The organism is Bdellovibrio sp. ArHS (genome assembly GCF_000786105.1).
In the GTDB taxonomy this organism is placed as follows: domain Bacteria; phylum Bdellovibrionota; class Bdellovibrionia; order Bdellovibrionales; family Bdellovibrionaceae; genus Bdellovibrio.
In genome coordinates this window covers 114,384-171,601 of sequence record NZ_JTEV01000021.1, presented here as the reverse complement: position 1 = coordinate 171,601, position 57,218 = coordinate 114,384, and the positions used below count along the sequence as shown (strand labels likewise).

Genomic DNA, 57,218 nt, shown 5'->3' with positions numbered 1-57,218 from the left:
GGGCCCAAACTGCCTCCAGGCATTGTCTTGCCAGAGCGTCCGGTAGCGGGTGTTATTACCGATCCTTCGAAAGCCGACTTTGAAAATACCGAGGTCCTTGTGGGCTCTCACGGTATTTCCGATGGTGCTTCACAACTTCTAGTGGTCGTGCGGCTGATGAATTCAGATAACACCGTTGTGCAAGGTTATCGTCCTGATTATTCGGTGACCAAGGGGACCGGGGTTGTGAAAGCAGAGTGCAGCTTAAGCGACAGCTATGGTGTGTCCATTTGTGCAATGAAGGCAACGGACTCAGGAGTCAAATCTATTCGCTATGAAAACCTGGCAGACTTCCACCCCGAAAAAGATGTGGTGTTCAATGCGCCCGTTAAAGAATCAACCACTATCGGAGTGGGCGGCGGCGCGGGCGGTTCGAATGTCGCAACCAATCCTCGCGGTTGGAAAATGACGGCCGCCGTGGGGACCCAATATGACAAGGTCGTGGCACAAAAAAATGGGTATAAACTTTTGATGGGGCCAGTGGGTTCGGCCGTGGAATAGTCCTTAGTTAGTTTTTCAAGATCAACAAACCGTCAGCGCCGGATGTCGCGATAAAAAGATGATTTTTAAAATAGACTGGAGAGCCGGAAAACGTGCTCTCCATTTTTATTTGTTGCAGGATCTTCCCTGTATTGAGATCTTGCAGACAGATGGATTTTTCTTCGCAAAGAAAGACAACCACTTCCTGATATTGATAGCTGATAATGAAGGGGCTTGATTGGGCTCGCGAGCTTTGCTCTTTTATATCCGCAGACCAAAGAACTTTCCCGTCTTTTGCGGTGATGACGAAATTTTTCTTAAAGCCAGTGACGGCAATCAAAGTGCCGTCTTTGTTGATTGAAGGACAGCTCATCGCGCTGCCATCCAAAGGACGTCGCCACTGGAGAACACCCGAGGTGGTATTTATCGAGTATAAAAAGCCATCCCAAGAAGTGAAGTAGGCATTAGCGCCGGAAAGAGCCGCCGCACATTTGATATCATCGTTCGTTGTAAAGGACCATTTGGGCTTTCCATCTTTAATATCATAAGCACTCATGGCGCCAGTGTTAGACCCCATAAGAATTTGCGCGTTCGCTACATCTAAAGTGGGGGACGAGTGAGGTTGATTCCCGATTAATGGCGAAGTCCAAACCCATTTTCCCGTCCGGGCTTCCAAGGCCAACAAGAAGCCTTCCGGATCGGGCAGTTCGACGCCAACATAGAGCAGGCCGTCGTGTAAAAAAGGTGACGAGCCAATCGTCGACCCCGCTTTGGTGAGCCAACGAATTTTCCCCGTTTCTTTATTAAGAGAATAAATATATCCCGCGTAGTCACCAACATAGACACTGTCTTTGTCCGTCAACGGTGTTGAGTGCATTCCGCGTGGACTGACGCCACTATAAAATTGCCAGCGCAGTTTACCTTGCCAGTCATAAGCGCGCAGAAATCCGGTATCATCCGCAACGTAAAATCCTTGTTCGTCGGCCGCAGGAGAGCTTTTACTAGCGCGATGGATGCCGTTATTAACTTCGGCCACCCGCCACTGCAGAGCAAAGGGAGCAAAGTGAGTTCCTTCCAATTCCTGGTGGCCGGAGCGTCGGTTGTCGCGACGATAAGTAGACGAGCTTTCCTTTTTTTCTTCCGTGCTCAGGTCATATTGAAGCACTTCCGACTTTACTGGGTAGGAAGGCTTCTGCAGCCGTAAGCCGCTGTCTAAAAGCGGCCAGGTTTTCACTTCCGCATGAGCCAACAGTAAAAGAATGACGAGACAGTAAAAGGCGAACACGTATTTCTTCATAAGATCTCCGCCCAGAGTATTTCATTTGCAGACTTAGAGCAGACATCTGGAAGGAACAGACGGGTTTTAAAGGTGTCTCCCGTGGTTCGGCGGGAAGAAAGCCAAAAATCCATTTTCTCAGATTTGTCTTTGCAAGCCAGTTTAATTTGCGACAAAAAAACCAGAGGGTCACACTGGGTGCGAGTCGATGGCGCTTTAACAAAGGGATCGTAGGTTTCTTCCGAATGTTCGGCGTGTCGGATCATTAATGTGTCACATTCCATGCGCGCATCCAGCATGTTTAAGGACAGAATTCGTGGAGCGCCGCTAGCAGCCGGATCGCCAGCTAAGACGCTGGGGGCTATCTGCAACAGAGTCAAGATTGCCGCCGTCACAACCACGCTTCGCTTTCGCAACAGCGAAGCATCCCAAAGAGCTTGCCAAGTTTCTTTGTAAAGGGGCATCAGAACAAAAATGCCCAAGAGTAACAGCATTGTCATTGGATAGAAGTAACCGACAACGTGCCAGGAAAAGGCATGAAAAAGCACAAATTGAAGAAACACCAGTCCGCGAATCCATTTGTTTTCACTGAAAAGACCAAAAACAAAAATGCATTCCAGGATGACACAGTAAATAAGTCCCAGGTGTTCTAGGGCCGGCGGAAGAAATGTCGGCGTGATCAGAGCCGTCCCACTTAACCACTCCGGATCGAACTTTAAAATTCCCGCACCCCAATAAAAGACACCAATGAAGATCGGGATCGTGGTGGTTTTTAAGGGGAGAAATAAAAATGCCAGGTGGGTAAAGAAGGTCATATAGTGATAGTTGCCCATCAGACCATAAGAAAGACTGGTGAAATACACCTTCGCAAGCAGCAGAATAATCAGCCCCACATAAGCGGCCTTAAGTCGGCGAAAGATAAAAAGCCCTGCGACGACGACGGCGACCATCGCATACGCTTCAAGGAACATCGAAGCCTGCCCTGAGCTGCCAAAACGAAGAACGTCACACGCTGGAAAAAATGGCCAACATAACGAGGCGGAAACGGGGGAGGCCTTCGTCACTAAGTCCAGGGACCGGTCCATCCAGAAATAGGAACTGAGTAAGTGAGTCAATGCCAGCAAGGCCCCATAGACCTGAAGAGCGCGAGAGTTTTTAATTTCTTGCAGTTGGGCTTGAAAATAGCTCACGGCATTTCCTTCACTTGCAGATTCCATTTGCGGATTTTCTCTGCTGAAAGGAATTTTGCCGAGGCCGAATCTAAAGTGCAGTTGGTGAAAGTTGAAGAAATAAAGTCGACTCTTCTTAAATCTGCATTTTTAAAATGAGTATTGATGAAGACCGCGCCCAAAAAGCGTGCGCCATCCATTTTGACATTTTCGAAGATGGAGTTTTTGATCGCACAATGTTGACACTTAAAACCTGAAAGATTCGCGTTTTTAAATTCGACGGAATCGAAGTCCACTTTCATCGCCCGGGTCCCGACCAGAGTTGTGTCGGTCCAGGTGACGTTCTTAAACGACATTTGGAACCAGTTGTTTAAAATAAAAGAACTCTTCGTAAATTGAGCGTTGATAATCTGCGAAAGGCCCAAAGGTTTTTCGCTGTAATCAAATTCCGGATGGCTTTTGCCGCTTAAGGGGGACGCGCTCAATGTTAGTCCAGAACTGGATTGCGCCACTGTCAGAGTGAAAATGAAGACGGTCCAGAAAATGCGCCAATGTCTCATCATGAAACAATGATACCGTTTTTTTACCCAGAAACAATGGAGAATTTTTGTTAGACACCGATACGTATATATATGCAACTGGCACGTCTTTTTTTGCTACTATCAGCAGCACCGCTTTTCTTGGCAGGTTGTATGAACGCCAGCCTGGAAGCGTTTAGTTCTCAATTGAGAGCGACGGCCACTCTTCATCCCGCATATAAACCAGCCGATCTAATCCCGATTCGTTGGGCTACCGCTCACGGAACTATGGAACCCGACTATCTGAAATTAGAAGCCTCGTCTGACGGTGGAGCCACGTGGACAGTGGTGGAAGAAAAACTTGAAAATGATGGTCAGTATGATTGGGACGTTTCTGCTTTGACTCCGGGCCCATACAAAGTTCGCTTGACCGCATTTATTCGTTCGTCCTCTGAAGTGATTGATCTGGGAAGCTTTCTTTTAGATAATCAAGCTCCAATCGTCGGCGCGGATCAAACGATCGTGGTGACAGAAGACACGCCACTCAGTTTTATCTTAAACACACCGACAGAAAATGATCAGTATCATCTTGTTTTTGTCACGAACCCGGCGAAGGGAACACTGACAGGTTGTGTAGCGAACTCCGCCGTTTTAAATTGCAACTATGTGCCGAATTTAAATAATGAGGCCGATGACAGTTTCAGTTACAAAATAGTGGATCGCGCTGGCAATGAGTCGGCGGTGGCGACGGTGACCTTGGATGTGATCCCTGTCAATGATCTTCCCGCAATTCAAACCTTGGCCTGCCCGACGACGATCGGGGAAAATTACAATTATTCTTGCACGATTGCGGCGACCGATGTGGATCTGCCAAGTCCTCTTACGCTGACTTATCATTTGGATGCGGCAACGACTTGTGGCGCCTGGTTGACTATTGATGCCAATACGGGCGAAGTGAGTGGAACTCCGGGGGCGCCGGAAGTGGGAACCACCTGTCAGGTGGATGTCTACGCTCAAGACGATGTTGGCGGGCAAAGTACACGCTTTTCTTGGAATATCACGATCACCAACTCGGCACCTATTATCAATGTCACGGGAGGACCTTACAGTCTTCTTGAAGATGCGGCGTTTGCGGTCGTGATTCCAGGTGCCAATGTTTCTTCGATTGAAGAAAGTGGTAGCACTTACAGTTTGGTGACGCCCACGACAGTGGCAGACCATTGCGTGGATCATGCCGCTTCGCCAGCGTCCTCCAATCTGACGATTGATGCGACCACCGGTGAAGTCTCTTTCCGACCCGCTCCGGATTATCAAGGTGTTTGTTACATTCGAATTGCGCTGACCGATGCCTATCCTTCAACAGGGTATGCAGAAGTTCCTTTGACGGTGACGAATGTTCAAGATGCGCCGGTTGTCGCCACGAATTTAACACCGTGTTCGTCAGCTGCGACCGAAGATGTGCTTTATACCTGCACGGTTGCAATCACGGACCCTGATCCTGAAAATTTGACGGTGATTCGTGACGGTTCTGATAATTGTACGTGGTTGACAGAAACGCCTTCCGCAGACGGTCGCTCAGTCACAATTTCGGGGACTCCTGGTGACAGTGATGTGGGCGGTTGTCTTCTTGAAATTCGCGCCACTGACACTTCCGCAGCTTCCCATACGCAATCTTTAGCTATCACGATAGCGAATGCGGAGCCCACGCTCACCATCGGTACGCCCGATGTTCTGACGGAGGATGATCCCGTTTTTGCCAGTAGCGTGGTTGAGGTCTTAGCCGATGCCGATGTCAGCTCGTTGGATGAGGGGCAAGGTGTTTACTCTTTAGTTTATACCGGGCTGTCGGGGACGGCTTGCAACGACACGAGTGTCCTTGCGACTCCAGCTTCTGATATCTTGATCAGTCCGACAACAGGGGCCGTCAGTATCAAACCGCGAGCGCATTATTTTGGCTCTTGTTTTGCGAAGATTCGCTTCGACGACCAAAACGGAGCCGGAAACTCTGTTGTCGAGCAGGAAATTGAAATCATTGTCAATCCTGTGAATGATGCTCCGACGATCACCAGTGTGCCGACGACTTGGGAAATTCTGTTAGACCCTTCCGGCAACAAAGTGGAAAACGTACCGCTGACTTTGTCAGTGGGCCCGGCCAATGAAAGTGCCCAGACCGCGGAACTGATCTGTACAAACTCAAATCCGACACGTTTAAGCGTGAACTGTTCTGCGACCCGCACGGGTGACGGCAGTGTGAACATTGTGTTGACGGCGACACCGGGGTTAGATTCGTCTGCGGTGGTCACGGTGAAAGTGAAAGACAGCGGTGGCGGGACCGACGAATCGGCCGTGGCCACGATCAACGTTTCTTTGACCGACGCTGTTGTTCTTGCTCCCATTGCCGCAGACGTAACAAATTATAATATTTGGCAACAAGCCGTGAGTGAGTACAGCACGGCGATCGCCAACTCCTCCCGCACTTTTGTGGTGCGAGTGAATCCTGGGATCAAGGTCTATAGCAATGATCCCGCCAATGCAGCGATGGTGACGGGCTCGGCCTCGGGGGCTTTAGCCACGTCGGCGCGTGTTCGTTTGATCAACCAAGGCAGCATTATCGGCGCGCAAGGCGCAGGCGGCAATGATTCCGGTGTAGAAGCCATTCGCCAGGGGCAGCATGGTGGAACGGCCTTCCAGGTGTATGCACTTCATGCGAATGTAACTATTCTTAACGAAGGTTTTATCTTCGGTGGCGGCGGCGGCGGTGGTCGCGGCGGAACTGATGGGTTGGATGGCGGTCTCGGATTTGGTGGTGCTGGTGAAGGCCCTTCTTCCGTGGCGACGGGTGGAGACGTGGGGGCTTCGACGGGTGGAGCTGGCGGTGTTGCCGCAACAGCCCTGGCCGCGGGAATGACATCGCCCGGTTATATTCCTTCGAATGGCTCTGCCCAATCGAACGGATCGGGTGGTCAAGGTGGAAGCAGTTGTTTGATTGGTTTGGCTTTGGCGAATAATGCAGGCGCGGCTAATTTCGGGCGCGGCGGTTTCGGTGCTGGCTTCGGTGGCGCTGCCGGAACTTGTTCCACGAGCTACGGTGGTGGTGGTGGTGGCGGTTACTTCGGTGGCGGCGGCGGTTCCGGCGGTCTATCGGATCTTGGCGATAGTAATTTGAATACGGACGTGAATGGTTACAACGGCGGTAACGGTGGTGCGGCCATTCAGGTTCCCAACTCTGTGGTAAATCCCGGTGATGTCAATATCGTGATTGTTCCTGAAGCAGGTTCGCAAATAGCGGGGTGTGTGTGGAATGATATTTCACAAAAATACTTAACCGGCGTCACTAATGACAGTGATGTGAATTCACGGACGCTGGTCTTTTCTGCGACATCCAGTCAGGATGTGAATGCACCTAGCAGCATCCGCGTCTGGAATAACGGTCGCGGCAAGGCTTACCGTTAAAAAATCAATTTACTCAAGGCCTGATCTAAATTTTTAAAAGTCAGGCTAAGAGCCTCTTCATAGGCTTTGGTGACATCCGCACTCATTTTAAATCCGAAAGGATGCTTCATTTCAAAACAGCTTGCGGCCTCGGCATGAAGTTTGGCTTTCTGAGGAATCGTCAGACTGCTGACGATTTTTACGCAGCCTTCTTTAAACTGTCCCGTTGCATAATCTTGAATTGTTAACACCAGAGCGTTGGCTCCTGGTGTTTGCACCTGAATGTTTTCGCGCGCCAAGGCTTCAGTCACCGCGCGGGCCACTTCGCTGCGAAGTTCTGTCGACTGCACGCGCATGTCATCGGCGCGCGCATCAATAATACTCAAGGAAACAGTTCTTTTCGGAAGGCCGCTCATCGGTGAAACTTGAATGTTTTCAGCTTTGATTGCGGGAACATCTTTAATGGTGTTGCCTTTAAGAGCGCAGGAGCTAAGAAAAAAGCCTAAAACAACCAGGAAAAGTCTCATGTTAAATCCTTTATGTAGAGTTTTATTATGAGTCGAGACTTTCCTGGAAGGCAATTGAAGATTCTGTCTTAGCACAAGAATTAAGGCGTGGCGCGGGTGTCTCTTTGTGAAGAACGAAACTCGACATGCAAAGTGATGTTTGCCTTTAAAAGTTTGGATACGGGGCAGCCGACTTTGGCTTCTTCGGCAATGCTTTGAAAGGTTTTGGCATCAATTTCCGGTACTTCGGCAATAAGATTTAATTTTGAAGAAGTGATGGTAAAACCCTCACCCTCTTTTTGGACTGTCACGACGGCGGTGGTCTCCAGTCGGTCCGCGGTGAAACCCTGTTTCATAAGGGCTCCACTCAGGGCCATGGTAAAGCAGCCGGCGTGAGCGGCGCCAATCAGCTCTTCGGGATTGGTTCCCAGATCAGAGCCGAAGCGAGTGTTGAAGGTATAAGCGGTATTTCTAAGAACGCCACTTTCGGTTGTGAGTTCTCCTTTGCCATTTTGAATATTGCCTTTCCAGACTGCGGTGGCTTTTCTATCCATTATTTCCTCCTGGTTTTGTCCCGTATTCTATGTTCTGGATTCTAGGCCGGGAAGGTGATCGTCAAAATACAAAGAAGCGTTAAGACTTGGAGACAGCAGGAAACTTTGTTCAAATAGTCTTATGAGTCTTGAAAAATTCTTCCAGGGTTTAATTCAAAAAGTGGAACAGTCCGAGGACGTCGTCACCAATGCGGGTAAAGACGCTGAAGGTTTTTACAAGCCGACACGAACGATCTTGCTTCGACATCTGAATCTATTAAAGGATCTGCATGGCAAACCCTTGGCAAAGCCCATGGTTTTGGCTTCCTGGAAATATGCTGTCGAACATCTGCCGCCGGAATGGCTGGTTCCCGAACCCGAAGATCGTGACGCCTTAAAGAGTCTTTTAGGAAAGGGGCCTTAGTGACCTCCTTGTGACTTGGCTGAGCGAATATAGTGTTGAAGCACACATCTTTCGGTGACATTCTTATTTTGTGAATGCGGAAATAAAAGACATCAGAAAAATTGCAGTGGTCGGAAATGCCGGTGGCGGAAAGACGGCTTTAAGTCGACGGCTTTCGCAGCTTCAGTCTTTGCCATTGACCCATGTTGACAGCATCCAGTTTTTACCGGGAATGAAGATTCGCCCGCACAAAGAATCCATTGAGATTTTACTAGAGATCCAAAAAGGGGAGCGATGGATTATTGATGGGTATGGACCGTTGGATATTATTGAAAAAAGATTTCAGGCGGCGGATCTTGTGATCTTCATCGATTTTCCATTGTGGCGGCACTACTGGTGGTGCACGAAAAGGCAAATTCAGAATCTGTGGTCCCGTCGCAAGGAACTGCCCCCAGGTTGTGACGAGGTCACTTGGGCACACACCAAAAAATTATATAAAACGCTGTGGCAGGTGCACACGAAAATGCGCCCCGAGCTTTTAAGGATTTTTGCCCGCGACGCTTTAAAAAACAAAGTGATTTATGTGCGCACTCTCCGCGAGTGGAAAAGAATCTTCACCCGCGGAGTCACTTAAGAAATTAATCTTCAGAATTGTAAAGGACGGGCACGATTTGCGACTGAGAGTCTTCTAGGACAGTGTCGCGAACGGCTCTGTTTTGTGGCGCATACAGGATCAGGCTTTCTGAGCCATAACCTTTAAGCAAAGACAGACTTTGCGTTTCACCAGCGCTGATCTCTAGTTCCTCAGGCAGCTCGGCATAGCCTTGCGCCAAAGAGTTGACAGAGATTTTTTGCCAGTTCGTCGCGTGACTTTCCAGGTAGTCGTCATATTCGATAGCGCCATTATCCTGGTGCGTGGTGGAAACTTTGATATTCAGTTCACCCGTTGCGGCCAATGCTAAAGCCGAAACATCAGCTTCAATGATGGCCAACGTCGCATTATCAAACACGTACATCGCCTGTTGATCCAAAACTGCCATAGAATAATCCTCTTTGGCTTTTTCTGGAGTGGCCGCAAAATCCGTTTCGAATTTTTTACGAAGTTCACGGGCTTTGGCACCATCTAAAAGTAAAGTGGCAAATTGTTCACCGCTCAGGCCGGGAACATCTTCCGCCGGAAGACCGGCTAATTCCTGATCCGTCACATTGTCGCCGTCAGCATCGATCTGAACATTCACTTCGCAAGTATTCCAAGTGGTCATGCCCTCAAAAAGTTTGATCGCCACTTGCAGCTTTTTAACGCCGTCTTTTTCAATCAGACGGTAACCTGCGGATTGCATATCACAATTGCGATTGTGGGCCAAGTCGGGTTTCGCGTCCTTCTTGCGGGTGTCAGAACCCAAAAGATTGAAAAGATAAGCATACCCGGTATTGACACCTTTATTTTGAATTTCGACCGTGGCCACGCTGCCAGCCGCATCCGCGGCGGAAGTCGCGTGCACCGTCAAAGATTTTGCTGTGACCTGAGAAATCTGACGAACCACCGCCAAAGCAGGCAGCTTTAAGACTACGTCATCAGTCGATTTGAATTTCAAGAACCCATCCAGTTCGTCAGTGGGATTTTGCATCAACGAGCCGACAATCTTGGCGGTGACTGTGATGTTTTTTGCTTCTCCTGGTGCCAGCGTGACGGAAGGTGCTTGAACTTTCAAAGCCGTCGAGCCAGTCCATTCCGGTGTCAGCGTTACAGACTTGTCGCTGATGTTCTTCAGAGTGATTTGACGACTTAAAGTTTTTTGTTTTTCGACGTCCGTAATGCCCAAAGAAATGGTTGCCGGAATTGAAACCACTTGCGCTTTTAAAGACTCTGCCACTTGCACGCGCCCTGCGCCTTGGCGACTGACGGTGTAAGTTTTCTTGTTCGCGTCCGCAATGATTTTGCCATGTCCTAAAAGGACAGATTTAAGCTCAGGGGGAGTCAATGTCGGGAATTTTTGCTTCAGCAAAGCCATCACACCTGCGATATGCGGAGCTGCCATAGATGTTCCCGAGTTCGCAACACCTTTGTCGCCGAGGCCCATGTCTGCCGATATGATGTTGGATCCCGGTGAAGAAATCTCGGGCTTGATCAGTCCATCTTCAGAGCGGGGACCGCGCGAAGAAAACGGTGAGGCGGTGTCTGCCAACCATGGTTTTTCCACTAGAGCTCCGGATTTTAGGTCGGCGATGACCGGCCCCTTCGCCAAAGCTTCTTTGATGGCGGTAGCACTTTTTTTCGTGATCATGATTCCAGGGATGTCGTAAGTGCCTTCGCCACCCATGACGATCATTTCTCCGTCAGCGTTGTTGCCGACGATAACAGCAATGGCTCCCGCAGCATGCGCGCGTTTGATTTTGTCAGCAAACGCCACGACTCCGCGATCAATCAAAGCCACTTTGCCTTTGATTTGTGCTTGTGTGGCCTCATCAAAATCCTTATCAGCAACGCCTAAAAAGATCACTTCGCCTTTAAGTTCAGAAACTTGCTCTAGCGGTTTGGTGATAGCCCCTTCCAGGAATTCTTCTTTCAAAGTGCCAGTCGCCGTGGTGAAAGCGGCAGCAGGGAACTGCACATTCTGATTCGAATTGTCGATCACAGAAGCAACCGAGATGGCATCATCAGAAACGCCCGGAGCACCGACGATATAACTTTTATCGCCATTGTTCCCAGCCGCTGCGACGACGACAGTGCCACCGCGAACAGTGTTTTTGATCGCATGATTGTACATGATATGAGGATTTCCGTAACCACTGCCCAAAGACAGATTTACGATGTCCAATTGATCGTCAAAATTTAAATCACCATCGGGATCGATGGAATATTCCAAAGCGGCGATGACCACTTCATCACTCGTGGAACCTTTAGCACCGAAAACTTTGATTGCATAGAGATCCGCATCGGGCGCAACACCGCTGTAAGTTTGCACGTCATCCCCAAGGCCTGCGACCGTTCCCGCAACGTGAGTGCCATGGCCACCTTCATCTAAAGGATTCGCGTCAGGACGGGGGATGCGCTTTTCATAGTTCGGCGAGCCCGAGTTGTATTCGGTTCCCACAAGGTCAATACCGCCCACAACTTTTTTATTCGGGAAGGCCGAGTTGGGTTGTCCCGGATTATTGGCTTTATAAGCCTCTTCTGTGCCTTCGCCTAAAAACATCTTATGGGTGTAGTCGATGCCGGTGTCGATGATACCGACTTTCATGCCTTGACCACGAATGTTCTGCGCATGGGCTGCTTCCGATCCGATAAATTTGACGGAAGTGTTGGTTCCCAAACGGCCTGCGGTTTCGGCGGCTTGAATGATCGGGCGAGAGAAGTGTCCTGATTTTTCTGCCATCACGACATTCGGCAGAGCCTGAATCGCATCAAGAGCTTTTGCCGGCGCCCAAATCGCAACACCATTTAGGACAAGACGGTAGCGAATGAGAACGCGGATGTCTGGTGAAATCTGGGTCAGTTGTTCAATAGTGGCTTTTTGCTCCGCTTCGATCGCGGCCAAAAGTCGCTTGTCAATTTGCAGTTTTCCATCTTTGCGAACAGCCGTTTCCAGCAGGGCGGGCGTTTGCAACTTAAGAATTGCAATGAAGGGTTCTTCAACTTGAGGACGAGTTGAATAAAGTCCATCTAAAAATCCGTTGTTGGAAAATTCTCCCGGCGTTGTCTTGGAGGCTGTACAACCTGCGATCCCCAAGGAAATAAGAATTGGCATTAACGATGTTCTAGCTGCAAATAAGTGAAGTTTCATATTTCTCCCTGGCGACCGAAGGGCCATTTCGACCCCAAAAAGGGTGGTGTCCGGTCAGCCAAGCGGATATATCCAATATCCGTGCCGAAAGATAGAAAAAAGCGAATGCGAATTCGAGGTCAGAACGACTCCAAGAAATAGGAAAGCATTGTTGCAGACAGGGAACAAACTGTCCTTATTGTGTCCCTAACCGAACTCCCTTAGGAGTGCTATATTAGATCTTAACGAAAGGAAATCGCTATGAAAAAACTCCTCTTTTCTCAGACAACAGAACAGCGTCATTGGGTGGGCGATGGATTTCCCGTTCGTTCCATATTTTCTTACAATGACCGCGCTCAAGAGATGTCGCCATTTCTTTTGATGGACTATGCGGGACCCGCCATTTTCCCCGCAGCAACGGCGAACGAACGACGAGGCGTGGGCGAACATCCTCATCGTGGTTTTGAAACTGTGACAATTGTTTACGACGGGCAGGTCGAGCATCGCGATTCCGCAGGAGGCGGTGGTATCATCGGGCCTGGCGACGTGCAATGGATGACGGCGGCTTCCGGTTTAGTACATGAAGAATTTCACGGGCCTGATTTTGCGAAAAAAGGAGGGCGCTTTGAAATGGTGCAACTCTGGGTGAATTTGCCGCGCGCGTATAAAATGTCACCACCGCGCTATCAAGGTATTTTGTCAGATCAGATTCCCGTGGTTTCAGTGGCCCAAGGTGCCGGTACGGCGCGGATTATTGCCGGAGAATTCGAAGGTCAGAAAGGGCCCGCGATGACTTTTTCCTCTATTAATCTTTGGGACATAAGATTGACGGCGGGGGCTGCCGCGGAATTCACAGTTCCCCAAGGTCAGACGGCTTCGGTTTTTGTGCTAGATGGAAAAGTGCGCCTGGGAACAGGTGAGTCTCTTCCCGAAGCGTCACTTGCGGTGTTGGACCCGCAAGGGGAGCGCTTTACTCTTGCGGCAGAAAGCGACGCCAAGATTCTATTCATGGGTGGAGAGCCTTTGCATGAACCTGTGGTGGGTTATGGTCCTTTTGTGATGAACTCCAAGGCAGAGATTCTTCAGGCGATCACAGATTATCAGTTGGGCCGCATGGGACAACTGGCTCAGGAAGTTGTTAGATAAAACCAAGATTCAAGGAACGTTCTGGACGGCCGGGGGCTCGCAAGGGTCCCCGGTTTTTTTCATCCCTTTGAAGCTGTCGAAAGTTTTTACGCTCCATCACTTTTTTTTAAGAGAGCAATCGGTCATAGAGCCTCTTGGTGTTTCCGGGTAAAGTCCTTGCAGCTTGGGGGCCCTATGCGGAATTTACTGCTGTCTGTTGCACTTCTTTTGGCCGCTTCATCAGCTTGGGCTGATTTGGCGGAAAGTTTTGAAAAAATCAAATCACACGCACGTCACTATCGCGACCCTGGAGCGGTTTGTGAAGAGGTGGCTCAGGTGGAGTTTTCCGAGCTTTATCCGGCCCCTCAGTATGAAGTCATTGTCGGAGTTGCCTACAACGTGAAAGGTCGCACGGTCGGGGAACTTGATATGGTTCTATTGGACAAAAACACGCAAAAAGTCGCGATGGTGGGTGAGGTGAAGTGCTACACTGATCTGCGCAACGGTCTGAAAAAAGCCAAACAGCAAAGAAAACGCTTCCTGCAGGTGTTGGGCTCGGGACAGAAGATTGACTTTATCAATACCGACACCGGCAAGAAGTATGAGTACGAACAATTCCAATATGTTTCACAATTTGTCTCGATTTCGCAAAAAGGCGGTAAAGCCGTAGGATTTGATTACGAACTTGAGCACACACTGGATGAAATGTCTTTGTTGCGTGATCAAATGATCCATTGTCAAAAAGACGGATTGTGTCCTCGTCCTGAATAAAAGCCACCTCGCTCAGAGGCGGCTTTTAGAAGTTTTAATTCTCCGTTAACAGATCTTCCAACTTATCGAAAGATCCCGTCCAGCCCATCGTCATGCTTGGTTTGTGTTGAATGAACACAGACAGCTCTTCTGCGGTGGGGTTTTGCGGTTCCCAGGTGACAGTCACGCGGGTGAGTTCGGGACCTTCTTCGGCCAGCAGAACCGTCGTCAGCATGGTTTTAGGCCACACGGGCAACGCCGGGTGATGCGAGGGGTTTTCTTTTTCATCCACGAAGGCCGTTGTATAGATGATACGATCCGGCTTTTTGATATCGAGATATTTTATCTGATTGTACATCTTGATATCCCCGTTGCTCATCATACTGAAGGTGGTTGAACCCACTTTGATGTCTGAACGGATGTACTCCATTGAAAATCCTGTCGGAGCAAGCCACTTCGCAAAGTGTTCCGGCTTCGTCCACATTTCAAACATGGTATGAATGTCTGTCGCAAATGTGCGATTGATAACAAATCTTTCTTTGTGCTCAATTTCATCAGAAAGATATTCGGCCAGGCGATCCCAAGTCGAGTTCCCACTGGCTTGTTTGATGAACTTGCGAGTTTGTTCCGCGGCTTCTGGAGTCTCTAACGTCATCGTCATGTCCATCGTGGTTTTGCCGTTGCTTTCTGAAAACAAAACCGTCACCCGAAAAAGGGGAGGACGATCATCATTGCCACCATGGTCATAGACAAGCTTCGAGTATTTTTCAACCTCGTGGTAAATAGTTTTGTTTTCCCAGTTTGTGCCATCGGGACCGTGCATGGTGTATGCCCAATGGCCACCTGGTTTAAGGTCTTTGCTGTGAGTTGTGATGGTGAAGCCTCGGGGTCCCCACCACTTTGCCACTTTCTTGGGGTCTGTCCAGGCATCCCAAACTAGTTTTATGGGAGCGTCATAGATGCGAATGATATTAATTTCGTTGGATTTATTTTTTGCGCCCATGTTTCTTTCCTTTCGCTTTCTTTTTAGCGGTCACAGATTTGAGATATTCATCCAGTCGATCAAAACTTTCTTCCCAGAAAACCCGGTATTGCTCCATCCAATCTGAAGCCGTCTTTAAGGCTTCGCCATTCAGTTTGCAGGGGCGGTACTGGGCCTCTTTGGACTTCGTGATCAGGCCGGCTTTTTCTAAAACTTTAAGATGTTTGGTGATGGCGGGAAGACTCATGTCCTTTAGGAACGGCTCAGCAAGATCAGAGACATTGGCCTCACCCTTGGCAAGGCGAGCCAACATGGCCCGGCGGGTAGGATCGGCCAGAGCTGAGAATGTTTGGCTGAGATTGTCTTGCATAGTTTACCTTTCGGTTAATTAACTAATAAGTTAAATATAAGGCAAAACGGGGGCTCTGTCAATGAGGCTGTAAGCGCCTGGAAACTATAGGGAATGTTATTTAAAAGCCTTAGGGTTGGTACTGGTCTTTGAAGAAGGCGACCACGCCCTCTTTGTTTTCAAGACTTTGAATGGACTCAATTTTTAATTGAGAAAGTTTAAGAACTGTCAAAACTCCTTCTTTTCGCGGCCAGTCTTTTGTGGTCTCACCATTTCGATCCAGAGCCAACTTGAACGAGTACTTCTTCATTTTAGGAATAGCGAACATTTTCGAAACGAAGGCAGGCATTTTTGAAATATCAGAAATGATCAGAGTTTTAGAAAGGTCCACTTTGGTTGCATTTTCATTCAAATACTCTGTCAGCATTTTTGCGGCATTCATGTCGCTAGAGAAGAACACCCAGTGAGTTTCCGCAGACAATTCCGCCTTTTCGTCATATTGATTTTTGATCTGAAAGGGCGCAAGTGTTTTACCCACTTCAAAAGCTAGGACGGTCTGGGAAAGCAGCAGGGAAAGAATCAATGGTGCGACAATTTTCATGTTTCCTCCGGGTGTTTAGAATGATCCCTGCAGAATGAGTTTACTTCAAACACTTTTTTAAATCGTGCTGATAGGTTTCAAATGAGTCCATGAATTTAAAGGGTCGACTGAGTTCAAGTGAGTACTTCTGTGTGTTTTTTCCCGCCAACCAAAAAGTAATTTTGGGATCTAAATTACGATCAAGAAAGTTTACGTAGCTTAGAAAATCATCTTTGGCGCCATCCTGTTGTGTCGTCGTGGAGGTTAAAAGTAAATGTGTCGGTTTGTAGCGAACGCAAACGGCCGTCAACTCGTCCTTGGGCATATGTGGTCCCAGAAAAAGGGTGTTGGCTTTTAGCTCGGCGGCGATATGCGACGCGATCAACAATCCGATGTCATGAAAATCGCCCTCGGGGGCTGCAAAAACAAGGCGCGGATTTTTTAAAGAAGGTGTCTTTTTTTTGAAGCGATATGCGAGACTTTCTTTGATGATGGCTGACAGAATATGTTCCTGAGCAATGGAAAAGCTGCCGGAATCCACCTGTCGGCCGATTTCTCCTAAAAGAGGGATAACTAGACTGTGCACCCAGTTCAGCGGTTTCGTGTTTTCCTTTTCTTGCAATACCAGCGTACGCACGTCGTTCCAGGCGAAGGCATTGGCCTTAGTGAGGATCGTTTTGATGACTGGGTTTAGATCTTCGCGCATTTTTCCGGTCGTCTTTTGAAGTTGCATGCGGTTCAGCTCGGCCAAGTTTTTATGGGCGATATCACCGACGCGATAACCTTGCTGGGTGAGGGCAAGGAGTGCACGAACCTTTAGGACATCATTTTCCGTGTAAAGGCGTCGACCCGATTCCGTGCGCAGGGGTTTTAAGGCCGCATAGCGGTGTTCCCAGACGCGTTCGTTTATTATTAACAACAGATATGAATAGAGGTGTTCTATGAACAGCTTCATTTTGGCTCTCGTCGCAATGACTCTCACTTCAGCAATGTCTTCAGTCTCTTTTGCAGGTCACGGGAAAAAAGAAATTCCTACAGTTCAGGGTGTGGATCTGAACTCTTATGTGGGCTTGTGGTATGAGATCCGTCGTATCGAAAATGAATTTCAGGATAACGAACCGGCGCAAGGCGAAGGTGTTTGTTACAATGTGACTGCCGAATATTCTTTTTTACCAAAAGGTAAAATCGGCGTTAAAAATACCTGCAACCGTAATTCGGGAGCTTTTGTAGCGAAAGCCAAAGCGCAGGCCGTGAAAGGCTCCAATAATGCGAAGTTGAAAGTCAACTTCACTGGTATTCCGTTTTTGGAATGGCTCGGTGTCGGTAACGGCGATTACTGGGTTCTAGCTCTTGGCGAAAAAAATGCCGACAATCAATACTCTTGGGTTTTGGTGGGTTCACCAACTCTTGAATACGGATGGATTTTGTCCAGAACTCCTGAATTACCTGAAAGCGAAATCCACACAGCGTTGGCGATCGCTGAATCCGTCGGCTATGACGCCCACCTTTTCAAATCTTTCCAAAGATAAACATCTAGAACGCATTACAAGAATATAAGAAAAAGCCCGAGTCGTTGGATTCGGGCTTTTTTATTTTTGGCTGAAGTCTTTTGTCCGCGAATCTTTTTAAGACTTAAAGCCGGGTTTCATTCAAGCTCCTGCCGTCTATCGGGGGATGTGATAGGGTGATCGCTATGCATAAATATTTTTTTAGCGCGGTTCTTTTGGTTTCTTTGCTTTCCGGTTGTGCCGGAATGAAGGTTGTTGATCCTAATAAGCCTGATAATAAAGGGCAGTTGCAGGTTGATTATTCTGGCGGCACGCCGAAGTTGGTCGAAACTTACACTTGCACCATGGTGGGCGCCAATGGGAAGCGGGTCTACGCGACCGGCAAGAGCGAAGAGGAGGCCCGTAAAGAGGCCATCGCCAAATGCCAGGACCAGACTTTACTTTCCTTTTGTAAAGTTTCGAAGATGTCTTGTGAGAAGAACTAGTCATGCCGGGAAAAAAGGAGTTTTCATGGGGTTTAATAAAATAAAAATTGAAGCCACTGTTCGGGGAGATCGCTCGCAAGTATGGGAGGCGTGGACAAAGCCTGAGCACATCACGAAATGGAATTTTGCCACCGACAGCTGGTGTTGTCCTTGGGCTGAAAATGACTTGCGTGTGGGTGGAAAGTATTCGGCCCGCATGGAGGCCAAGGACGGCAGTTTTGGTTTCGACTTTGAAGGAGTCTATCAGGAAGTAACACCTTATTCGCGACTGGTGTTTGTGATGCCCGATGGAAGATCTGTCGCCACGGAATTTGCGGATGAGGGCGGGCAGACGCGGATTACGACGGTATTCGATGCGGAAACGCAGAACTCGGAAGAGATGCAGAAGAATGGCTGGCAGGCTATTTTGAATAATTTTAAGGGGTATTTTGAGGGGTTGTGAGTTTTGGTGGCTCCGTAGCTCATTATAAGCTTGCGAGTAGTATTAATTTGCGGATCGTTTACTGGATTTAAGAGTTTTTGATTATGTGAAGAAGTCTTTGCAGCTCTTTGAGAGTTGTCTCGCATCGATCAAGTAGCTTGTTGAAATATTCTTGAGTGACTTCCAAACAGTCATTTTGGTTTGCATTTTTCTTAGAAACTATAAGTTTCAGCGGGGATAACAAAGATTCTTGTAATAAACCATGTGTCATGGTGTTTCGGATTATGCGAATGTCCTCAATTTCTTTAAAGAGTGAGTTCCATCGGGCAGGCTCGCTTTTTAGTTGTGGAATCAACTTGGTGAGCTCTTTAGTGAAATTTATCTTTTTCTCGATTGAAAAAATCGTCCCTTTGAAAAAGAACCCTTCGAATAAATCTTTTCTTTCTGGCGAGTTGGGAAATAAATAATTGAGAACTATGTCCGAGAAAATTGAATCGTACCAAATCGAATAATGGACAAGATGCCCAGTAACAAGGGCGTCGAAATCTTCGAGAGTGAGGTGTTGATTTTCCGAGCCTTGCATTTTTGCAGTCTAAACTAAATACAGATTATTACAATGAATCTTTTACGGCACTGCAAATGTCTACCAAGGCTTGCTTCTCGCTTTGCTCGAAGCTCGCTGTTTTTGGGTTCTGGGTGTGCGGCGGGGATTGGGCTCGGGCCGTCGTGGCCCTCGGGGCTTCGCCCTGCGCTTTGCGCACCTTCGAGGACGCATCCCTGCGTCGTCGATGAACCCCTGTTGTCGGCGCGTGTGTTGTGGTGGTGGATTTGTGGATTTGGTTGGTTCTCCATCAATGACAGGGGCAGTCAGGGAATCTGCTAGAATGTTTTTACCACAAAATATTTTAGCAAAAGGACCCCCAAATGCCCCTAATCAGGTCGGAATCTATCATTGGACTACCAGGTTATAAAATCATTTCCTGCAATGGCTTAAATACCGTTGAAATCATCGCAGAATACACAGGTGTTATTACCTGTGTGCATTGCAGATCTATCAATTTACGCAAGAAAGAGCGCTTTCAAAGGGTTTTGAAGCATCACAGTATTGGGTCTGCTAAAAGCCTTTTAATCATCCAAACCCATAAGTTTCATTGCCGAGATTGTGGTAAATACTTCAACCAAAGAATGCCTGGGGTTTTGCCGTATCAAAGGGTTACTGAGCCATTTAAAGACGAAGTTGCAACCAGACATCATGACGGCCATTCGGTTTTAAAAGTGAGCAAGCGCTTATCGCTCGGCCAGGCAACTGTTAGTCGATATTATAAAAGCTATTTGCAGCGCGAATTTAATGAACATAAAAATGCAAGCTGTCCCAAGATTTTGGGGATTGATGAAAAGAAATTTTCTAAGAAGTTGGGTTATCAAACGACACTTGTGAACCTTCAGAAGCACACTGTGTTTGATATTGTTCTTGGACGCACGGAATCCAATCTGGGTAAGTATTTGCGGTGCATGCCTGATCGCAACAACTGCAAAGTAATCGTGATGGATTTATCAGAAACTTATCGCAAAATCGCGCAAGATTACTTCCCCAAGGCGATGATCGTTGCAGATCGATTTCATGTGGTCAGATTGATCAATCAGCACTTTCTAAAAACCTGGGGGCAACTCGATGAACTTGGCCGAAAAAATCGAGGACTGACCTACTTAATGCGCATGCACGAATGGACCAATATGAAAGAAAAATCTCGTAGGAACTTAAACAGATATTTAACTGAAAATCCCGCACTGAAAGCCGTCTATGACTTCAAGCAGAGGTTGATGAAAATCATCCTAACCAGAGTTTACAGCAGGCGCGATGCCATGAAGATCATCCCACAGTTTTTGGACGCTATTAGGGCCTTGAAAAATTCGAAATTCAGAAATCTAGAAACACTGGGGAATACTTTGGAAAACTGGAGTGAAGAAATCGTTAGAATGTGGAGATTTAGTAAAACCAACTCGATAACCGAGGGTTTACATCGAAGGATGGATGAGATACAAAACCGAGCCTACGGAATGCATAACTTTGGAAATTACAGAATCAGAGTGAAGGCATATTGTAGCTAGCAGAAACCTTGCTGCCCCTACCTTTGGAGAAGAACCCGGGTTTTTTATTTTTAGTTACAAAATTTGGCGTTCCCAAGGGGATTTGAACCCCTGTATCCTCCGTGAAAGGGAGGTGTCCTAGGCCCCTAGACGATGGGAACGTGTAGAGAAAAAAACAGAAAATGGTGGCTCGCGATGGATTCGAACCATCGACCCCTTCATTAAAAGTGAAGTGCTCTACCAGCTGAGCTAGCGAACCACTGTCCGTTTAGGAAGTGCTAATTTGTAGTAAGGCGGGGGCAAAGTCAATACGATTTCTTGCAGTTTTTTAAAAAAATTTGCGATTTTTTTATAAAAAAAAGGGCTTTGCTTAAGGCCTAAGCAAAGCCCTTCAAGATTTAGCTAACTGTGCTTAATTATTGAACAAAGGTTTGACCCACAATGTCTGTTCGCGACCGGGACCCACTGAAATTACGTCAATCGGAGTTCCTAATTGTGAACCTAAGTAGTCGATGTAGTTAGTGGTCGGACGCGGAAGATCTGAAAGTGTTTTTACTTTCGTTAAATCTTCTTTCCAACCGGGAATCCACTCGATCACGGGCTCCACTTTTTCTAACTCATACGGTGACGTCGGAAGTTCAGTAATGACTTCGCCATTAAGTTTATAAGCCGTGCAGACGCCGATGCGGTCATGGCCGGTCAGAACATCTAATTTCATCATCGCAAGATTGGTAATGCCGTTGACGCGAATGGCATACTTCAAAGCAACTAGATCCAACCATCCACAGCGACGGGCGCGGCCTGTGGTCGAGCCGAACTCGTGGCCGTCTGTTTGGATTTTCTTTCCGATTTCGTCATTCAACTCTGTCGGGAAAGGGCCACTGCCCACACGGGTGGCGTAGGCTTTAAAAACGCCGATGACTTTTTGAATGCTCATTGGGCTGATGCCGGCGCTGGCGCAGGCATTTGAAGCCAGGGTCGAAGAGCTTGTGACAAACGGATATGTTCCGTGCATCACGTCCAACATGGTTCCTTGAGCACCTTCGAACAAGACGCGTTTTCCGGCCTTCAAATTTTTATTGATGAACAAAGAAGAGTCCTTGCAGCGATACGGAGCCAAGTCCTCTGCCACTTTTTCAAGGTCTGCCATGATGTCTTCCAGTTTGAAAGTCGGCGCCTTGTAGTAGTTCTCAAGCATGAAGTTCTTTTCGCGCAAAGCGAGTTCCACTTTGGCCTTCAAAGTTTCGCGGTCGAAAATATCGCCGAACAAAACAGCGCGGCGGGAAGCTCGGTCCTCGTAAGCTGGGCCGATGCCTTTGCCGGTGGTTCCGATTTTACCATCGCTCAAGGCCGCCTCGCGAGCAGCATCTAAAGCTTTGTGATAAGGAAGAATGATCGTCGCCGTATCCGAGATCAGCAACTGCTTGGGATTTTGTAAGTATCCAGTCGATTTTAATTTATTGATTTCATCCCGGATCGAAAGAACGTCGATCACCACACCCGGAGCAATCACGCAGGTGGTTTCGGGACGAAGAATTCCGCTGGGGACTAAGTGAAGAACTGTTTTTTGGCCGTTAACAACGAGTGTGTGGCCCGCGTTGGCGCCGCCTTGATAGCGAACAACCATGTCTGCTTTTTCAGCGAAGACATCAATAAGTTTACCTTTACCTTCATCGCCCCATTGGGCTCCGACAACAACAATACCTGACATTGCAATTCCCTTCGAAGGTACCAGTTCCCTGGTACCTTCGAACTTTCTCGCAAGAGCGTCATTCAGGCAAGTTTTTATTCGCCTTTAAATGGAGCGGCCCCATACCAAGGGGCTCTTGGCGGGAGGGTGTCAGAGGTTGAACCATCGATAAAAAACGCCATAAGCTTATTAGCTGCGACTTGGGACGCTTTAAAGAAAGCATCTTCCGTATTAGCTCCAATATGTGGTGTCAGTACCACATTGGGATAGGTGAGAAGTTTCGAATTTCGCGACAGCGGTTCTTTCTCAAAAACATCCAGTCCGACGGAGCGCAGCCAGCCTTTTTCAATGGCTTCACAGAGATCATTTTCATTAATCACTGAGCCGCGCGACGTGTTGATAAGAATCAAACCTCGATGAATGTATTCGAAGTGCGAGCGGTTGAGCATATGTTCGGTTTCCAAAGTTTTCGGAACGTGAAAGCTTAAGATGTCAGCAGTTTTTAAAACCTCTTCATAACTAAGGCGGGGAATTTTAAGGCGCTCGAAAACTTCGTCCTCTTGGTAAGGATCAAAGGCGACCACATTCATGCCAAAAGCAGTGGCCAACTCGGCCACTCTGGAACCAATGCGGCCTAAGCCGACAATTCCATACGTGCGTCCCGACAGCTCAATGCCGGTGACCAGATCGCGTTTCCATTCGCCAGCCTTCACCATTTTGTGAGCTTGCGGGATGTTATTGACGCAATTAAGAACCAGGCCCCAAGTCAATTGGGCCGCCGACTCGATATTGGCAGAAGGGGTGTGCATAACCGTGACGCCCCATTTTTGAGTCGCGTCCAGATCAATATGATCAAAGCCGCTGGTGCAAGTGATGATCAACTGCAACTGGCGGGCTTTTTTTAGCAGCTCTTCGTTAATGGTGGTGCGACTGCGAATAAGCAGGGCGTTGGCACTCACCAGGTGTTCAAGTGGTAGATGGTGAGGATGATCACTGCGAACCACCTCGAACTGACTGTGCTGTTGCAGATATAAAAAACTATCTTGCGCGAAACGATCAGTGATCAGGATCTTCTTCTTCATGGATTTTCCTTTAACCACTTTTTTGCTTCGTCCGTGATGTTAGAGATCTGTTCCAGGGACACAAAGTCAGGATCGAAGAAGCGCAACGTGTGCCCCAGACATTCAATCAGGCGCACTTGTTCTTCGTCCTGAATGTAACCCATGTGGCCGATGCGAATGATTTTTCCTTTGGCTTGATCCTGGCCACCCATGATTGTAATCGCATGAGTTTCTTCTAGATGCAGGCGAATTTTTTGTCCATCCAGGCCGGCGGGCACGGTCAAAGCTGTCACGGAATCACTGGGTGATTTTGCATACAAACCGAATCCCAGTTTCACTCCGAACTTCCGTGTGAATTCAGCGCGACGATGGATCGCGTGGAAGAGTTCATTCAAACCCTGCTTTTCGATCAGGTCTAAAACCGTATCCAAAGCGCGGATGATGGCGACGTTGGAAGAGTAAAAAGTTTCGCCCGCGATGTTGGCTTTTTTCTCTTTGCGCAAATCGAAATAGTAACGGGGACACTGAGCTTGATCGACAAACTTCCAGGCTTTTTCTGAGAGCGCCAAGAAGGTCATTCCAGTTGGCAGCATGAAGGCTTTTTGCGAACCCGCCACCAAACCATCTATGCCCCAGGCATCCATAGGAAGGGGGTAGGCCCCCAAGGCCGTGATCGCGTCGACTAAGAACAAAGTGTCAGAATAATTTTTGATGATGGCGGCCAGTTCTTGAATGGGATGCGCGACGGCTGTGGAGGTTTCGCACGCCTGACAAAGCACCGCACGTGCACCCGGATTCTTTTTTAGAAGCTCTTCAATCTCAGAAACTTTGACGGCTTCGCCCCAAGGAACATTGACGGTGATGACCTCGGCGCCAAAAGTTTTCGCCATGTCGGCCCAACGCTCGCCGAATTTTCCGGAAACAATGGCGATCACTTTGTCGCCAGGAGAAAGCACGTTGACCAGAAGGGCTTCCATGCCTCCCGAACCCGTGGAGGTTAAAAGATAAACATCTTGAGTCGTTTGAAAAACGCGTTTAATTCCCGTCAACACGCGTTTTAAAATTGCGTCAAATTCGGGGGTGCGATGGTGAATCATCGGAAGTGCCAATACTTTGCGCACCTCAGGGTGAAGATTCACCGGGCCTGGCGCCAGCAAACTGTAATTGTCATTGAGAGATGTCATTTTTCTTCCTTGATATCTTAAGTATTTTATACTCAACTGGTCCCGTGGACGCAATCTTTAAAGGCCTACTCATTCTGACTGTCAGCTTCTCGGTTCTTCTCTCGGGATGTGCTTACCGCATGGGGGCTGCGAGTCGCAGTATTCCGGGCGGATACAAACAAATATCCGTCCCCGTTTTTAAAAATAGAACACAAGAGACAGGCATCGAAGTTGGCTTTACCAATGCGTTGATTTTGGAGTTCCAACGTTCTCGCATTGCCCGCATTGTGGACAACTCCTTGTCGGAAGTGGCAGTGATCGGTCAGATCGACAGCATTCAGTACATACCCGGTGCTAAACGGGTGGCTGGGGATCAGTCCTCGGGCTATTTGCCAAATGGAACTGTCATCGCGACAGAATACCGGATTCTTCTTACAGTAACTGTCAAAGTCGTCAGACAGGCGGATGGCACTGAGCTTTGGAGCGGAAGCTTCGGCGGAGAGCGTACTTATGCGGCACCTCAGGTGACGCTCGCAGGCGTGAACTCGGTAAATCCTCTTTACAATCTTTCTGCGCGCAGGCAGAACATTGACATCATGGCGAATGACATTATGGCCGAAGCCCATGATCGTATTACAGAAAACTTTTGAGGTACCTGCTTCCCTTTGTGTAAAAAAGGAACCAGGTAATGAACCTGCTACTTTCTTTACACAAAGGGAAGCAGGTACCTTTTCCCGAGGAAACGATGGCGTTGATTGATGCGCAAAAATTCTATAAAGACCTGGAAAAGGGTCAGCTTGCGCCATTGTATTTTCTGTTCGGTGAAGAACCTTATCTTTTGAATCAAAGTGTTGATCGATTTAAATATGCCGTTCTGACAGAAGGGGCGGTGGATTTTAATTACAGTCTTTTCTATGCCAGCGACGCGGATGTGGTGGCTGTGCGCGATGCGGTAGAGACTTTGCCGATGATGGCCGCCCGTCGCCTGGTTATTCTTAAAGAGGCGCAAGAGCTGACGGACAAAGAATGGGCCGAGTTTGACAGTCTGATCGAAGCTCCGGTGGAAAGCACTGTGTTCGTAATTCTGGCTTCACGAATCGATAAACGCAAAAAGCAGATCCGTCAGTTGTTGGATAAAGCTGATTGTGTCGAGTTTAAAAAGCCCTACGAAAATCAGATTCCTTCCTGGATCAACTACATCGCGCAAACCCTGGGACTTACGATCAGCAATGATGCGATTCATTTGTTGCATAAACTTGTGGGACATCATCTGACAGAAATCGAGGCTGAGTTAAAAAAACTTGGCGATTTTGTGGGTGGTCAACGTCGTATTGAAATGCAAGATGTGGCCCAGGCGGTTTCTCGCTCTAAAGAAGAAAACGTTTTTGATTTTACTAAAGCGATTGGTCAAAACGATCGTGTGAAGGCGTTAGAGCATTTGGTTCATCTTTTGGATCAAGGGCAAAACGAAATCGGGATCGTGTCTTTGGTGGCCCGCCACGTGCGTGTGCTTTTAACTTTAAAGCGCGGCATGGACGAGGGGCTTCACGGAGCCAAATTAGCTCACTATGCGCAGATTCCGCCTTACTTCCTAGAGAGCTATCTGGATCAGGCTCGACTTTGGACCGCGAAAAAACTGGAACAAACCCTGGTGGTTCTTTCAGAGACAGACAAGGCCTTAAAGTCCTCACCTTTGTCTAGCCACATTTGGCTGGAAAACATGGTTCTTAAAACCTGCGGGACCCCGCAAAACTACGCCCTTAATTAGGAAACGTCTCGAGTTTTCCCCTGCGAAGGCCGATAAGGTCTTTGATGGATAAGTCATTTGAAGATAAAGGTTATTTCCGCCGTCAGTATCCGCGACGGGCCATGAAGCGCAAAATTGGTGTGCTTTGTGATGGATCCTATTTCGTCTGTGAATCTGGCGAGATCGGTGAGGGTGGGATGTCTATTATCTCTGATTATGTTTTGACGGAAGGACACTCTTTAGTGGTCAGCTTCCAGGTTCCAGCAGGGAACTTTGTGTTCTTGCGAGCTGTCGTGCGATCGACACAAAAAAAACAGGGTGACGAAAAGGTCACCCATGGTCTTAGCTTCAATGAAATCGAATTTTCTATCAAAAGACAGATTCGTTCTTTCGTGTCGGCACGAACTGATTTCGCGCCGGGCACTACTTCAACGTTTTAATTCAGATTACTTAGTCGCAGAAACGCGTGTAGAAAGACGGCTGATTTTACGAGAAGCCGTTTCTTTTTTGATCACGCCAGATTTAGCAGCTTTCATTACTTGAGCAGTGAACTTCTTCAACAACTCAGGAAGAGCTTTGATGTCTTTAGCTTGAATTGCTTTAACCAAGCTTTTTTCAACAGTTTTTACAGTGCTCTTGCGAGCGTTGTTAACAGCAGTTTTACGAACAGTTTGACGAGCTCTTTTTGCTGCAGACTTATGATTTGCCAAGGGATAACCTCCACAGTAATCTTTTTAAAACGAGAACCAAAGGGATTAACATAGGGTGTCTGATAACGCAAGCGGATTAAAAGAAGATCGCAAAAAGGTCTTTAAAAGGGCCTTTTCCATGGCGACGGGGACCTTAACTAGCCGCATCTTGGGGCTTTTAAGGGACATGGCGCTAGGGGCCCTCTTTGATCGTCACATCACCGATGCGTGGACTGCCGCCTTTCGTTTACCTAATCTTTTTCGCCGCCTTTTTGGTGAAGGCTCCTTATCCGTGAGCTTTATTCCGGTTTTTATCGAGGCACAAGGGAATGACTCTTCAGGTGCTCGCTCCCGCAATCTGATCAACGGCCTTTATACCATCTTTCTGATCGCGTTTGGAGTTTTGGCGCTGTTGGGAATTCTGCGCACCGAAGATGTCTTTCGGCTTCTTGTTAGCGATACGTATGCGATGCATCCGGAAAAGTGGGCACTGACCCTGCGTTTAGGACGTATCATGTTCGGTTTCGTGTTCTTCGTCTGTCTGTACGCGTATTTCATGGCAATTCTGAATGCCCTGGGAAGTTTCGGTCTTCCTGCCGTGGCGGCGGCTCTTCTGAATATTTCAATGTTGTTATTTACTTTTTTGCCGCCCGCGTGGTTCCCACAGATGGGAGATGGTCTGGCCTGGGGAGTTCTGGTCGGAGGCCTCTTGCAAGCCACCTTGCTTTTTGGGGCTCTTCGGTCGCAAGGGTATTTGCCGACTTTTCGTTTTTCCTTTTGGAATCGGGACGTGGCAAAAGTTTTGCGCTACATGCTTCCGGGCTTGGCAGGGATGGGATTGGCGCAGTTTTCGACGCTCGTTAATTTACACTTTGCCAGTGCATTGCCTGAAGGAGCCATTTCATACATCTACTGGGCGGATCGTTTGCTAGAACTGCCCTTGTCGTTGATTTCTGTCAGTCTGGGCGCGGCAGTATTGCCTTCCTTGAGTGAGTTTGCCGCCCGTAAAGAGACGGCCCGCTTCAGGGAAGTTTCTCAGGATAATTTTTCGATGAATCTTTTCTTGGCGTGGCCCGCGTCGCTGGGATTGTTTTTTCTGGCTCAACCAATCGTTGAGGTCCTGTTCTATCGCGGTCACTTTTCCATGCAAGACGTTGTGGCGACGACCGCCGTGTTGAAGGTCTATGCCCTGAGTCTTTTAATCGTTTCATGCAGTCGCGTTCTCATGCCGCTTTATTATGCCAGCCAGAACACGTGGTTTCCGGCGGTGGCCTCGGTGGCGGGGTTGGTGGTGCATGTGCTCCTGGCGCCTTCCCTGATGGCAGGGCAGGGGCTGCAGGGATTGGTCGTGGCGGGTCTTTTAGGGGGCCTGTTGCATATGATTTTACTTTTAGGTGGGTTGTCTTTTTGGAAGCTCTCGTTTGATTGGGACTCACTTTTGCAGTCGATTGTGAAGATGACAGCGGCTGGGGTGGGGATGTCCGTGGTTTTAAAAATTCATTCACTCGTGACTGTGGAAATGACAACAGGGCCGCGAGTGCTGGCCCTGTTTGTGACGATCCTTGGTGCCGCGCTGATTTACTTTGGTATTGCGGCTCTTTTAGGAAGTCCTGAGTTTGCTAAAATCCGTCCGTTGTTCCGACGTGGTTCCTAGTGTCTTCATCGAAAGGAATCGTCTCTTTGCTGGCTGGGGGGGCGGGTTTGCTTTTGACTGCAACTTTCGCGGTTTTCTGAGGCTTGGCTGCCACGTGTTTGGTCACGTGAACGCCTTCGGCAGAGAACGCTTCTCCCAAAATCACCGTATTCAGCTCGACCGTCAGATTTTGTGAAGTGATCGCAAGATTGCTGATCTCACCGCTGGTGGCAGCGATTTCTTCGGCAGAGGCTGCGTTGGACTGCGAAGCCTGATCAAGTTGATTCATGGCTTTGCTGATTTGCTGAATGCCGGTGGTCTGTTCGGCGCTGGCCGTAGCGATCTCGATGTTCAGATCTGAAACTTTTTTGATGGAATTGACGATGTTCGTTAGAACGGTGCCACTGTTGTCGGCAATCTGACTGCCGGCTTCGATTTGGGAAACGGAATCCTTGATAAGACTCGAGATATCCTTCGCAGAGGCGGCACTTCGTTGCGCCAGGGCTCGCACGGCTTCCGCCACCACCGCAAAACCTTTTCCTTGTTCCCCAGCGCGGGCGGCCTCGACGGCCGCATTCAGCGCCAAAAGATTCGTCTGGAAAGCGATATCATCAATCACATGAATGATCTCTTCAATTTTCTTTGAAGATTCCGAGATCTGAGTCATCGAGCGAATCAAATTCTGGATTTCTTTTTCTCCGCTTTCAGCCGACTCACGCGAGCTTGCCGACAGGGCCGCCGCTTGTTTGGCGTTATCAGAATTCATTTTTACCATCGACGTCATTTCTTCCAAAGAGGCCACTGTTTCCTCTAAAGAGGCGGCGGCTTCGGTGGAAGACTGAGACAGGCTATTACCAGCCTCATTGAGTTGTTCTACCGACGTGGCCACCTGAGAGGCGGCCGTTGTTAAACGGTCGGCAATGGAGCTGACGGAGTTGGCGATGCGTGAAGACATCCAAACGATCAAACCAAAAATAACTAATCCCGAGATCAGAGAAATTCCCAAGATGAGGTTGAAAACATTTGTTCTGGTTTCTTTGGCAAGCTTGCTTTCATGGTCGGCGCGGGCATTGTAAATATTTGCGACCTTGTCGTTGAAATCGCGAACCACAGTATTGAGTTCGCCGAATTTTCCGTTAAGCAACTGCTTTGCTTGATTGATCTTTTCCGGTTCCGTCGTTCTTAATAACGTCACAATGTCTCGCATCACAGCAATGAACTGCGGAACGGCATCTTTAACTTGGTCATGAATCGCAGCTTCACCCTCAACAAAACGGGCGTCGGTGTATTTTTTGTAAGAGCTTTCAAATTCGTCGATCCCTTCCGCCGCGGTGTCGAGCTGTTTAGTGCGAACAGCTTCGTTACCCATGGCATCAATGGCGGCCCAGGCTCGATAGCCAAATTTATTTCGTGCCTGGCGCATATCGCCGATGTACGAAAAGTTGGGGATGATCAGGGTGTGTGCATCTTCAAGAAGTGCATTCACTTTATCCAATCCATTAATTGCGACGAAAAAAACGATGGTCGACGCGAGCATCGGAATGAATGCGACGAAAAGAAGACGACCACGTATACCATTGAACCAAGCGGAGATTGTATTTTTGTTCATGAGGGGGCTCCATTAACATGCCTAAGTATCTTGACAGAATTTTAATCGGATTTCGGGGGAACGGAGGGAGTCCAGTTTTACTGATTCTTGATCACCTTCATCATTAAGGGCTCGCGCACAGAACCAACGGGCAGAAATGTAAATTTACTTTTATTGAAAAAGGCGGGGTTTCCTCGACTCAGAGAAAAACCTCCTTAGTAAATAATAAGGAGGCTCACTAAATTTATTTCACTTCCGCAAGGGAGTTATAGCTGTCGCTGATCTTTTGTTGTCTTTCGACTTCTTTGCTCCAGCGCTTCACTTCACCTTGATATCCTTTTTGTTTTGCTTCCCATTCCTTCTGCTCGCTGGCAAGTGAACGTAGGCGCTGATTCACCTGATCGTTTTGTTCTTTCAAATTGCCCGCGCGCGAACTCCAAATTTTCTTTTCTTCCTGAAGCTGATTCATCTGCATTTGGTAATCAGAAACATTGGCCTCGCGTTTTTTCTGATTCTCTTTGATTTTTGCAATCATGGCTTCCAGTTCGGCGATCTTTTGGTTTTCCTGCGCGGTTTTATTTTTTTCTTCATTCATCAGCGCCTGAAGTTCTTTTTCCTGGCCGCTGATTTTCGTCATGGCTTGATTGTTTTCTTCCACCTGCTGAAGAACCTGCTTTTGTTGGCCCTCAACCTGTGACTTGGCCTTATTGACTTCTTGGATATTGCCTTCAACGGTCTTCAGATTCTTTTCATATTCGGTCAAATTGGCTTTGGAGTTGTGCAAATTGGATTTGATACGATCCAAACCATCCTTTGCCGTCGTTTGGGCAAACACGGCCGTACTCAGACTTAGCAAAACACCCACTGTTAAAATTGATTTAGAGAATTTCATCTTGAAAATCCTTTCCTTATTGTTCTGACAATCCAGCGACGCCGCCGTTAGAGCCGTTCTCTTGAGGGCAGACGTTCTTCAAAGAAGAACGATAGTGACCCACTTCGTCTTCCCAGATTTCACCTTTGAATTTCCAGTTCAAACTTTTTTCTTTTTGCACTTTCAACTCGGGACGCTCTTTTTCGTTGATATCTCCACCAGCCATTTGGTAGCGAAGATGTTCACCGGCACCGGAATACAATTCGTATTGCAGCACTTCGTTTTGATCCAAAACTTTGTTCAAGCCCGCCAGCATTTCGTTAAAGCGACCTGAAAGGGCTTGCGAAGCCTGAGCACGAAGAACCGACTTTTCTTTTTCAATGCGCGCGATACCCTGAGCCCTTAAGTTTTTGATCGAGACCCGCGCTTTTTTGGCAATGTGGTACTGGATGCGATAACTTAAAAGCTTTTTCTCGGCTTCTTGAATACCAGCGATGGCACTTTCAGAAGGGGAGTCGCCTTTGATGCCTTTTTTTGCTGAAGCCAAGTCTTTGTTCGCTTCATTCTGTTTTGCGATCAACTCGCGCTCCATTTTAATCAGCGTCAAAGCAATCTTGTTGAAGCGAACGATTTCATCCTCATAAGCATTGATTTGTTTTTGCACGCTCATGTAAGCGGGATGACGGGCTAGCTCTACAATGAAAGAGCGGGGAAGACCATCGACCTCTTTAAGGTCTGAGTTTTTAATCCAGCCTTTGACCGTATCATAATACGCCAAGGTGTCTTTGTGTGTTTTTTGGTAGTCTTCCAATTTCTTTTTCCAAGGAGCATACTTCTTGTTCATCTCGTTCAGCACTTGCACGCCGTCACCATATTGGCACAGATTCAAGTAACCGACGGTACGAACCACATACGACTCTGGCGAAAACGCGTTCTTAAAGAAGTCCGTGTGCAAAGAGAACATGTTCCCTGCGGCACCTTCATAGTCCTCGCCCAAAATTTGTGTCCAAGCGCTTTCGACCATCGCCTGCAACCAAAGAGGATTGGATTTATCGACTTTCAAATATGATTGGAAGGCGTCTTTATAGTCGCCCTTTTGAAACTGGATGCGCGCCAAAGTCAGTGCGGCAACAGAACGAAGCTGCAAAGTTTTGTTGGCATCAGTTGCTGCCATCAGTTTTTCCAACTGAATTGTGGCATCATCCACTTTACCTTGACGGTAATTGAATAAGGCCGTCAAAAGAAGCGAGTCCGGATAAAGAGGGGACTTTTCAGAGATGTACATCAAAGCATCTTCAACCAGGCCTAACTGCCCCTTGTCAGAATAGTGTTTTGCCCGAGTCAGTTGGTACTCTTCATTCTTCGTGACATCGATTTCGTATTTGATCACTAAAGGATCAATCAAGGCGATATCCGATGTTTCCAGAACATTGATATGCTTCACCAAAGCTTCTGTGGCTTTTTGCTGCCACATCTTATCTTTAGTCTCTTGCGCCAACTGAATCATGTACTGCCGGAACTCAGAGTTCAAACCCAAGCCTTTGGCCGTCATCGCATAGTTGTAAAGAGCCTGAATGCGATGTTCAGGATCTTCCATCAACTCGGCAAATAGGCCCATGGCGAGTTCGTATTTCTTTTGGATTTCCAAAAAGATCAAAGCCTGCAAAAGTTTGTAGTCGTTAGGCTGCATATCATCCATTTTGGCCAATTGAACCAAAGGATCTTGAGTCACAGGCTCCATCACGGGATTCAGGATCTTCACATCCGGAATCTTGTTGAAGGCTTCTGCGGAAGTGACGGCTTTAGGAGCAGTCACCACTTCGTTGTAAGGAGCCAGTTGGATTTGCATGACATTTAATGAGTCGCGACGACGAGTTTCCTTCAATTCCAGTTCGCGCGAGGCGGGAAGGCGCAACGGACTTAATACCGAAGCTTGAACTTCACGCTCTTCACCGAGGTCCAAGAGAGGAATGTTTTTAACTTTAAAAACTTCCACTTTCCCTTTGACGACCTTCTTTTGATAAACATCAAAAGTGGGAACAAGGCTTGATTTGACTTTCAGAGTGCTGGCCGGAGCCCGACCTGATTTTTTTACAGTCAGTGCGGGGTCCGCAAAAGCAGTCCCACACACCAGGCTCACAGCAATCGTAATATTTAAAGGCTTAAACATAAATCCCCCACCCATGGAGAAAATTAATGCCAATACGTGATACCCACCATTAAAGAAGTATCGTTCACTACTTTAGAGCCCATATCGCGATTTGGTGCGATCGTGCTGTATTTCATGCGGTCTTCGTTTGTGAACTTATTGATGAAGTCCGCGCGAATGGCGAAGTGCTCGGAAAAGAAAATCTGCTGATTAATACCGATTTGGTAAGTCATGCCATTTTTCTTTTCATCGCCTTCTTCTTTTTTGATGAGATAATCCGTCGTCCCCACACCCAAAGAAATTCCCATGTCGAAATAAATGATGGCTTTATCAACAAAGCTCATTTTCGCATAAAGGGGAACATAAGTGACGGACAACATGGTCGAGGAATCAATGAAGTTGTAGTTCGGAGAAGTTAAGTTGTCTTCTTTGAACTGCTTTGTACTGTCGTTGTCTTCCATGTTCACTTTTTGGTAGCTCACATCAACGCCCCAACGTTCGTTGAAGAAGTAGCCCATTTGGGCTCCCGTGATCGAGCCTTTACCGAACGGGTCGTTGATGGGCACACCACCAGCCAGAGTCAGATAAAATCTGTCGGCTTTGGTGTAGCGACGGTTTTGCACGACGCTGAAATCATCATCCTTCGCTGCCCAGTATTTTTGTTCAAGTTTTTTAATATCTAGTTTATCGCTGCCTCTTTGTTCTGCGTTCGTAGCTGGTTTCGTGTCAGCGCCTTGCTGTGCGAATGCTTGCGATGCAGCCAAGATGATTGTTAAGATTGTTCTCTTCAACATGTATTACCCCCGCCTTAGTTTGTACTCTTGAATAAGAATGGATATGTCACTAGCACGCGAGTTCCCCCCTGTGGATTCGGAAACTTCCATGCGGCAACCCTATTCAATATACATCCCTCAACGGTTGCGTTCTTAAGTGTTGTGTCTCCAATAAGTTGTTGTTCTACGGCGCCAGATGGGCCGATTGTAAACTTCACTGCGACCTTTCCGAATAAATCCGGATTGGCACTTAATTGTCTTTCATAGCAATAAAGGATCTGACCTAGTTTTGATTTGATGTATTGAGCGATCACTTCACGGTCCAAACCGCCGGTGATTTCACCTTCTTCCTCAATCAAACCAACCCCGGCACTGCCGGTTCCGCCAGCGGCTAAGCCGCCCATGCCCGATGCATTTCGGCCTCCGCCTTTACCCGCTGTGGAAATAACAACGCCAGTGCCTGTTCCTTCTTGACCCCAGTCACGACCGGATCTTTCCATGCCTCCGACGGCGGCTAAGGCACGACCGGAAGCACCGCTACCGGCTTTTACGCCATTAGCAAATACGACGTTGCCGCTTTTTGCGGCCTGAGCAGAGACTTTACCGATCAACTGAGAAATACGACCGCCAGTCAGGGATTTCATCATTTTGGAAACCTTGCTTTGGCTACCATTATTCGTCGGCATTTCGGCCTTCGGGCCAGCGGCAGGAGCCGCTTCTTTCACCACAACCTGTTGTTGAGGTGTTTCTGCTTTTTTGCGTTTAGGCTTCAATTCTGTTTTAACAATAATTTTCTGCGCCACTTTCGGTGGAGCTGCTGCTGTTTCAACGGATTGTTGTTTTGGCGCAAAGATGCCGACCGTGACCAGAAAGAACGCCGCACCTAACACGATATAAAGACCGCGCTTGGATTCTTCATCCACCAACTGACTGGCCGTGATGTGGCCCATTTTGGCAGCATCTTCTAAAGAAACTGTTCGTTGGCTGATCTCAAGCTCTTCGACCGTTTGTTTGTGCCATTCTTGAGAAGGCACACAAACAATTGCCGTTGCGTTGATGGCGACAGCAGGCTTGAATTTCTTTTTCATGGGAAGAACTTTGGTTTCAACGACTTTGCCGGCCTGACGGACGATGTAAAGCTGGAACTGTTTGGCGGCGTCACGCTGCTCTTGACCCGCCTTTTCCAGACGCAGATAGAGATCGGCTTCTTTTTTTACGGGCGTGAATTTAAGCTCGCAGTCTTCCAATTGCAAAATTTGTTCTTTATCCAATGACAGGGCGGGGGAGTTTGCACCCACTGCGCTTGTCATAAGATCCATATTGACATACCACCACTGGTTGTCACGGTACTCGAAAACACCTTGAATGCCCCGTGTGCCGGGAGCAATTGAAATCACATCCGCCAAGCGGGATGAACCGAAGGTGTGAGTTGTATTGTTTGAGCGCAGCTTCCAAGTTTTTGCCGTCCCATTTTTAAGGGACTGACGTACAATCAACGTGAGCATGTAACACCTCTGAATTAGTTATTCAAATAGAGAGCGGATTCACGAATGCGGCCATCCATATCTTTTTGCACATCGTAAAGAGGCATAAATTTAATACCTCTTTTTTGCACAAGATAGGCCCCATCTGGGTTACGAATCGTTCCCTTGAGGTTCATCTCACCGAAATTGACTTCCTGGACTTTACGGACTGTTCTTTGTTTGGCCAAAGCAGTCACTGATCCCAAGAGAATGAAAGCGATCATCGCCGTGATGATAGTTTTCACTTGTACCCTCCATACTACAAGTCTCCCGAGATAACGTGCTGACCGACTTTGTTTTGTGTTTTCAAATATTGTATTTTCTTACCTAACCAGTCTCTCATATCCATTTTCTGACTGGCTTTAAAAGCTCTTTCATAAGAATCCAACGCGAGCGTCGGACTCTGTTTGTAGGTCTCGAAGATATGTGCTTGCTGCAACAAGAAGTCTGCGTTGTCTTTCTTAAAGCTCAGCAGATCTTTCAAAGTGCTGAGAGCTTTATCGACTTCGCCCTTCTGAGCGTAAGACTCACTCATCAAGGTTCCCACGTTTAAAGTATACAACTGTTCTTTGTTCAGAGAAGAAAATTTTTCGATTGCTCTCGTAAAATCTCCCTCTGAGAACGCCTTCACTCCAGCGAAAGTTTGCATTTCTGTTGAAGGCATTTGCATGTCTAAAACTTTTTCGAAAAATGGCATTGCTTCATTCAGGCCATCCGCCTTGTAAATCAAGCGGGCTTTTTGGTACACGAACGGAGAAACCTCTGGTTGTGCCTTCATAGCCGCTTCAATCATCCACAAGGCCTTGCTATCAAAGCCCTTGCCCTCAGCGCCCAGGCTTGCATAGAACAAGCCCAACGCGCGGGTGTCCTTGTTTTTCGCAAGCTCTAGACCGAGTTTTTCGACCATTTCGTACTGTCTAGAAGAATAACAATTTCCAGCAACTTCCAGCGGATTCAAGTTTTGCAATTGCGCCGTCATGATGGCCGAGCGATTGCAATTTTTCGTTTTGGAAATATCATAACGAGACACTTTTCCAATGGTCATATCCATGGACGCGGGTAGGAAGGCCGTCATTTTGCTGGCCTCTGGATATTGCGCCATAGGTGTGACGGTCTGATCCACGCGCAGACTTGCATAAGAGCGTTCACTTTCTGTGGTCTGGCCTTTGGATGCCGCCAGAACTTTCAGTTTCGCCTCGTTTTCGTTTTTCTTTTCCTGAATCGGCGCAGTTAACTTCGCGATCTCCGCACGAAGGGCTTCCTGGTCGGCGGGGGACAGAGATGCGGGTAAAGGCATTGTCGTTAAGCTATCAATGAAGTTCGCATAACAACGGTCGATACCACGCATGGCTTCCAGCTGTTGATAAGGATCTTTGGACATTTTCAACGTCGTGAAATAAGCGGTGTGGGCTTTGTCCAATTTTTCCGTCTTCATGGAAAGAACCAACGCAAATTTTTCTTCGCGGGCCTTCACACTTTGCGCCACGAGCTCTTTTTCCAGAACCCGAGCTTGGATCAGGCGAGCTTCCGCGCGCACTTCCGCAGGAACGTCGCGGCCGTTGGCTTTCATGGAAAGCTCAAATGCGGCTGTTGTCTTGCCGGAGTCAAGCAGAGCCTTCGCGCGATCAATCATGATTTCGGTTGTAAAAGGCTCGATGCCTTTAGCCATGATTTGGTTTTGTAACTTCTCGTACTCAGCGCCGCGGTTTTCGCCTTTATAGGAATCCAAAAGCTTTCCGTAAATGCGGCTCAATGTTTTATTATCTGCGGCTGCCAAGATACCGTTATAGGCGGCGCGAGCCTCTTTCATCTTCTTTTCCAGAAGGTAGATATCAGCGGCCAGCTCCAGGTGAGTGTTACGGCCCTTCTTGTCCAGATCCGCGATTTTCACCAAGGTCTCGGCTGATTTTGAAATCTGACCGACATCTGCATATGCTTTTGCGGCTTCCTTCAAAGCATCCAGATTGCGTTTGTCATTAGGATACTTATCCACGAATTTTTGCGACAATTCAGCCGCTTCAAAAACCTTTCCTTCCGCATACAGAAGGCTGAGGGCCTGCCACAAGGCATCTTGAGAAAGTTTTGAGGATTCATGTTCTTTGGCGAAGGCAATCAGCTTTTGCGATGCCTGATCTTTGTCTCCGGTTTTTGCGAATTCCTGAATCTCAGTGAAGTGAGCCTCTTCCATGATTTTATTCATGTTCTTCTTGCGGTCTTCGTCGCCGGTTGAGCTCATGACTTGCTTCGAGAAATTTTTGATTCCCGCATAGTCTTTGCGGATGTTTAACATATCCAAGATCAAGTCTTCGGATTTCTTTTTAATATCCGCGTTCTCAGTGCCTTTAAGCTGAGCCAAAGGCTTCAACCATTTTTCAGCTTCTGGGTAGTTGCTTTCTTCGTACGCGATATGGCCCACTTTGAATTTAACCAAAGTAGCAAATTTCCCCGTGGGATGTTTCGCCAAATAATTGGCAGCCAGCTCTTTGCGTTCTGCCTCTTTCAAAGGATCTTTGCCTTTTTCGATCGACTTTTCTTTGGCGTAAAGGGTTGCGTAATTCGCGTCATGGCGCATTGTTTCGTCAGTGGCTTTATCACCGACCATTTTGTACTGAGTGCTGGCTTCGTCAAATCTGTTCAATTGGAACAGAAGCTCGGCGTAAGCAAAACGCGTTTTTAAGTCCGGTTTGTTCGGGTCTTCGTTATCCAACATCAATTTGAACAAACGCAAAGTCAAATCCGAGAACTCGGCATTTTGTTTGTTCTTAAGCCAGATCTCCCACCATTTTTTGGCCATTTCCAGACTTGTCGTGCGGAAGGCGGTGTCACAGGATTCTTTGGCGATGTCGGCTTTTTGTAGATTTCTCCAGGTTGAATCGCGACGGCACAGATCGCTGGCCATTTGCATGTGATCAATAACGAGGTCACGTTTCTTAAGATCTTCGTTGGCATCCACCAAATAAAGGTGCGCGCGGACGACTTCAGGCCCTGAAGGGCGTTTGTCGATGTATTCACCTAAGAAAATATTCATCTCTTTTTGGCGGCTGTGCGACTCATAAAGTTTCGCTAGATCAATCATTGATTGACCCATTTCATCTTCCGTCGTGAGGTCTTCAAAGAAAGTATAAAGTTTATTAGCAGGGTAGGAGTCACCGATAAAAACAGTCAAATCGCGAAGGGCTTCGCGACGCAGATTGTGTTTGTTTGTTGGGACTTCACCATCTTGCAGAGGCGGATTTGTTCTTACAACTTCGACAAGTTTTTTGATGCCGTTGTCACTATCACGAAGGTTGTAATAAGTCCAAGCGGCCTTATACATCCCGTAAGAGTAAACGCGGCTATTGGGGAATTTCTCTACTTTTAGAAAGTGTTCAAGAGCTTCTTTGAATTTTCCCTGGTCATAAAGAAGCTCACCGACTGCCAAAGTTCCGTCGGCAATCAAGGGGGATTTCGGGAAGCGAGTTAAAAGCTTCTCGTAAAGAAATTGTGATTGTTTGTATTGAGCGACCTGTTGGTTGGCAAACGCATTGTTGAAAAGGACGGCATCCATTTGTTTGAAGCCCGGGAAATCCAGTTCAATTTTCGTATAGATTTTAATAGCTCTTTTGACCGCCTCCGCGCCTTTTTCATTGGCGACCGGGAACGGCGAAAGTTTCGCCAGGGGCGTGTCCTGGTGAAGGTCAAAGAAACGGCCTGATTTTGAACGGCGCATGTAAAGTTCGGCCAGGCGATACCAAAGATCCGCTTCCTCTTTGGAGCCTTTTTTCTTTTTAATAATACCTTGCAGTGACTCAATAGCCTTGTTTTCAGAGCGCGTGATCATGATCTCGCTGCTGAACGCCTTTTTCTCGTTTTCTGTTTCGTTATTGCCGTTTAAACGCACTTCGGGCAAAAGGCCCTTGGCATTTTTATCTGCAGCGAAGCAGTACATTGAAAAAAGATGAAATGCCAGAAGTAGAACTGCTGTACGCATCATAAACTTACTCTCCAACTAAGGTGACAAGTTTCAACTGAGGAAAGCCCGCCATAGAAGCTGTGTACATCACCTTGCGCAAAGTTGCGTAGGGGAGTTCCTTATCCGCTTGAAGAAGAATGCGCCCTTCTTTAATGAAAGCTTTGTCTTTTTCAGAATCGGATTTGGCAAGGCGGTCTAACTCTTGGAAAAGAGGTTTAATAAAATTTGTATCCCTATCTTCAAGGTCTTGGGGCAGGAAATCCGCATTCTTCACGTCTGCGATTTTCGTCTGGTCAATTTTCAATGCTTCGCGGGACAAAGAGATCTTAATTGCATCTGTCGCATTGACCATCGACGCCGAAGACGGCAGACGCAAAGAGCTGTCAGGGGTTATTTGCACTTCCGCAGTTGAATAGGTTTGCAATAGAAACACCAGCATGATTGTGAACATGTCCGTCATGGAGGTGATATTCAAAGTGAAAGTTGAATTTTTACTAGTAGGCAATTCATATCTACGTCGGCGTGACATGGCTTAGCCCTCCATCATGTTGGCGAAGACGATTTCTGGAAACATGTAGTTTGTTTCCACGTTTTTACCTTGCTTGGTATCAAACACGGGAAATTTGACGCTGTTGTCACGCGCCTGACGGGCGGCATCCATTACTTTGACGATCTCATCATAGGGAACTTTGCCGTCAGGATTCAGTTCCAGTTTAAAGATGTCAGGATGAGCTTTCTTCACTGCGACAAGTTTGGCATGAAGTGTTTCGAAGTCGTAAGCGCCGTTTTTAAGCGGAATAGTCTCGACTTTGTCCTGGCCCTTTTCTGTGACCACGATGTTGATACCCGTTGTCTCAACTTCAATAGCGATATTTGTCGGAGTGGGTTTTTGCTCCTGACGTTGGATGGCTTCGTTGACCACTTGAGGAAGTTCCGATTCAATCACCATCATTTGTACGAAGGCTGAAGAAACCAGAAGAACCGGTACAAGCTTAACCATCACGGCCAGAAGCGGAGCCAAGTCCAGCTCGAACTCACTGTTATGATTGATTTTAATCTTACGCATGCGTCTCATAAATTATCCCATCCTTGAAAAGGTCCACCGCGCCGGGAAAAGGTTTCCGTTAGGAAACCTTTGTACCTGGGCTAGGAGGAGTCGCCATCGGTGCCGTTACGTGATCGGGGAACACGTTTTGGCGAGTGAGGTTCGGGATGTGAGCGCTGGTAAGTAGCTCAGTCAGCTTAGAGCACTTCTCTGACATTTGCTCGATCAATTGGTTTTGACGGGCAGTTAAGAAAGAGAAGAACACCATCGCTGGGATCGCCACCGCCAGACCCAAAGCCGTTGTATACATCGATACCGAGATACCGTGTGCTAATAAAGCTTGTTTTTGTGCAGGGTCGGCTGTTGCCACCGCTTGGAACGAAAGGATCAGACCGTGGATCGTACCCAAAAGACCAAGAAGAGTCGCCACGTTGGCTAACATCGAAAGATAGTGCAGACGTTTGGTGTACAACGGAATATTCTCGCTCAACGCAATGTCATGCGCCTGGAAAATAGTGTCGTCATCACGATCGGCTTTTTCGATGATGGTTTTGAATGCCTTCGCCAGAGGTTTACTTTCAAGTTGTGCACAAAGAAGTAAAGCTTCATCAAGTTTTTTAGCCAGGATCATGTTCTGGATTTTACCCATGAATTCTTCAACGTTCATGCCGTACTCTTTGTAAAGAGCGCGTGCGCGTTCCGCCACAAGAACCAAAGAACCGATACCGACTACTAGAATACACCAGCCGACGAAGCCGGAATCATTCATGAACTTTAAGAATGCCATCATTTGTTTCCTCCTTGGAAACGCCACCGCGTGTCCATTTTGTTAACTGCGCCATGCCCTGATCTTGCACTTGGAGGAAACGAACTGCATAATGCAAACCAGATTTTACGTTAAGTCTTTGTTTGGAGTAGTTCTTGCGAACGATCTCGCAAAGCACATTGAATGTCTGAGGGTTGTTCTCAGAAACTCTGAAATTGATCATGATTTTCTGACCGAGTTGAAGCAAGGGATCATTCAAAAGAACCAAGGCTCCGTTTTCGCTCACACTAAGAGTGTTGCCGTCAAAAAATGTATGATCATCGTGAGCGTAAACCGGAGTGACCAGGTCTACGCGTGGAAATTTACGCTCTTTGAATGCGCCGGAAAGGTGATCTTTAGTCTCGATCAGGCGGCAAAGGCGGTCTTTGGAAAACTCCTGAAGGTCTCCCACGAGAGTCCAATTTTCCATGTGCGGAGCCCAGACATAGTTATAGTCGAAAAGCTCGCCATTTTGGATCATCGTGATCAGGGATTTATATTCGTAGGGACCATATTTCATTTCCCCACGAAGAATGTACCACTGAACTGTATTCGTTGCTGTTTGTACCCCACCCATACAAATAACCCCTTACAGTTTGATCGACTTCGGATAGTAGTCGATCTGAATGTTGGCGTTCGCGCCCGGAACCGAAGTTCCGTGGAAAGTGATTGTTAGATCACTGGCGTTGTACGTCCAGCCATTGGTTGCGTCGTTGTTCACTGTCACACCATCGACAGTAACTTTGATTGTATCTACTTGAGGCTCACGGTTTAACTTAAACACCGCTGACAGCTGGATAATGGAATCAGAGATCAGTTCTAGCGTGTCGCCGAAGTTGGAACACAAAGAACCTTTCACTCCCCCAGTTAAATCCGCAAGCTGTGGCAAGCGGGTTGAAATCTTGCGCTGGAAACCGTCTGTAGAAAGCTGTGTTTTACAAGCGGCGTCCGGAACCGAAATCACACTGACAGAATAGTTTTTACCGTTCGCGGCGACATTCGTAAATCCATCCAGGAAGTCGACGTAGCTTTGCACGGTGTAGTTTTTAGAAGCGTCTTCGAAGGCTGATTCTGAAGAGCCCGAAAAATCTTCTTCGTCACTCACGATGATCACGGCTAAGAAGGCTTCGCTGCGGCGAAAGTTTACATTGAAAGGCTCTAGCAGGGATTGCTTAAAGCTTTCGAAAGCTCTTTCGTCGCCGTTACCAAGCGTTCCTTGCTTGATGTTTGTTGAAAACACGTTGCTGAGATTTGCAGTTTGTTTGTCCATCACAAACACGCCGGAAGACGTTGTGACATAGTTGCCTGGAGACGTTTCAAGTCTCGCACCGTCCCTGATGCGAGCTTTAACGCTATCGGAATGAAATTGTTTTTCCCAAGCGTCGGTTGTGGTCACGGCCATGTGGAAATCATAGTTGTATTGGTTAAAACGATTGATGAACGATTGGAAATTCGAAGCAAGGTTGTTTTGCGATGTTTCCATAGAGCCGGAGTTGTCGATCACCCAAAGGATGTCGATCTTCTTGGGAATGAATACGGCTTGCTGTTTGTAGTCAGCGCCATCTTTCAACAGCGAGAAGGAGTCTGTGCCCTTATTACAGCCAGCCAACATTGCCACAGCTGAAGCCATCATAATTGCTTTGCGTGCGACTTGATTATACATACGGTTATGCCCTCCTGAGCCCCACCATTGCTTCGTTGAAACCAGTTTCGTTGAAAACAACCCGAAACTGAAATTTGACATAACTCGGTGATTTTGTTTTTTATTTTTTCGGGCGTCTAGTCCTGAGACATTGTAAGTGTCGAGAATTATTGACTTCAAAAAAATCTGACACAGAAAGAAAATATTTCTGGCGTAAAACCTTTGGACAGTTTGCGAGGGATTCCCAATTTGGCAGCGGGTTAAGTAGGCGATTTTTTGGGAATTGCGGGTGGAGTGAAGAACTAATTGACGACCACGAGAGCCGCGCGGGGAGAGGGTTTGATCGGGTTCGGCAACAAGTTGTGTCCGAAAACCGTTTGTAAGAATGCGCAGGCTGGTTAATAAATTGAAGACGTGTTGGGAATTGTTTTGCAGGGCCATCTCGATGAGGTGTCTATGGCCATGTCAAAATCAACGCGGGAACTTGATGCGAAAATTAAATCCCTGTCGGGCAATGAGCGAACTTTGTTAAAGATCGTCATTCTGACAATTGCCGAAATCGACGGCTGTCGAAGCTACCAAGAAATGGGGTACGCCAATATTTTCGACTATCTGACGAAAGAGGTGGGTTATAGTGAAGGCAGTGCGCAACGACGGATTGATGCCGCAAGGTTGATTCGCGAAATCCCTGAAGCTGCTGAACTCATCGAGTCCGGAGAAATCAAATTGAATCAAGTGTCGATGCTTCAGAAGGCGTCCCGGGAGCTTATGGGAGAACGTAATATTAAAATTCCCGCATCGGATAAAAAAGAGCTTTTGACTCACATAATGAATCGCAGTCACAGTGAAACCCAGCGCGAAATCGCCTCATTTTTTGATTTGCCTATTGTTCAAGAAGCAAGAAGCCATACGCAGGCGGATGAGAGTGTTCGCATCGAATTTACTTTGAGCAAAAGGCAGTATGAGAAGTTAAAGCAAGCGCAAGGTCTTCTGGCGCATTCTTTATCTACAAATGATATCCCACGCTTTATAGAAGCCATGTGCGATAAGGTCATCTCGCAGAAAACAAAGGCTGGAGCGTCGGGCGAAATCGCCGCAAATTCAACAGAAGGAAAAGTTAGCAACGAAGGTTCCACCGCCACGGTGGCGGTAAGCAGTCGCGTTAGAAAAATGATGCTCGCAAAGCAACCCTGCTGTCAGTTTAAGATTCCATCTACGGGAAAAATATGCGGAAGCACTTGGCTTCTTCAAGTCGATCACATTCAGCCTCGCTGGAGTGGGGGAGATAACTCGATGGAAAATCTTCAGGTTCTGTGTGCCCAACATAACAAGTTGAAATATCGATTGGAAGCGGGACGGCGGTTTAGATAGGGGATGGATTTTTATAAGTTCTGAAGAAGAACTAAGCTTTCTTCTTCAGAACTTCCTTGGCCTTTATCCAATATCGATCTTTGTCATCCATGCTCAAAGAGCCCCAGTCAACGCCATCGGCGGCGGCCTGCTCAATCATTTTATTAAACCGAGTTTCAAATTTCACGTTTCCGCGGCGAAGGATTTGTTCTGGATCAAGATCCAAATGTCGACTTAGCTGTGCTAAAGAAAACAAAACATCTCCGAGTTCCGCTTGGACGTGTTCGTCGGTGCCTTCTTCAATGGCTTCGCGAAGTTCCGTGAATTCTTCTTCAACTTTATTCATCGCGCCTTCGGCATCTTCCCAGTCAAACTGCAGCTTCTCAGTGCGTTTGCCAATTTTGTAAGCGCGTTGCAAAGCGGGAAGAGGAGGCACATTCAAAGCATAAGGCGAAGCTGAAGGTTCAGAACCTCCCGAGGCCGCTAGTGCTGCCGCTTTTTCTGCCTTCTTGATGTCCTCCCAGTTGCGCTTCACCTCTTCAGAGTCCGCCACCGACACACCGGCAAAGACGTGAGGGTGTCTTCGCACAAGTTTTTCTGAAATTCCCTCAATAACGTCGGCTAAAGTAAATGCTCCTCGCTCAGAGGCCAACTGTGTGTGTAGAATCACCTGAAACAGGACGTCGCCAAGCTCCTCTTTGATTTTAAAGTCTTTGGCAGGGTTATTGGGGGCCTCTAAAACCTCTACCAACTCATGCGTCTCTTCAATTGCGTACTGAGTCAAAGACTCGTGTGTCTGTTCTTTGTCCCAAGGGCAACCGTCGGGGCCGCGTAGACGCGCTACGATCTCGACTAAGGACTCAATTTGACGTAAGTTAGTGGGAATTGCAGCCATAAGGAGCCTCGACTTTCTGATGGAATCTCTTCATAGCTAGCACAATTACACAGTGATTTCGACAATTTTCGTAAAACAGGATACGGTAGAAAACTGGATATGCAGCGAGGTAAGCAAACTAAAAAAGGCGAGAGTCCTGCGACTCGAGTCAACTATGAGGATCACAGTCTTAAGTTCTTAGACTGGGTGGATTCCATTGGCCTTGAAAAGACTTTCTTCGGTCGCATGGTGCAAATCATGGAAGAGAAGTTCTTTATCCGTCGTGCAGCGCTGATTTTCCTCTACTGTGTTCTTCTTTCCTACACGATTTTTTATCAGTTGGATGTCCCTTATAACTTCAATGTCGGCGATGTCGCGAAATTCGATGTGGTTTCTCCTATCGGATTTGAAATGACAGATGAAGTGACGACCGAAGAAAAGCGCTTTAAAGCGGAATACTCGGTGCCTATCGTTTACGACTTCGACACCAGCGTCTTTGAGCGGGTTTCCGTTAATCTGATTCACTCCTTCAGAAGCATGCGTGCTTATTATCGCGAGACCAAGTGGTCTTCGTCTCCGGCAGAGCATCGACGCCAGGTGAAAGAGTTCTTCCAACATAAGAAGCAGTTTGAAAAAGAACTCGGCGTCGTGGTTTCGGATTTTATGTTCGAATGGCTGGTGGACCTGAAGTTCACGCCCAGAATCGAAGCTGTTATCATCCGCAATCTGGAAAGCTGGTATGATAAAAAAATCGCCGAGGCGCCGGATCGATTTATCCCCGCGAATCAGGCCAATGTGCTTGCGCGGGTCGTTCATAAAAACAATCTGGGTAAAGAGTTCCCGATTGCGCGTGAAGAAATTCAGGATCTGCAGGCGCCAGAGAATTTTGAATTCGATGCCAAAAAGGACCTGAATAGATTTTCTGAAAGCGACCAGGCGAATTTATTGTATTTCGCCCGTTCTTTGTTGGTTCCAAACCTGACACTGAACAAGCAGGAAACGGCGTCGCGCCGACAAGCGGCACGGGATGCGGTGATTCCAGTGACGATCACAATCAAAAAGAATCAAGCGATTATCTCGCAAGGCGCCGTGATTCAGCCTTTTCAAATGGCGGTGATCAAACAGATTGAAAACATCCGCGCGGATAAACGCAAAGACATCATGGCGCTTTCCATGGCGCTGATGCTTTCCGTTGCGATTTTGGTTTTCTTCTCGTACTTAAAACGTTTCACCATGAACAAGATCCGCATCGAGTTTAAAGATGTCACAGTGATGATGTTGATTGCCTTTGGCGCGATCCTTTTTACCAAGGTCTATATGTTCATCACAGACGCCGCGTTCGCTTCCAAGATGGGGCATATTATTCCGCCGTCGATCTTTTTGTACGCGGCCCCGGTGGCGGCGGGCCCGATGTTGGTGGGTCTGTTGATCACTTATGGCGAAATCGTGTGGCTTTTTACCGCATTCCTTTCTGTCTGCCTGGGGATCATGGTGGACTATAATTATAGTTTCATGTTCGTGAGTTTGGTGGGCGGAATCGCCGCAGCTCGGGGCGTGTTCAATTGTAAAACCCGCAATGATATTTACTTCGCGGGTGTCAGAACGGGAGTTGTGAATGCGTTAATGATCGCCTTCATTCTGACAATGACGAAGTTCGATCAAGAAGGGGGCTTGAAAGAAATTCTGCTTTCGATCCCTGCAGGATTTTTGGGCGGTATTTTCAGCGCCTTGGTGACCATGATGTTCATTCCTCTTTTGGAGTCGGTCTTCAATTACACCACGGATGTAAAGCTTTTAGAGCTTAGTAATCTGAACCATCCGCTTTTGAAAGAAATGATTGTCAAGGCTCCCGGAACTTATCACCACTCCATGATGGTGGGGTCGATGGTGGAAGCTGCGGCAGAAGAAATCGGCGCCAACCCGCTTCTGGGTAAGGTGATGTGCTACTATCATGATATCGGTAAGATGGAGCACGCCAATTATTTTATCGAAAACCAGAAGCCCGGCCATAATCCTCACGATCATATTTCTCCGTTCATGAGTAAAACCCTGCTTATTGCGCACGTGAAAGACGGTATTGAGATGGGAATGGCTTACAAGCTAGGAAAACCCATCCTGGACGGGATCGTCCAGCATCACGGAACGACCTTGATTTCGTATTTCTATAATAAAGCTCTGGACCTGAAAAAAGAAGACGATCCTGAAATCAGTGATCAGGATTTCCGCTACCCGGGACCGAAACCGCAGTTTCGTGAATCCGCTCTTTGTATGCTCGCGGATAGTATCGAGGCGGCCGCGCGCTCTTTGGATGAGCCGACACCGGCACGTCTGCAGAATATTGTGAGAAACATCATTCAAAGAAAATTCTCGGACGCGCAATTGGATGAGTGTAATTTGACCTTAAAGGATATTTCCAAAGTTGAGGCGGCCTTCGTTCGTATTCTTCTTGGAATTTATCATCAGCGCATTGATTATCCACGCAGCGCGGGTGGGGGATTGGGCGAAACCAATGCAAGTTCTGATCGTTAACGAATCCAAACACGCCGTTCCCCGTAAATTCATCGCACGGTGGATGCAAGATCTTGAGCGCGAGCTTAAAAAACGTCGTGTCTTGAAGGCAAGTCACGCGCAAAAAGAACTCACTTTGGTTTTTTTAGATAAGGGGCCCGCGAAGAAAATCAATTACGAATTTCGCGGGAAGGATTACGCCACGGACGTTCTCAGTTTTGACTCGATGGAGCCGACTTCTTTTGGGGAGTTGGTGATGTGTCCTGAGGTCCTAAAGAAACAGGCTCGGGAGCACGGGCTGAGCTTTCAACATGAATTGGGTTACATGCTTTTACACGGAGTCTTGCATCTGTTGGGTTATGATCATGAAACCAACGAAAAGGATGCCAAGGAAATGTTGGACCTCCAAGACGCTGTTTTCGAAAGGCTTTTGAAAAATCTTTCCGCCTAAAAGGCCGCCAGCTCTTCTATATTGATGCTCAAGATCAAAAAATCACGAAACACTTTAAAAGCGACAGTTTTCGCACCTGAAGTTGATCAAGTTTTAAGCGAATCACAGCTGAGTTCATACGAGAGGCCTCTATAGCGCCGTCATTTCGCAAACGGTCGCAATGCATCCACTTGGCATCGAGATTGTAATAGGGAGTCAGTGTTCCCCTTGTCGCCTCCGAGAGCTTTCCCCTCCCTGCTCAAGGAGGCGTTTTTCTTGACAGACTAGGTCCCACGGATACACTGGGGCCTATGTCTATCGTTACTGAATCATCGGAAATCAAAAGCAGAATTGGTGCTCTCGAAAGTTTCTCCACGGAACTTCGGGGGTATCTTTGACTTAGATAAAAAGAAAAAGCGCCTGGATGAACTGGCTATTCAAGCCGAAAATCCCTCGTTATGGGAAAAGCCTGCAGAAATGCAAAAACTCAATAAAGAAAAAACTCTGCTGGAAAGAGCCGTCGGCGAGTTCGATTCTTTTGCAAATCGTCTGAGCGATGCCAAGGTTCTTCTGGAAATGGCGATGGAAGCTCAAGATGAAGGCAGTTTTAGCGAAGTAAAATCAGAAGTGACCTCCTTAGAGAAATATGGGCAGGATTTGGAACTCAAACGAGTTCTTAACGGCGAATTGGATGCCAATAGTGCTTACCTGTCCATCAACTCGGGGGCGGGTGGTACCGAATCTTGTGACTGGGCCGAAATGCTTTTGCGCATGTACACGCGTTATGCCGATAAGCATGGCTACAAGGTCAGCGTTGTCGAAATGACAGAGGGTGAGGGCGCCGGAATTAAATCCTGCACCTTGCTAGTAGAGGGACCTTACGCCTACGGTTATTTGAAGGCCGAATCCGGAGTGCATCGCCTTGTGCGTATTTCTCCGTTTGATTCCAATGCCCGCAGACACACTTCTTTTGCCTCGGTTTTTGCGTGGGCAGAGGTGGACGACGATATCAATATCGAAATTCGTCCCGAAGATATTCGCGTCGAGACCTTCCGTTCCAGTGGTGCGGGTGGGCAGCACGTCAATAAAACAGACTCTGCGGTCCGTATGTATCACACGCCGACCGGCATCGTTGTTTCCTGTCAGATGGAGCGCTCACAAATCCAAAATAGAGAAAAGGCGATGAAGATGTTGAAAGCCCGCCTTTATGAATTGGAAGTTGAAAAGCGCAACGCGGAAAAAGATGCAATGAACTCCCAGAAAAAAGCCAATGAGTGGGGCTCGCAGATTCGCTCATACGTGATGCATCCTTATCAAATGGTAAAAGATCACCGAACTGATTTTGAAACTAATCAGGTGGATGATGTGATGGACGGTGATTTGGATGGCTTTATTATGGCCTTTTTAAAGTCACAGATCACCACCGAGGCGAAACCTCAGTGAATAAATCCTTGATGTGGATTGCATGGCGATTGCTGATTTCCCGAAAGACTCTTTTCGGGGGCTCGGCACCTTTGTCGCTCTTGGGATTGATTCTGGGTGTGGCCGCTTTGGTGGCCTCGATGGCCGTGATGAGCGGATTTGAATCCACTCTGAAACATGCCATGGCCGATGTCTCTGGTCATGCTCAGGTGGTTAAACGATCGCGTTTTCCCGACGATTACAAAGAGCTTGAAGAGCGCATTCGTAAAGCTGAGCCCACGTTAGTGGGCGCGTCCCGATTTGTTTTTATTGAAGCCGTTTTAGCGCATCAGGGAAAGATTTCGGGCATTCTGATTCAAGGCGTGGACACCCAAGAGGTTTCTAAAGTTCTCAACTTCAACAAACGTGTGATGAGTGGATCTGCGGATCTGACCTCGTCATCTTCGTCGGAAGTCCCGTTCGCCTTGATGGGCAAGGGCTTGGCGGCGAAGATGAATTTAAAGGTAGGCGACAGATTTCGCGTGGTGGTTCCGGTGGCTGATACTGTCGATCCGTCAAAATTTCAACGTCGCGTAGGCGAGTTTCAACTGCACGGAATTTTGGATTTAGGAAAGTACGATTGGAACGAGCGCTTCATACTCAGTGATTTGCAAGCCACGCAAAAACTTGCTGATATCGGAGATCGTTACTCAGGCTTGCTTTTGCGTTTTCAAGATGTGGACTATGCCCGCCAGGCGGCCTTCAATCTCAGTCATGTGTTGGGATCTCCATACTGGGTGCGCGATTGGCGGGATTCTAATGAGAATCTTTTCGAGGCCGTGAGCGTGGAACGTCCCGGAATTTTCTTCGTTGTTCTGATTATCACCTTGGTGGCGGCGTTCAATGTCTCTTCTACTCTTTTAGTGAATGTGGTTCGTCGCTATAAAGATATCGCGATTCTAAAAACAGTGGGCCTATCCCGCAAAGACATCGTCAAAATTTTCGCTTTCCAGGGTTTGCTCATGGGGGCGATCGGTATTTTCTTTGGCTTTATCCTGGGATTCATTCTATGTCTTCTCTTTAATTTTGCCCAAAGCCGATTGGGGCTGATCGCTGGGGAAGTGTATCGTCTGGATTCCATCGATGTGAACATTCGCTTGGTCGACTCTATCGCCATTATTGTGGCGACTTTAGTAATCTGTTTCATCGCCACCTTAGCTCCTGCGCGGCGGGGCGGGCGGCTGAACCCCGTGGAAGGGCTTCGCAATGAATGACACTCAAGTTTTTTTGAAAGCCACAGATATTCACAAGTCCTATACCCAAGGAACCGGGGAACTTGAAATCCTTCGCGGCATCAGTCTGGAAATCAAAGAGGGCGAAGCGCTGGCGATTCTGGGATCTTCAGGAGCGGGTAAGAGCACTCTGTTGCAGATCATGGGGACCTTAGATCGTCCGAACAAGGGCGAGCTGATTTGCGAAGGGCGCGATCTTTTGGCGATGGATGATGAAGAGCTGTCGCGCTTTCGCAATTCTGAAATGGGCTTTGTATTTCAGTTTCATCACTTGTTAGGTGAATTCACGGCTTTGGAAAATATCATGATTCCCTGTCGTGTCGCGGGCGAATCGCCGAAGCAGGCGCGCGAGAAGGCTTTGCATCTTTTAGATTTTATGGGGCTTTCTGAGCGCCGCGAACACTATCCGAATCAACTTTCTGGTGGAGAGTTGCAGCGTGTGGCCATCGCGCGCGCCTTGGTGCGACACCCGAAGATTTTATTCGCTGATGAGCCCACGGGAAATTTAGATTCTCAGACAAGTGGTAAGATCCAAGAGTTGTTCTTTCGACTCAAAGAAGAGATGAAGCTCGCCTTGGTCGTCGTCACTCACGATCTGACGTTTGCAACGAAGTTCCCTAAGGTGTACCGAATGAAAGATGGCGTCTGGATCTAGCGACTCTTTTTTTTGCTCTACGCAGCATCATTTAAGCTTCCCATTGGGTAAAAAAGCGGCAGGCGCTTGCGCGCGCGGCGCGTCTTCTTTGACAGGACCTTGGTCTTAAGTTACGATTCCCCAATAAATTTGTAAGTATGCAGAAATCTTATAGATTTTTGAAAATCGCGCTGCGGGGAATGAACTTTGAGTAAGCTTCTTTGTGTCTTGTTAATTACTTCTTTATTTTCGATGGGTTGGGCTGCTCCCGCCAAGAAGAAAACCGCTAAAAACTCGAAGGCGTCTGTACAAGCGGCGGCGCCGGTGCCATCGGGCTTGGTGATCAAAAACATCGAGGTCGCGGGAAATCGTAAAATTGAAAAAGATGCGATTCTAACCAAGATCACTTCTAAGGTGGGTGCCGAGTATTCTGCGCAAAGCATTCGCGATGATGTGGAAGCGTTGTTTAAGCTGGGATTCTTTAACGACATTGAAGTCAGTCGTCAGGTGACCGGCAAAGATGTTGTTTTGACTTACAAAGTTCTTGAGAAGCCTTCCATTGTGGAAATCACTTACGAAGGCAATAGCGAAGTGAAGTCTGACGACATCGCCGATGCCACGGGAATCAAAGCGTATCAGTTGTTAAACATGGCCAAGGTCAAAGAGGCCGTTGAAAAAATCCAAAAGCTTTACGAAGACAAAGGTTATTTCCTGGCGAAGGTGGACGCTGAAGTTCAAAATATCAATAAAGACGAAACCGTCCGCTTGGTTTTCAAAGTTCGTGAAAATGACAAAGTCAAAGTGAAGAAGATCACGTTTCTGGGTAATAAAAACCTGGGCGATGGGCAGCTGAAATCGAAAATGCTGACTCAGGAAGGCGGCTTCTTCTCGGGCCTTTCGGGCTCTGGTCAATACAAGCAAGAGATGTTTGAGCGCGACGTGCAGATCCTGCGCTTCCTGTATTGGAATCAAGGTTATGTCCAAGCAAAAGTCGACCGTCCGCAAGTGACAGTGACGCCGGATAAGAAAAATATCTACATTACCATTCGGATTGAGGAAGGTGAACAGTATGATGTTGGCGAAGTGGATTTCGCCGGCGATATTCTGTTTCCGAAGCAAGAGTTGTATGAGGCGATCAAGATCGACGATAACGGTGTTTTTGCCTACGATGTTTTGCAAAAAGACATCAGCGAGTTGACGGCGAAATATGGAGATCTGGGCTACGCCTATGCCAACGTGATTCCGCGCACGGCCTTCAATGCCAAAGAACGCAAAGTGAATTTGATCTTCGAATTCGACAAGGGTTCTAAAGTTTACTTCGGTAAGATCAACATGATCGGCAATACGAAGACGCGTGATAAAGTCATCCGTCGCGAGTTAAAAATCAATGAGGGCGAGCTTTACAACGAAACCCGCCGTCGTCAGTCCTTAGAAAATATCCAACGTTTGGGTTACTTTGAAGAGGTCAACTTTAAGACCTCGATTGATCCTGAGCGCACGGAAGTGATGAATGTGGATATTGCCGTGAAGGAAAGAAATACCGGGCAGATTCAATTAGGGGCCGGTTACGGAACGTCCCAAGGTTTCACGTTACAGGGGTCAATCAATCAGGCGAACTTTTTAGGAAAAGGTCAAAACCTTGGTGCTTCACTGAATCTAAGTAATACCGGAAGTTACTACAGTCTTTCGTTCACTGAGCCGTACTTCAACGACACACTTTGGTCGGTGGGTGGTGACCTTTATCAAAGTGCGAACTCGGCGCGTGCGGACTACGATGAAAAGCACACCGGCGGGGCGATCCGCTTTGGTCATCCCTTGGCAGAGTTCACTCGCGGATATCTGCGCTATAAATACGATGATACGCTCTTGGAAGAAAAATTCGATAGTGAAGAGCAGTCTTTAACGGACCGTGATTTGTTCCCTCTCGAAACAGCATCGGGCGTGACTTCGTCGGTTACCGCGACAATTGACTATGACACTCGCAATGACCGTCAAATGCCGACCAAAGGGATGTACGCAAGTGCATCTTATGAGTATGCAGGTCTAGGCGGGGATTTGAAGTTCACTCGTATGAATACGAATTTCCGTTATTATAAAAACCTCTTCTGGGATGTGGTGTGGCGAAATAACATCAGTTACGCCCGCATCGATTCTTTGGAAGGCCAAGACGTGCCTTTCAGTGAGCTTTATCTTCTTGGTGGCCCTTATTCATTGCGTGGTTATCGTTCGTACCGTGTGGGTAAAATGAAACTATCCAACAAGATCAAAGCGAAGATCATCGCGGACAACCCGGGGATTAGTGACGAAGAAGCCACAAAACGTGCGATGCGTTTCTATGGTGGTACTCAGCAGGCTATGTACCAGACGGAATTACAGTTCCCTTTGGTGAAAGAAGCTGGCATCATGGGTGCTGGATTCTTCGACGTCGGTGCTGCGGACGATCTCTTATCTGAAGATAACTTCTACGCGGACGTCGGCTTCGGTATCCGCTGGTACTCTCCGATCGGGGTCCTGCGTTTTGAATGGGGTTTCCCATTGAATCGCGATCCACTTTATCACGACGCCACCGTGTTTGAGTTTTCGATCGGGCCTAGCTTCTAGTGCGAATGCGCGGGGCGGGTTGGCAGTTGGAATGAAATAGAAACCTTTAAGGAGGATTGATGAAAAAAATGTTGATCGTGCTAAGCATGCTTATGACGGCATCCTTTGCACAAGCGGAAGCAAAAGTAGGTTACGTGGATATGCAAAAAGCTATTCAATCTACTTCTGCAGGTAAGAAAGCAAAAACGGAACTTGAAACAGAGTTCAATAAAAAGAAAAAAGAATTGGAAAAGAAAGAAGCTGATTTGAAGAAAATGGGCGAAGACTTGGAAAAGAAAAAGTCTGTTCTTTCTGAAGATGCTCTAGGCAAAAAACAAGCGGAATTCCAAGAAGAAATGTTGAAGTACCGTGATGTTGTTGGCAAAAGCCAAGTTGAAATCCAAAAGAAAGAGCGCGAATTGACGGCGCCGATTTTGGAAAAAATGAAAAAAGTGATCGGCAAGATCGCAAAAGACAAAGGCTACACAATGGTGATCGAAAACTCCCAGATGGTGCTTTATGCAACACCTGAGGCGGATTTAACACAAGAAGTGATTACGGCCTTCGAAAAAGAAAAGTAGTTCTCAGATAAAACGAAAGGGGCCTGGAAAGGCCCTTTTCTAGTTTAAGGTAATGGTATTCATGGCAAATTATAAAGTTCATCCAAGCAGTGTTATCTCTCCCGAAGCTGAAATAGCAGACGATGTTGAAATCGGTCCGTACTGCTTGATTCAAGGTAAAGTTAAAATTGGCAAAGGCACTTTTATAGAAGGTCATGTGACCTTGGGTTCTCGCCATGGTGTTTTGGAAATTGGCGAAAACAATCATTTCTCTCCAGGTGCTGTCATCGGTGGTCCTCCTCAAGACGTTTCTTATAAAGGTGAACCCACAAAGTTAATCATTGGAAAAAATAATACCTTCCGCGAATTCACTACGGTGAATATCGGAACGCCCAAAGGTGGCGGTGTAACGTCCGTCGGCGACAACTGTCTATTGATGGCTTACACGCACGTCGGACATGACTGTCATATTGGCAACAACGTGGTGATCGTGAATGGCTGTCATTTGGGTGGCCATTGTGAAATTGAAGACAATGTGACGATCGGTGGGGTGTCCGCGTTGAATCAGTTCACTAAAGTAGGGCGCGGCGCCTTCATCGCGGGATCTTCGATCGTGAATAAGGACATTTTGCCTTTTTCTCGCGCGCAAGGAAACTACGCGACGATTCGTGCGACCAACAAGATCGGCCTTTCTCGCAAAGGATTCCCGCGTGAAGAAGTGGCCAATGTGCATAAGGCTATTCGCATTATCATCATGGGATCGCACACCGTCGATGAAGGTATCGAACGCATTAAGCAAGAGTGTGTTATGAGTCCTAACATTGAGTACTTCATCAACTTCATTAAGTCTTCGAAGCGAGGTATTGCTGTCGATAGAAGCCCTAAGGGCTGGCAAGATGATGAATAAAGGGCGTCGCCCTTGGATCTGGAATCAGGAGATTTTAAAATGACTTCTGGAAAAAAATTAAGAGCTGCCGTCGTTGGCGTTGGTTATCTCGGTAATTTTCATGCTCAGAAATATAAAAACAACCCTCAGGTAGAACTGATTGGGGTCTGTGATCACTTCCCGGCGCAAGCGGACAAAATCGCTGCCGAGCTTGGCGTTAAAAGCTTTCATCGTCCACAGGATCTTTTGGGACAGGTGGATCTGGTGACTGTGGCAGCCAGCACTCTTAGTCACTTCGAGGTGGCTAAGCTGTTCCTGCAAAACGGCGTGCACGTGAATGTTGAAAAACCGATCACGGCCACGTTGGCGCAGGCGGAAGAGCTTGTCGCTCTAGCGGAAAAGAACAACTTAAAGTTGGCGGTAGGGCATATTGAACGCTTCAATCCTTCCGTTGTGGAAGTAAAAAAGAATTTGAAAAAGCCGCGTTTGATTGAAATGACCCGCATGGCGACTTACAAAGCCCGTGGTGCGGATGTCAGCGTTCTGCATGACCTTATGATTCATGATATCGATATGCTGTTCTTTTTAAGTGGCAGCAGCGAAATTGAATCCATGGTGGGCACAGGAACAAAACTTATCTCGAAAGAGCTGGACACGGCTTCCGTCACTTTCAAAATGAAAAATGGTGTGGTGGGGATCATCAATGTCAGTCGTGTTGCTTCGACGATGCAAAGATCCGTGCGTGTTATCGAGGATGATTTCACCCTGTTTGCCAACACAGGGACCCATGAGCTGGAAAAAGGTGAAAAGGGTGCCGGTGGTGACGAACTGGTGAAGTTTACCAAATGGACTTTGGAAAAAGCGGATGCTTTGCAAAAAGAAACAGATGCATTCGTGGACGCTGTTATAAATAATAAAAAGCCCGTGGTCACAGGTTGGGACGGTCTGGTTGCACTAAAAGCCATCGAAGATGTGCAAAGATGGATCGAGGGCTGATGGATCAGGTTTTGATTGTTGCGGCGGAAGCCTCAAGTGTCACCTATGCGCAAAGAATTCTTGAAGCCTGGAAAAAACAGGGTCGACAGGTTCACGCGTTTGGTGTGGGCAGCCAGGATATGGAAGATATCGGATTTGAACGTCTGGGAAAATCCGAAGAAATGGCTGTGGTCGGGGCCGCTGAAATCATCGCTCAGTACAGTCATCTGAAAGGCGTTTTTGACAGCCTCGTCGTCGAGGCGGAAAAAAGACGCCCGAAAGTGGCCATTGTCATGGACTATCCCGAATTCAATCTGATGCTTGCCAAGAAGCTTCATGCGATGGGAATTCCCGTTGTCTATTACATCTCGCCGCAAGTATGGGCATGGCGTAAGGGGCGCGTAAAAACCATTAAGAAATATTGCAAAGAGGTTTTCGTCCTCTTTCCATTTGAAGTGCCTTTTTACGAGGAACACGAAGTTCCCGTTGAATTCGTGGGGCATCCACTTTTGGATGAACTCGATGACAAACTTTTAAATGACAAAGACTATCTAAAGATCCATCGCAATCAGTGCGGAATCCGGGATGATGAGATTGTTCTGGGTTTGATGCCCGGAAGTCGTCGTTTGGAGTTGAAACAACATTTCCAGATCCAATTGGATACCGCGCGAGTGTTGGCAAAAAAATATCCGAATCTAAAAGTTGTCATCTTAACGGCGCCAACATTTTCAAAAGAAAAAATGCAAGAGTATTTGGAGGACTTCCGTCTTCCCTATGTACTTTTGAAAGACGAACCGTTCCGGATGATTCATCTTGTGGATATGATGCTAGTCGCTTCGGGCACGGCAACACTGCAAGTGGGAATTCTGAAGAAGCCCATGGTGATCATGTACCGCATGAAGTGGCTGACCGGCGTTTTCGCCAAGCTGATGGTGCGCGGGACAAAATATTTTGGATTAGTGAATCTGATTTTAAACAAAGAGGCTGTG

53 protein-coding genes and 2 tRNA genes (2 of these 55 cut by a window edge) are annotated in these 57,218 nt (G+C 47.5%); 25 read left to right on the top strand and 30 right to left on the bottom strand.

Features of this window, described 5'->3' with window-relative positions:
• Positions 1-540, top strand: partial view of a hypothetical protein gene (locus OM95_RS12770; protein WP_041874541.1) — the 3' portion only. The gene continues 90 nt to the left of window position 1, outside the view; only the last 540 of its 630 coding nucleotides appear in the window; its start codon lies beyond the left edge, outside the window; its stop codon occupies positions 538-540.
• 7 nt (positions 541-547) lie between these two features.
• Here OM95_RS12770 and OM95_RS12765 read toward each other — a convergent pair whose 3' ends face one another.
• The 3 genes from OM95_RS12765 to OM95_RS12755 are packed head-to-tail and all read right to left on the bottom strand — an operon-like array spanning position 548 to position 3,527.
• Positions 548-1,816: a PQQ-binding-like beta-propeller repeat protein gene (locus tag OM95_RS12765; protein WP_041874478.1), complete on the bottom strand. Its 1,269-nt coding sequence runs from the start codon at positions 1,814-1,816 to the stop codon at positions 548-550.
• Positions 1,813-3,012 carry a hypothetical protein gene (locus OM95_RS12760; RefSeq protein WP_291516319.1) on the bottom strand — a complete coding sequence of 400 codons (1,200 nt, stop codon included), beginning with the start codon at positions 3,010-3,012 and terminating at the stop codon, positions 1,813-1,815. Before OM95_RS12760 ends, OM95_RS12765 begins: the two co-directional genes overlap by 4 nt.
• Positions 2,982-3,527, bottom strand: a complete 546-nt coding sequence (locus tag OM95_RS12755; RefSeq protein WP_291516317.1) for a pentapeptide repeat-containing protein — start codon at positions 3,525-3,527, stop codon at positions 2,982-2,984. The genes OM95_RS12760 and OM95_RS12755 overlap by 31 nt, the downstream gene beginning before the upstream one ends.
• Before the next feature lie 69 nt (positions 3,528-3,596).
• Between OM95_RS12755 and OM95_RS12750 the strand changes: the two genes are divergently transcribed.
• Positions 3,597-6,935 carry an Ig-like domain-containing protein gene (locus OM95_RS12750; protein ID WP_291516314.1) on the top strand — a complete coding sequence of 1,113 codons (3,339 nt, stop codon included), beginning with the start codon at positions 3,597-3,599 and terminating at the stop codon, positions 6,933-6,935.
• Here OM95_RS12750 and OM95_RS12745 read toward each other — a convergent pair.
• Complete coding sequence (locus OM95_RS12745; protein ID WP_041874472.1) at positions 6,932-7,441, bottom strand: hypothetical protein; 510 nt, start codon at positions 7,439-7,441, stop codon at positions 6,932-6,934. The genes OM95_RS12750 and OM95_RS12745 overlap by 4 nt on opposite strands.
• Positions 7,442-7,521: 80 nt before the next feature.
• Positions 7,522-7,974, bottom strand: coding sequence for an OsmC family protein (locus OM95_RS12740; protein ID WP_291516312.1), 453 nt, complete (start codon positions 7,972-7,974; stop codon positions 7,522-7,524).
• Positions 7,975-8,095: 121 nt separating this feature from the next.
• Between OM95_RS12740 and OM95_RS12735 the strand changes: the two genes are divergently transcribed.
• Together OM95_RS12735 and OM95_RS17335 are read left to right on the top strand one after the other, a co-directional pair.
• On the top strand, positions 8,096-8,377 hold the full coding sequence (locus OM95_RS12735) for a hypothetical protein (RefSeq protein WP_041874469.1): 282 nt from the start codon (positions 8,096-8,098) through the stop codon (positions 8,375-8,377).
• Positions 8,378-8,447: 70 nt separating this feature from the next.
• The gene (locus OM95_RS17335; protein ID WP_291516310.1) at positions 8,448-8,990 is read left to right on the top strand and encodes a hypothetical protein; all 543 of its coding nucleotides are present in this window, start codon (positions 8,448-8,450) and stop codon (positions 8,988-8,990) included.
• Positions 8,991-8,994: 4 nt separating this feature from the next.
• On the opposite strand, the gene OM95_RS12725 is transcribed toward OM95_RS17335, so the two are convergent.
• Positions 8,995-12,141 (bottom strand): S8 family serine peptidase, encoded by a 3,147-nt coding sequence (locus OM95_RS12725; RefSeq protein ID WP_291516308.1) that lies wholly within the window; start codon positions 12,139-12,141, stop codon positions 8,995-8,997.
• A 240-nt stretch (positions 12,142-12,381) separates the two neighbouring features.
• Here OM95_RS12725 and OM95_RS12720 point away from each other — a divergent pair, with 240 nt between their 5' ends.
• Together OM95_RS12720 and OM95_RS12715 are read left to right on the top strand one after the other, a co-directional pair.
• The gene (locus OM95_RS12720; RefSeq protein ID WP_041874467.1) at positions 12,382-13,266 is read left to right on the top strand and encodes a pirin family protein; all 885 of its coding nucleotides are present in this window, start codon (positions 12,382-12,384) and stop codon (positions 13,264-13,266) included.
• 174 nt (positions 13,267-13,440) lie between these two features.
• Positions 13,441-14,016: a hypothetical protein gene (locus OM95_RS12715; protein WP_041874464.1), complete on the top strand. Its 576-nt coding sequence runs from the start codon at positions 13,441-13,443 to the stop codon at positions 14,014-14,016.
• 34 nt (positions 14,017-14,050) lie between these two features.
• On the opposite strand, the gene OM95_RS12710 is transcribed toward OM95_RS12715, so the two are convergent.
• The 4 genes from OM95_RS12710 to OM95_RS12695 form a co-directional block, all read right to left on the bottom strand.
• The gene (locus tag OM95_RS12710) at positions 14,051-14,998 is read right to left on the bottom strand and encodes an SRPBCC family protein (protein ID WP_041874462.1); all 948 of its coding nucleotides are present in this window, start codon (positions 14,996-14,998) and stop codon (positions 14,051-14,053) included.
• Positions 14,982-15,347, bottom strand: coding sequence for a metalloregulator ArsR/SmtB family transcription factor (locus OM95_RS12705; RefSeq protein WP_041874459.1), 366 nt, complete (start codon positions 15,345-15,347; stop codon positions 14,982-14,984). Before OM95_RS12705 ends, OM95_RS12710 begins: the two co-directional genes overlap by 17 nt.
• A 109-nt stretch (positions 15,348-15,456) precedes the next feature.
• Positions 15,457-15,927 carry a hypothetical protein gene (locus OM95_RS12700; RefSeq protein WP_041874457.1) on the bottom strand — a complete coding sequence of 157 codons (471 nt, stop codon included), beginning with the start codon at positions 15,925-15,927 and terminating at the stop codon, positions 15,457-15,459.
• 40 nt (positions 15,928-15,967) lie between these two features.
• Positions 15,968-16,861: a MerR family transcriptional regulator gene (locus OM95_RS12695; RefSeq protein WP_041874455.1), complete on the bottom strand. Its 894-nt coding sequence runs from the start codon at positions 16,859-16,861 to the stop codon at positions 15,968-15,970.
• On the opposite strand from OM95_RS12695, the gene OM95_RS12690 reads away from it, so the two are divergent.
• The 3 genes from OM95_RS12690 (at position 16,848) to OM95_RS12680 (ending at position 18,341) form a co-directional block, all read left to right on the top strand.
• On the top strand, positions 16,848-17,435 hold the full coding sequence (locus tag OM95_RS12690; RefSeq protein WP_291516306.1) for a lipocalin family protein: 588 nt from the start codon (positions 16,848-16,850) through the stop codon (positions 17,433-17,435). The two genes, OM95_RS12695 and OM95_RS12690, sit on opposite strands and share 14 nt — an antisense overlap.
• A 164-nt stretch (positions 17,436-17,599) precedes the next feature.
• Positions 17,600-17,899 carry a hypothetical protein gene (locus OM95_RS12685; protein ID WP_291516304.1) on the top strand — a complete coding sequence of 100 codons (300 nt, stop codon included), beginning with the start codon at positions 17,600-17,602 and terminating at the stop codon, positions 17,897-17,899.
• A gap of 25 nt (positions 17,900-17,924) precedes the next feature.
• Positions 17,925-18,341, top strand: a complete 417-nt coding sequence (locus OM95_RS12680) for an SRPBCC family protein (protein ID WP_041874453.1) — start codon at positions 17,925-17,927, stop codon at positions 18,339-18,341.
• Positions 18,342-18,408: 67 nt separating this feature from the next.
• Here OM95_RS12680 and OM95_RS12675 read toward each other — a convergent pair whose 3' ends face one another.
• Positions 18,409-18,903, bottom strand: a complete 495-nt coding sequence (locus OM95_RS12675) for a hypothetical protein (RefSeq protein ID WP_041874451.1) — start codon at positions 18,901-18,903, stop codon at positions 18,409-18,411.
• 341 nt (positions 18,904-19,244) lie between these two features.
• Here OM95_RS12675 and OM95_RS12670 point away from each other — a divergent pair, with 341 nt between their 5' ends.
• A complete protein-coding gene (locus OM95_RS12670) occupies positions 19,245-20,429 on the top strand; it encodes an ISL3 family transposase (protein WP_041874448.1) in 1,185 nt (394 codons plus the stop codon).
• A 64-nt stretch (positions 20,430-20,493) separates the two neighbouring features.
• Here the strand turns inward: OM95_RS12670 and OM95_RS12665 are convergent.
• From OM95_RS12665 to OM95_RS12645, 5 genes are all read right to left on the bottom strand, one after another.
• Positions 20,494-20,569 (bottom strand) — tRNA-Glu (locus OM95_RS12665).
• 22 nt (positions 20,570-20,591) lie between these two features.
• Positions 20,592-20,667: transfer RNA gene (locus OM95_RS12660), tRNA-Lys, on the bottom strand.
• 153 nt (positions 20,668-20,820) lie between these two features.
• A complete protein-coding gene (locus OM95_RS12655) occupies positions 20,821-22,119 on the bottom strand; it encodes an adenylosuccinate synthase (protein WP_041874446.1) in 1,299 nt (432 codons plus the stop codon).
• 74 nt (positions 22,120-22,193) lie between these two features.
• Entirely contained in the window at positions 22,194-23,180 is a 987-nt protein-coding gene (locus OM95_RS12650; RefSeq protein ID WP_041874443.1) for a D-2-hydroxyacid dehydrogenase, read from the bottom strand.
• Positions 23,177-24,343: an alanine--glyoxylate aminotransferase family protein gene (locus OM95_RS12645; RefSeq protein ID WP_041874441.1), complete on the bottom strand. Its 1,167-nt coding sequence runs from the start codon at positions 24,341-24,343 to the stop codon at positions 23,177-23,179. Before OM95_RS12645 ends, OM95_RS12650 begins: the two co-directional genes overlap by 4 nt.
• Before the next feature lie 44 nt (positions 24,344-24,387).
• On the opposite strand from OM95_RS12645, the gene OM95_RS12640 reads away from it, so the two are divergent.
• The 3 genes from OM95_RS12640 to OM95_RS12630 are packed head-to-tail and all read left to right on the top strand — an operon-like array spanning position 24,388 to position 26,509.
• Positions 24,388-24,972, top strand: a complete 585-nt coding sequence (locus OM95_RS12640; protein WP_041874439.1) for an LptE family protein — start codon at positions 24,388-24,390, stop codon at positions 24,970-24,972.
• A 38-nt stretch (positions 24,973-25,010) separates the two neighbouring features.
• Complete coding sequence (holA, locus tag OM95_RS12635; RefSeq protein WP_291516302.1) at positions 25,011-26,090, top strand: DNA polymerase III subunit delta; 1,080 nt, start codon at positions 25,011-25,013, stop codon at positions 26,088-26,090.
• A 44-nt stretch (positions 26,091-26,134) separates the two neighbouring features.
• Complete coding sequence (locus OM95_RS12630) at positions 26,135-26,509, top strand: PilZ domain-containing protein (protein WP_041874436.1); 375 nt, start codon at positions 26,135-26,137, stop codon at positions 26,507-26,509.
• 6 nt (positions 26,510-26,515) lie between these two features.
• Here OM95_RS12630 and rpsT read toward each other — a convergent pair whose 3' ends face one another.
• Positions 26,516-26,779, bottom strand: coding sequence for a 30S ribosomal protein S20 (gene rpsT, locus OM95_RS12625; protein ID WP_041874434.1), 264 nt, complete (start codon positions 26,777-26,779; stop codon positions 26,516-26,518).
• A gap of 55 nt (positions 26,780-26,834) precedes the next feature.
• Here rpsT and murJ point away from each other — a divergent pair, with 55 nt between their 5' ends.
• Positions 26,835-28,412 (top strand): murein biosynthesis integral membrane protein MurJ, encoded by a 1,578-nt coding sequence (murJ, locus tag OM95_RS12620; protein ID WP_041874431.1) that lies wholly within the window; start codon positions 26,835-26,837, stop codon positions 28,410-28,412.
• Here the strand turns inward: murJ and OM95_RS12615 are convergent.
• From OM95_RS12615 to OM95_RS12560, 12 genes are all read right to left on the bottom strand, one after another.
• Positions 28,378-30,000 (bottom strand): methyl-accepting chemotaxis protein, encoded by a 1,623-nt coding sequence (locus OM95_RS12615; protein ID WP_041874429.1) that lies wholly within the window; start codon positions 29,998-30,000, stop codon positions 28,378-28,380. The genes murJ and OM95_RS12615 overlap by 35 nt on opposite strands.
• 223 nt (positions 30,001-30,223) lie before the next feature.
• Positions 30,224-30,871, bottom strand: a complete 648-nt coding sequence (locus OM95_RS12610) for a hypothetical protein (protein WP_041874427.1) — start codon at positions 30,869-30,871, stop codon at positions 30,224-30,226.
• 16 nt (positions 30,872-30,887) lie between these two features.
• The gene (locus tag OM95_RS12605; protein ID WP_041874425.1) at positions 30,888-33,020 is read right to left on the bottom strand and encodes a hypothetical protein; all 2,133 of its coding nucleotides are present in this window, start codon (positions 33,018-33,020) and stop codon (positions 30,888-30,890) included.
• Between the two features lie 23 nt (positions 33,021-33,043).
• Positions 33,044-33,793, bottom strand: a complete 750-nt coding sequence (locus OM95_RS12600; RefSeq protein ID WP_041874423.1) for an outer membrane beta-barrel domain-containing protein — start codon at positions 33,791-33,793, stop codon at positions 33,044-33,046.
• A 14-nt stretch (positions 33,794-33,807) separates the two neighbouring features.
• The gene (locus OM95_RS12595; protein WP_041874421.1) at positions 33,808-35,277 is read right to left on the bottom strand and encodes an AgmX/PglI C-terminal domain-containing protein; all 1,470 of its coding nucleotides are present in this window, start codon (positions 35,275-35,277) and stop codon (positions 33,808-33,810) included.
• A gap of 14 nt (positions 35,278-35,291) precedes the next feature.
• Positions 35,292-35,540 carry a hypothetical protein gene (locus OM95_RS12590; RefSeq protein ID WP_041874419.1) on the bottom strand — a complete coding sequence of 83 codons (249 nt, stop codon included), beginning with the start codon at positions 35,538-35,540 and terminating at the stop codon, positions 35,292-35,294.
• A 14-nt stretch (positions 35,541-35,554) separates the two neighbouring features.
• The gene (locus tag OM95_RS12585; protein ID WP_041874416.1) at positions 35,555-39,268 is read right to left on the bottom strand and encodes a tetratricopeptide repeat protein; all 3,714 of its coding nucleotides are present in this window, start codon (positions 39,266-39,268) and stop codon (positions 35,555-35,557) included.
• A gap of 4 nt (positions 39,269-39,272) precedes the next feature.
• Positions 39,273-39,776: a biopolymer transporter ExbD gene (locus OM95_RS12580; RefSeq protein WP_041874413.1), complete on the bottom strand. Its 504-nt coding sequence runs from the start codon at positions 39,774-39,776 to the stop codon at positions 39,273-39,275.
• 3 nt (positions 39,777-39,779) lie between these two features.
• Positions 39,780-40,313 (bottom strand): biopolymer transporter ExbD, encoded by a 534-nt coding sequence (locus OM95_RS12575; protein ID WP_291516300.1) that lies wholly within the window; start codon positions 40,311-40,313, stop codon positions 39,780-39,782.
• 58 nt (positions 40,314-40,371) lie between these two features.
• Positions 40,372-41,082 carry a MotA/TolQ/ExbB proton channel family protein gene (locus OM95_RS12570; RefSeq protein WP_041874408.1) on the bottom strand — a complete coding sequence of 237 codons (711 nt, stop codon included), beginning with the start codon at positions 41,080-41,082 and terminating at the stop codon, positions 40,372-40,374.
• Positions 41,054-41,674, bottom strand: coding sequence for a PilZ domain-containing protein (locus OM95_RS12565; protein ID WP_041874406.1), 621 nt, complete (start codon positions 41,672-41,674; stop codon positions 41,054-41,056). Before OM95_RS12565 ends, OM95_RS12570 begins: the two co-directional genes overlap by 29 nt.
• A 12-nt stretch (positions 41,675-41,686) precedes the next feature.
• On the bottom strand, positions 41,687-42,760 hold the full coding sequence (locus tag OM95_RS12560) for a hypothetical protein (RefSeq protein ID WP_041874521.1): 1,074 nt from the start codon (positions 42,758-42,760) through the stop codon (positions 41,687-41,689).
• A gap of 441 nt (positions 42,761-43,201) precedes the next feature.
• Between OM95_RS12560 and OM95_RS12555 the strand changes: the two genes are divergently transcribed.
• Positions 43,202-44,110: an HNH endonuclease signature motif containing protein gene (locus tag OM95_RS12555; protein WP_291516298.1), complete on the top strand. Its 909-nt coding sequence runs from the start codon at positions 43,202-43,204 to the stop codon at positions 44,108-44,110.
• Positions 44,111-44,141: 31 nt separating this feature from the next.
• Here OM95_RS12555 and mazG read toward each other — a convergent pair whose 3' ends face one another.
• Entirely contained in the window at positions 44,142-44,984 is an 843-nt protein-coding gene (gene mazG / locus OM95_RS12550; protein WP_041874401.1) for a nucleoside triphosphate pyrophosphohydrolase, read from the bottom strand.
• Positions 44,985-45,083: 99 nt separating this feature from the next.
• Here mazG and OM95_RS12545 point away from each other — a divergent pair, with 99 nt between their 5' ends.
• The 10 genes from OM95_RS12545 to lpxB form a co-directional block, all read left to right on the top strand.
• On the top strand, positions 45,084-47,492 hold the full coding sequence (locus OM95_RS12545) for an HDIG domain-containing metalloprotein (protein ID WP_041874399.1): 2,409 nt from the start codon (positions 45,084-45,086) through the stop codon (positions 47,490-47,492).
• Positions 47,473-47,922, top strand: a complete 450-nt coding sequence (gene ybeY, locus OM95_RS12540; protein ID WP_041874396.1) for an rRNA maturation RNase YbeY — start codon at positions 47,473-47,475, stop codon at positions 47,920-47,922. The genes OM95_RS12545 and ybeY overlap by 20 nt, the downstream gene beginning before the upstream one ends.
• A 303-nt stretch (positions 47,923-48,225) precedes the next feature.
• Positions 48,226-49,344 carry a peptide chain release factor 2 gene (gene prfB, locus OM95_RS12535; RefSeq protein WP_363228124.1) on the top strand — a complete coding sequence of 373 codons (1,119 nt, stop codon included), beginning with the start codon at positions 48,226-48,228 and terminating at the stop codon, positions 49,342-49,344.
• A gap of 11 nt (positions 49,345-49,355) precedes the next feature.
• Positions 49,356-50,576: an ABC transporter permease gene (locus OM95_RS12530; RefSeq protein WP_041874516.1), complete on the top strand. Its 1,221-nt coding sequence runs from the start codon at positions 49,356-49,358 to the stop codon at positions 50,574-50,576.
• The gene (locus OM95_RS12525) at positions 50,569-51,249 is read left to right on the top strand and encodes an ABC transporter ATP-binding protein (protein ID WP_041874394.1); all 681 of its coding nucleotides are present in this window, start codon (positions 50,569-50,571) and stop codon (positions 51,247-51,249) included. The genes OM95_RS12530 and OM95_RS12525 overlap by 8 nt, the downstream gene beginning before the upstream one ends.
• 186 nt (positions 51,250-51,435) lie before the next feature.
• On the top strand, positions 51,436-53,829 hold the full coding sequence (bamA, locus tag OM95_RS12520) for an outer membrane protein assembly factor BamA (protein WP_041874392.1): 2,394 nt from the start codon (positions 51,436-51,438) through the stop codon (positions 53,827-53,829).
• A 59-nt stretch (positions 53,830-53,888) separates the two neighbouring features.
• Entirely contained in the window at positions 53,889-54,389 is a 501-nt protein-coding gene (locus OM95_RS12515) for an OmpH family outer membrane protein (RefSeq protein ID WP_041874388.1), read from the top strand.
• A 61-nt stretch (positions 54,390-54,450) separates the two neighbouring features.
• Positions 54,451-55,275, top strand: a complete 825-nt coding sequence (gene lpxA, locus OM95_RS12510; protein WP_041874386.1) for an acyl-ACP--UDP-N-acetylglucosamine O-acyltransferase — start codon at positions 54,451-54,453, stop codon at positions 55,273-55,275.
• Between the two features lie 39 nt (positions 55,276-55,314).
• The gene (locus OM95_RS12505; protein WP_041874515.1) at positions 55,315-56,250 is read left to right on the top strand and encodes a Gfo/Idh/MocA family oxidoreductase; all 936 of its coding nucleotides are present in this window, start codon (positions 55,315-55,317) and stop codon (positions 56,248-56,250) included.
• Positions 56,235-57,218: the 5' portion of a lipid-A-disaccharide synthase gene (gene lpxB, locus OM95_RS12500; RefSeq protein ID WP_291516294.1), read on the top strand. The gene runs 183 nt beyond the window's last position; the window shows 984 of its 1,167 coding nt (coding positions 1-984); its start codon is at positions 56,235-56,237; its stop codon lies off the right edge, out of view. The genes OM95_RS12505 and lpxB overlap by 16 nt, the downstream gene beginning before the upstream one ends.

What these genes read in the sequence shown, in the direction of transcription:
- OM95_RS12655 (WP_041874446.1), bottom strand. Translation starts at nt 22,119, where the DNA reads ATGTCAGGTATTGTTGTTGTCGGAGCCCAATGGGGCGATGAAGGTAAA.
- OM95_RS12710 (WP_041874462.1), bottom strand. Translation starts at nt 14,998, where the DNA reads ATGGGCGCAAAAAATAAATCCAACGAAATTAATATCATTCGCATCTAT.
- OM95_RS12735 (WP_041874469.1), top strand. Translation starts at nt 8,096, where the DNA reads ATGAGTCTTGAAAAATTCTTCCAGGGTTTAATTCAAAAAGTGGAACAG.
- OM95_RS12570 (WP_041874408.1), bottom strand. Translation starts at nt 41,082, where the DNA reads ATGATGGCATTCTTAAAGTTCATGAATGATTCCGGCTTCGTCGGCTGG.
- OM95_RS12585 (WP_041874416.1), bottom strand. Translation starts at nt 39,268, where the DNA reads ATGATGCGTACAGCAGTTCTACTTCTGGCATTTCATCTTTTTTCAATG.
- OM95_RS12755 (WP_291516317.1), bottom strand. Translation starts at nt 3,527, where the DNA reads ATGATGAGACATTGGCGCATTTTCTGGACCGTCTTCATTTTCACTCTG.
- OM95_RS12695 (WP_041874455.1), bottom strand. Translation starts at nt 16,861, where the DNA reads ATGAAGCTGTTCATAGAACACCTCTATTCATATCTGTTGTTAATAATA.
- lpxA (WP_041874386.1), top strand. Translation starts at nt 54,451, where the DNA reads ATGGCAAATTATAAAGTTCATCCAAGCAGTGTTATCTCTCCCGAAGCT.
- OM95_RS12760 (WP_291516319.1), bottom strand. Translation starts at nt 3,012, where the DNA reads ATGGAATCTGCAAGTGAAGGAAATGCCGTGAGCTATTTTCAAGCCCAA.
- OM95_RS12700 (WP_041874457.1), bottom strand. Translation starts at nt 15,927, where the DNA reads ATGAAAATTGTCGCACCATTGATTCTTTCCCTGCTGCTTTCCCAGACC.
- OM95_RS12545 (WP_041874399.1), top strand. Translation starts at nt 45,084, where the DNA reads ATGCAGCGAGGTAAGCAAACTAAAAAAGGCGAGAGTCCTGCGACTCGA.
- OM95_RS12675 (WP_041874451.1), bottom strand. Translation starts at nt 18,903, where the DNA reads ATGCAAGGCTCGGAAAATCAACACCTCACTCTCGAAGATTTCGACGCC.
- OM95_RS12600 (WP_041874423.1), bottom strand. Translation starts at nt 33,793, where the DNA reads ATGTTGAAGAGAACAATCTTAACAATCATCTTGGCTGCATCGCAAGCA.
- OM95_RS12530 (WP_041874516.1), top strand. Translation starts at nt 49,356, where the DNA reads ATGTGGATTGCATGGCGATTGCTGATTTCCCGAAAGACTCTTTTCGGG.
- OM95_RS12705 (WP_041874459.1), bottom strand. Translation starts at nt 15,347, where the DNA reads ATGCAAGACAATCTCAGCCAAACATTCTCAGCTCTGGCCGATCCTACC.
- OM95_RS12685 (WP_291516304.1), top strand. Translation starts at nt 17,600, where the DNA reads ATGCATAAATATTTTTTTAGCGCGGTTCTTTTGGTTTCTTTGCTTTCC.
- OM95_RS12555 (WP_291516298.1), top strand. Translation starts at nt 43,202, where the DNA reads ATGTCAAAATCAACGCGGGAACTTGATGCGAAAATTAAATCCCTGTCG.
- OM95_RS12715 (WP_041874464.1), top strand. Translation starts at nt 13,441, where the DNA reads ATGCGGAATTTACTGCTGTCTGTTGCACTTCTTTTGGCCGCTTCATCA.
- OM95_RS12725 (WP_291516308.1), bottom strand. Translation starts at nt 12,141, where the DNA reads ATGAAACTTCACTTATTTGCAGCTAGAACATCGTTAATGCCAATTCTT.
- OM95_RS12615 (WP_041874429.1), bottom strand. Translation starts at nt 30,000, where the DNA reads ATGAACAAAAATACAATCTCCGCTTGGTTCAATGGTATACGTGGTCGT.
- mazG (WP_041874401.1), bottom strand. Translation starts at nt 44,984, where the DNA reads ATGGCTGCAATTCCCACTAACTTACGTCAAATTGAGTCCTTAGTCGAG.
- OM95_RS12765 (WP_041874478.1), bottom strand. Translation starts at nt 1,816, where the DNA reads ATGAAGAAATACGTGTTCGCCTTTTACTGTCTCGTCATTCTTTTACTG.
- OM95_RS12690 (WP_291516306.1), top strand. Translation starts at nt 16,848, where the DNA reads ATGAACAGCTTCATTTTGGCTCTCGTCGCAATGACTCTCACTTCAGCA.
- OM95_RS12580 (WP_041874413.1), bottom strand. Translation starts at nt 39,776, where the DNA reads ATGTCACGCCGACGTAGATATGAATTGCCTACTAGTAAAAATTCAACT.
- OM95_RS12575 (WP_291516300.1), bottom strand. Translation starts at nt 40,313, where the DNA reads ATGCGTAAGATTAAAATCAATCATAACAGTGAGTTCGAGCTGGACTTG.
- OM95_RS12605 (WP_041874425.1), bottom strand. Translation starts at nt 33,020, where the DNA reads ATGTTTAAGCCTTTAAATATTACGATTGCTGTGAGCCTGGTGTGTGGG.
- OM95_RS12630 (WP_041874436.1), top strand. Translation starts at nt 26,135, where the DNA reads ATGGATAAGTCATTTGAAGATAAAGGTTATTTCCGCCGTCAGTATCCG.
- OM95_RS12750 (WP_291516314.1), top strand. Translation starts at nt 3,597, where the DNA reads ATGCAACTGGCACGTCTTTTTTTGCTACTATCAGCAGCACCGCTTTTC.
- OM95_RS12680 (WP_041874453.1), top strand. Translation starts at nt 17,925, where the DNA reads ATGGGGTTTAATAAAATAAAAATTGAAGCCACTGTTCGGGGAGATCGC.
- ybeY (WP_041874396.1), top strand. Translation starts at nt 47,473, where the DNA reads ATGCAAGTTCTGATCGTTAACGAATCCAAACACGCCGTTCCCCGTAAA.
- OM95_RS12525 (WP_041874394.1), top strand. Translation starts at nt 50,569, where the DNA reads ATGAATGACACTCAAGTTTTTTTGAAAGCCACAGATATTCACAAGTCC.
- OM95_RS12745 (WP_041874472.1), bottom strand. Translation starts at nt 7,441, where the DNA reads ATGAGACTTTTCCTGGTTGTTTTAGGCTTTTTTCTTAGCTCCTGCGCT.
- OM95_RS12740 (WP_291516312.1), bottom strand. Translation starts at nt 7,974, where the DNA reads ATGGATAGAAAAGCCACCGCAGTCTGGAAAGGCAATATTCAAAATGGC.
- OM95_RS12650 (WP_041874443.1), bottom strand. Translation starts at nt 23,180, where the DNA reads ATGAAGAAGAAGATCCTGATCACTGATCGTTTCGCGCAAGATAGTTTT.
- holA (WP_291516302.1), top strand. Translation starts at nt 25,011, where the DNA reads ATGAACCTGCTACTTTCTTTACACAAAGGGAAGCAGGTACCTTTTCCC.
- OM95_RS12565 (WP_041874406.1), bottom strand. Translation starts at nt 41,674, where the DNA reads ATGGGTGGGGTACAAACAGCAACGAATACAGTTCAGTGGTACATTCTT.
- OM95_RS12595 (WP_041874421.1), bottom strand. Translation starts at nt 35,277, where the DNA reads ATGCTCACGTTGATTGTACGTCAGTCCCTTAAAAATGGGACGGCAAAA.
- OM95_RS12505 (WP_041874515.1), top strand. Translation starts at nt 55,315, where the DNA reads ATGACTTCTGGAAAAAAATTAAGAGCTGCCGTCGTTGGCGTTGGTTAT.
- OM95_RS12645 (WP_041874441.1), bottom strand. Translation starts at nt 24,343, where the DNA reads ATGACATCTCTCAATGACAATTACAGTTTGCTGGCGCCAGGCCCGGTG.
- OM95_RS12515 (WP_041874388.1), top strand. Translation starts at nt 53,889, where the DNA reads ATGAAAAAAATGTTGATCGTGCTAAGCATGCTTATGACGGCATCCTTT.
- OM95_RS12560 (WP_041874521.1), bottom strand. Translation starts at nt 42,760, where the DNA reads ATGTATAATCAAGTCGCACGCAAAGCAATTATGATGGCTTCAGCTGTG.
- OM95_RS12610 (WP_041874427.1), bottom strand. Translation starts at nt 30,871, where the DNA reads ATGAAATTCTCTAAATCAATTTTAACAGTGGGTGTTTTGCTAAGTCTG.
- OM95_RS12670 (WP_041874448.1), top strand. Translation starts at nt 19,245, where the DNA reads ATGCCCCTAATCAGGTCGGAATCTATCATTGGACTACCAGGTTATAAA.
- OM95_RS12720 (WP_041874467.1), top strand. Translation starts at nt 12,382, where the DNA reads ATGAAAAAACTCCTCTTTTCTCAGACAACAGAACAGCGTCATTGGGTG.